General features: G+C 45.4%; 49 protein-coding genes and 1 pseudogene (2 of these 50 cut by a window edge). 36 read left to right on the top strand and 14 right to left on the bottom strand.

Annotated elements, in window-relative coordinates:
• The 3 genes from GTQ48_RS07100 to GTQ48_RS07090 form a co-directional block, all read left to right on the top strand.
• Window positions 1-49, top strand: partial view of a sugar MFS transporter gene (locus GTQ48_RS07100; RefSeq protein WP_420837596.1) — the 3' portion only. 1,208 nt of this gene lie to the left of the window's left edge; 49 of the gene's 1,257 nt are visible here — the last part of the coding sequence; the start codon falls outside the window, past its left edge; the stop codon is at window positions 47-49.
• A 9-nt stretch (window positions 50-58) separates the two neighbouring features.
• Window positions 59-2,638 (top strand): glycoside hydrolase family 3 protein, encoded by a 2,580-nt coding sequence (locus tag GTQ48_RS07095; protein ID WP_163105867.1) that lies wholly within the window; start codon window positions 59-61, stop codon window positions 2,636-2,638.
• A 382-nt stretch (window positions 2,639-3,020) separates the two neighbouring features.
• Window positions 3,021-5,105: a TonB-dependent siderophore receptor gene (locus tag GTQ48_RS07090; protein ID WP_163105865.1), complete on the top strand. Its 2,085-nt coding sequence runs from the start codon at window positions 3,021-3,023 to the stop codon at window positions 5,103-5,105.
• 118 nt (window positions 5,106-5,223) lie between these two features.
• On the opposite strand, the gene GTQ48_RS07085 is transcribed toward GTQ48_RS07090, so the two are convergent.
• Together GTQ48_RS07085 and GTQ48_RS07080 are read right to left on the bottom strand one after the other, a co-directional pair.
• Window positions 5,224-8,184, bottom strand: a complete 2,961-nt coding sequence (locus GTQ48_RS07085; RefSeq protein WP_163105863.1) for a TonB-dependent receptor — start codon at window positions 8,182-8,184, stop codon at window positions 5,224-5,226.
• A gap of 62 nt (window positions 8,185-8,246) precedes the next feature.
• Window positions 8,247-10,928 (bottom strand): glycoside hydrolase family 16 protein, encoded by a 2,682-nt coding sequence (locus GTQ48_RS07080; protein ID WP_163105861.1) that lies wholly within the window; start codon window positions 10,926-10,928, stop codon window positions 8,247-8,249.
• Window positions 10,929-11,601: 673 nt separating this feature from the next.
• Between GTQ48_RS07080 and GTQ48_RS07075 the strand changes: the two genes are divergently transcribed.
• Window positions 11,602-12,579, top strand: a complete 978-nt coding sequence (locus GTQ48_RS07075) for a cation diffusion facilitator family transporter (protein ID WP_163105859.1) — start codon at window positions 11,602-11,604, stop codon at window positions 12,577-12,579.
• Window positions 12,580-12,611: 32 nt separating this feature from the next.
• Here GTQ48_RS07075 and GTQ48_RS07070 read toward each other — a convergent pair whose 3' ends face one another.
• Entirely contained in the window at window positions 12,612-13,364 is a 753-nt protein-coding gene (locus tag GTQ48_RS07070; protein ID WP_163105858.1) for a sulfite exporter TauE/SafE family protein, read from the bottom strand.
• A 298-nt stretch (window positions 13,365-13,662) separates the two neighbouring features.
• Here GTQ48_RS07070 and GTQ48_RS07065 point away from each other — a divergent pair, with 298 nt between their 5' ends.
• The 3 genes from GTQ48_RS07065 to GTQ48_RS07055 all read left to right on the top strand — a co-directional run bounded on the left by GTQ48_RS07065 (window position 13,663) and on the right by GTQ48_RS07055 (window position 18,080).
• Window positions 13,663-14,748 (top strand): methyl-accepting chemotaxis protein, encoded by a 1,086-nt coding sequence (locus GTQ48_RS07065; RefSeq protein ID WP_163105856.1) that lies wholly within the window; start codon window positions 13,663-13,665, stop codon window positions 14,746-14,748.
• Between the two features lie 64 nt (window positions 14,749-14,812).
• On the top strand, window positions 14,813-16,327 hold the full coding sequence (locus tag GTQ48_RS17890; RefSeq protein ID WP_163105854.1) for an ATP-binding protein: 1,515 nt from the start codon (window positions 14,813-14,815) through the stop codon (window positions 16,325-16,327).
• Window positions 16,328-16,496: 169 nt separating this feature from the next.
• The gene (locus tag GTQ48_RS07055) at window positions 16,497-18,080 is read left to right on the top strand and encodes a methyl-accepting chemotaxis protein (RefSeq protein WP_163105852.1); all 1,584 of its coding nucleotides are present in this window, start codon (window positions 16,497-16,499) and stop codon (window positions 18,078-18,080) included.
• A 14-nt stretch (window positions 18,081-18,094) separates the two neighbouring features.
• Here GTQ48_RS07055 and GTQ48_RS07050 read toward each other — a convergent pair whose 3' ends face one another.
• The 3 genes from GTQ48_RS07050 to GTQ48_RS07040 form a co-directional block, all read right to left on the bottom strand.
• A complete protein-coding gene (locus GTQ48_RS07050) occupies window positions 18,095-19,537 on the bottom strand; it encodes an FtsX-like permease family protein (protein ID WP_163105850.1) in 1,443 nt (480 codons plus the stop codon).
• Complete coding sequence (locus GTQ48_RS07045) at window positions 19,531-20,310, bottom strand: ATP-binding cassette domain-containing protein (protein ID WP_163105848.1); 780 nt, start codon at window positions 20,308-20,310, stop codon at window positions 19,531-19,533. Before GTQ48_RS07045 ends, GTQ48_RS07050 begins: the two co-directional genes overlap by 7 nt.
• Before the next feature lie 204 nt (window positions 20,311-20,514).
• On the bottom strand, window positions 20,515-20,802 hold the full coding sequence (locus GTQ48_RS07040; protein ID WP_163105846.1) for a YebG family protein: 288 nt from the start codon (window positions 20,800-20,802) through the stop codon (window positions 20,515-20,517).
• 344 nt (window positions 20,803-21,146) lie between these two features.
• On the opposite strand from GTQ48_RS07040, the gene GTQ48_RS07035 reads away from it, so the two are divergent.
• The 5 genes from GTQ48_RS07035 (at window position 21,147) to GTQ48_RS07015 (ending at window position 24,889) form a co-directional block, all read left to right on the top strand.
• Entirely contained in the window at window positions 21,147-22,319 is a 1,173-nt protein-coding gene (locus GTQ48_RS07035) for a GAF domain-containing sensor histidine kinase (protein ID WP_338023295.1), read from the top strand.
• Between the two features lie 180 nt (window positions 22,320-22,499).
• On the top strand, window positions 22,500-22,901 hold the full coding sequence (rpsF, locus tag GTQ48_RS07030) for a 30S ribosomal protein S6 (RefSeq protein WP_032097692.1): 402 nt from the start codon (window positions 22,500-22,502) through the stop codon (window positions 22,899-22,901).
• Window positions 22,902-22,912: 11 nt separating this feature from the next.
• On the top strand, window positions 22,913-23,140 hold the full coding sequence (gene rpsR / locus GTQ48_RS07025; RefSeq protein WP_012519954.1) for a 30S ribosomal protein S18: 228 nt from the start codon (window positions 22,913-22,915) through the stop codon (window positions 23,138-23,140).
• Window positions 23,141-23,166: 26 nt separating this feature from the next.
• Complete coding sequence (gene rplI, locus GTQ48_RS07020) at window positions 23,167-23,619, top strand: 50S ribosomal protein L9 (RefSeq protein ID WP_163105844.1); 453 nt, start codon at window positions 23,167-23,169, stop codon at window positions 23,617-23,619.
• Window positions 23,620-23,806: 187 nt separating this feature from the next.
• On the top strand, window positions 23,807-24,889 hold the full coding sequence (locus GTQ48_RS07015) for an MBL fold metallo-hydrolase (protein WP_163106155.1): 1,083 nt from the start codon (window positions 23,807-23,809) through the stop codon (window positions 24,887-24,889).
• 13 nt (window positions 24,890-24,902) lie between these two features.
• Here the strand turns inward: GTQ48_RS07015 and GTQ48_RS07010 are convergent, their stop codons facing one another.
• A complete protein-coding gene (locus tag GTQ48_RS07010; RefSeq protein WP_163105843.1) occupies window positions 24,903-25,538 on the bottom strand; it encodes an MOSC domain-containing protein in 636 nt (211 codons plus the stop codon).
• A 132-nt stretch (window positions 25,539-25,670) separates the two neighbouring features.
• Here GTQ48_RS07010 and GTQ48_RS07005 point away from each other — a divergent pair.
• The 4 genes and pseudogenes from GTQ48_RS07005 (at window position 25,671) to GTQ48_RS06990 (ending at window position 28,651) form a co-directional block, all read left to right on the top strand.
• A pseudogene (locus GTQ48_RS07005) lies at window positions 25,671-26,238 on the top strand (RNA polymerase sigma factor).
• Window positions 26,231-26,812 (top strand): hypothetical protein, encoded by a 582-nt coding sequence (locus GTQ48_RS07000; protein ID WP_163105841.1) that lies wholly within the window; start codon window positions 26,231-26,233, stop codon window positions 26,810-26,812. Before GTQ48_RS07005 ends, GTQ48_RS07000 begins: the two are co-directional and overlap by 8 nt.
• A gap of 14 nt (window positions 26,813-26,826) precedes the next feature.
• Window positions 26,827-27,849: a DUF4097 family beta strand repeat-containing protein gene (locus GTQ48_RS06995; RefSeq protein WP_163105839.1), complete on the top strand. Its 1,023-nt coding sequence runs from the start codon at window positions 26,827-26,829 to the stop codon at window positions 27,847-27,849.
• 211 nt (window positions 27,850-28,060) lie between these two features.
• Window positions 28,061-28,651 carry a hypothetical protein gene (locus tag GTQ48_RS06990; RefSeq protein ID WP_287009867.1) on the top strand — a complete coding sequence of 197 codons (591 nt, stop codon included), beginning with the start codon at window positions 28,061-28,063 and terminating at the stop codon, window positions 28,649-28,651.
• A 77-nt stretch (window positions 28,652-28,728) separates the two neighbouring features.
• Here the strand turns inward: GTQ48_RS06990 and GTQ48_RS06985 are convergent, their stop codons facing one another.
• Window positions 28,729-28,902: a hypothetical protein gene (locus GTQ48_RS06985; RefSeq protein ID WP_163105838.1), complete on the bottom strand. Its 174-nt coding sequence runs from the start codon at window positions 28,900-28,902 to the stop codon at window positions 28,729-28,731.
• 2 nt (window positions 28,903-28,904) lie between these two features.
• Between GTQ48_RS06985 and dnaB the strand changes: the two genes are divergently transcribed.
• Window positions 28,905-30,290, top strand: a complete 1,386-nt coding sequence (dnaB, locus tag GTQ48_RS06980) for a replicative DNA helicase (protein ID WP_163105836.1) — start codon at window positions 28,905-28,907, stop codon at window positions 30,288-30,290.
• A 314-nt stretch (window positions 30,291-30,604) separates the two neighbouring features.
• On the opposite strand, the gene GTQ48_RS06975 is transcribed toward dnaB, so the two are convergent.
• The 4 genes from GTQ48_RS06975 to GTQ48_RS06960 form a co-directional block, all read right to left on the bottom strand.
• Window positions 30,605-31,810, bottom strand: a complete 1,206-nt coding sequence (locus tag GTQ48_RS06975; protein ID WP_163105834.1) for an OmpA family protein — start codon at window positions 31,808-31,810, stop codon at window positions 30,605-30,607.
• A 119-nt stretch (window positions 31,811-31,929) separates the two neighbouring features.
• Complete coding sequence (locus tag GTQ48_RS06970) at window positions 31,930-32,367, bottom strand: secondary thiamine-phosphate synthase enzyme YjbQ (protein ID WP_239060033.1); 438 nt, start codon at window positions 32,365-32,367, stop codon at window positions 31,930-31,932.
• Window positions 32,357-32,821 carry a chemotaxis protein CheX gene (locus GTQ48_RS06965; protein ID WP_032097700.1) on the bottom strand — a complete coding sequence of 155 codons (465 nt, stop codon included), beginning with the start codon at window positions 32,819-32,821 and terminating at the stop codon, window positions 32,357-32,359. Before GTQ48_RS06965 ends, GTQ48_RS06970 begins: the two co-directional genes overlap by 11 nt.
• Complete coding sequence (locus GTQ48_RS06960) at window positions 32,811-33,284, bottom strand: transcriptional repressor (RefSeq protein ID WP_163105833.1); 474 nt, start codon at window positions 33,282-33,284, stop codon at window positions 32,811-32,813. The genes GTQ48_RS06965 and GTQ48_RS06960 overlap by 11 nt, the downstream gene beginning before the upstream one ends.
• A 732-nt stretch (window positions 33,285-34,016) precedes the next feature.
• On the opposite strand from GTQ48_RS06960, the gene nudC reads away from it, so the two are divergent.
• The 3 genes from nudC to GTQ48_RS06945 all read left to right on the top strand — a co-directional run bounded on the left by nudC (window position 34,017) and on the right by GTQ48_RS06945 (window position 36,825).
• Window positions 34,017-34,850 carry an NAD(+) diphosphatase gene (gene nudC / locus GTQ48_RS06955; protein ID WP_163105831.1) on the top strand — a complete coding sequence of 278 codons (834 nt, stop codon included), beginning with the start codon at window positions 34,017-34,019 and terminating at the stop codon, window positions 34,848-34,850.
• A 268-nt stretch (window positions 34,851-35,118) separates the two neighbouring features.
• Window positions 35,119-36,210 (top strand): uroporphyrinogen decarboxylase, encoded by a 1,092-nt coding sequence (gene hemE, locus GTQ48_RS06950; protein WP_052010364.1) that lies wholly within the window; start codon window positions 35,119-35,121, stop codon window positions 36,208-36,210.
• Window positions 36,211-36,285: 75 nt separating this feature from the next.
• On the top strand, window positions 36,286-36,825 hold the full coding sequence (locus GTQ48_RS06945) for a hypothetical protein (protein ID WP_163105830.1): 540 nt from the start codon (window positions 36,286-36,288) through the stop codon (window positions 36,823-36,825).
• 54 nt (window positions 36,826-36,879) lie between these two features.
• Here the strand turns inward: GTQ48_RS06945 and queG are convergent, their stop codons facing one another.
• On the bottom strand, window positions 36,880-38,037 hold the full coding sequence (gene queG, locus GTQ48_RS06940; RefSeq protein WP_163105829.1) for a tRNA epoxyqueuosine(34) reductase QueG: 1,158 nt from the start codon (window positions 38,035-38,037) through the stop codon (window positions 36,880-36,882).
• Window positions 38,038-38,043: 6 nt separating this feature from the next.
• Between queG and GTQ48_RS06935 the strand changes: the two genes are divergently transcribed.
• The 14 genes from GTQ48_RS06935 (at window position 38,044) to GTQ48_RS06870 (ending at window position 55,204) form a co-directional block, all read left to right on the top strand.
• On the top strand, window positions 38,044-39,546 hold the full coding sequence (locus GTQ48_RS06935) for an NAD(P)H-hydrate dehydratase (protein ID WP_163105827.1): 1,503 nt from the start codon (window positions 38,044-38,046) through the stop codon (window positions 39,544-39,546).
• Between the two features lie 80 nt (window positions 39,547-39,626).
• Window positions 39,627-40,109 carry a tRNA (adenosine(37)-N6)-threonylcarbamoyltransferase complex ATPase subunit type 1 TsaE gene (tsaE, locus tag GTQ48_RS06930; RefSeq protein ID WP_032097705.1) on the top strand — a complete coding sequence of 161 codons (483 nt, stop codon included), beginning with the start codon at window positions 39,627-39,629 and terminating at the stop codon, window positions 40,107-40,109.
• A gap of 58 nt (window positions 40,110-40,167) precedes the next feature.
• Window positions 40,168-41,529: an N-acetylmuramoyl-L-alanine amidase gene (locus GTQ48_RS06925; protein WP_163105826.1), complete on the top strand. Its 1,362-nt coding sequence runs from the start codon at window positions 40,168-40,170 to the stop codon at window positions 41,527-41,529.
• Window positions 41,530-41,621: 92 nt separating this feature from the next.
• Entirely contained in the window at window positions 41,622-43,514 is a 1,893-nt protein-coding gene (gene mutL, locus GTQ48_RS06920) for a DNA mismatch repair endonuclease MutL (RefSeq protein ID WP_163105824.1), read from the top strand.
• Window position 43,515: 1 nt separating this feature from the next.
• Window positions 43,516-44,451, top strand: a complete 936-nt coding sequence (miaA, locus tag GTQ48_RS06915) for a tRNA (adenosine(37)-N6)-dimethylallyltransferase MiaA (protein ID WP_163105823.1) — start codon at window positions 43,516-43,518, stop codon at window positions 44,449-44,451.
• A 77-nt stretch (window positions 44,452-44,528) separates the two neighbouring features.
• Window positions 44,529-44,780, top strand: coding sequence for an RNA chaperone Hfq (gene hfq / locus GTQ48_RS06910; protein WP_032097709.1), 252 nt, complete (start codon window positions 44,529-44,531; stop codon window positions 44,778-44,780).
• 17 nt (window positions 44,781-44,797) lie between these two features.
• Window positions 44,798-46,087 (top strand): ribosome rescue GTPase HflX, encoded by a 1,290-nt coding sequence (hflX, locus tag GTQ48_RS06905; protein ID WP_163105821.1) that lies wholly within the window; start codon window positions 44,798-44,800, stop codon window positions 46,085-46,087.
• A gap of 67 nt (window positions 46,088-46,154) precedes the next feature.
• Complete coding sequence (gene hflK, locus GTQ48_RS06900) at window positions 46,155-47,306, top strand: FtsH protease activity modulator HflK (RefSeq protein WP_163105819.1); 1,152 nt, start codon at window positions 46,155-46,157, stop codon at window positions 47,304-47,306.
• 5 nt (window positions 47,307-47,311) lie between these two features.
• Window positions 47,312-48,193, top strand: a complete 882-nt coding sequence (hflC, locus tag GTQ48_RS06895; RefSeq protein ID WP_163105818.1) for a protease modulator HflC — start codon at window positions 47,312-47,314, stop codon at window positions 48,191-48,193.
• Window positions 48,194-48,500: 307 nt separating this feature from the next.
• A complete protein-coding gene (locus tag GTQ48_RS06890) occupies window positions 48,501-50,102 on the top strand; it encodes an AbgT family transporter (RefSeq protein WP_275405612.1) in 1,602 nt (533 codons plus the stop codon).
• Between the two features lie 186 nt (window positions 50,103-50,288).
• Window positions 50,289-51,368 (top strand): ferrochelatase, encoded by a 1,080-nt coding sequence (hemH, locus tag GTQ48_RS06885; protein WP_163105816.1) that lies wholly within the window; start codon window positions 50,289-50,291, stop codon window positions 51,366-51,368.
• 149 nt (window positions 51,369-51,517) lie between these two features.
• A complete protein-coding gene (locus GTQ48_RS06880) occupies window positions 51,518-51,931 on the top strand; it encodes a DUF4112 domain-containing protein (RefSeq protein ID WP_163105814.1) in 414 nt (137 codons plus the stop codon).
• A 133-nt stretch (window positions 51,932-52,064) separates the two neighbouring features.
• Window positions 52,065-53,705 (top strand): acetolactate synthase large subunit, encoded by a 1,641-nt coding sequence (locus tag GTQ48_RS06875; protein ID WP_163105812.1) that lies wholly within the window; start codon window positions 52,065-52,067, stop codon window positions 53,703-53,705.
• Between the two features lie 68 nt (window positions 53,706-53,773).
• Window positions 53,774-55,204, top strand: coding sequence for an aldehyde dehydrogenase family protein (locus GTQ48_RS06870; RefSeq protein ID WP_163105811.1), 1,431 nt, complete (start codon window positions 53,774-53,776; stop codon window positions 55,202-55,204).
• A 115-nt stretch (window positions 55,205-55,319) separates the two neighbouring features.
• On the opposite strand, the gene GTQ48_RS06865 is transcribed toward GTQ48_RS06870, so the two are convergent.
• The gene (locus GTQ48_RS06865) at window positions 55,320-55,679 is read right to left on the bottom strand and encodes a DUF2237 family protein (RefSeq protein WP_032097788.1); all 360 of its coding nucleotides are present in this window, start codon (window positions 55,677-55,679) and stop codon (window positions 55,320-55,322) included.
• Window positions 55,680-55,884: 205 nt separating this feature from the next.
• On the opposite strand from GTQ48_RS06865, the gene ubiG reads away from it, so the two are divergent.
• Window positions 55,885-56,643: a bifunctional 2-polyprenyl-6-hydroxyphenol methylase/3-demethylubiquinol 3-O-methyltransferase UbiG gene (gene ubiG, locus GTQ48_RS06860; protein ID WP_163105810.1), complete on the top strand. Its 759-nt coding sequence runs from the start codon at window positions 55,885-55,887 to the stop codon at window positions 56,641-56,643.
• 439 nt (window positions 56,644-57,082) lie between these two features.
• Window positions 57,083-57,671, top strand: the 5' portion of a protein-coding gene (locus tag GTQ48_RS06855; RefSeq protein ID WP_235207859.1) for a lipase family alpha/beta hydrolase. Its footprint extends 305 nt past the window's final position; 589 of the gene's 894 nt are visible here — the first part of the coding sequence; its start codon is at window positions 57,083-57,085; the stop codon falls past the right edge of the window.

Here is a 57,671-nt window from a genome sequence, read left to right as displayed (position 1 = left end):
CTATTACGGTTTGATAGGCAGCCGCGTAACTCAACTGATAAAAGATTAAGGAATCACCATGCGAAATACATTACTCGCTTCAGTCATTGCTGGTGCTTTACTAAGTGGCTGCGCTGAATCTGAAAAAGACGTATCCATTAATAATGTTGATAGTGCTAACCAGAGCAGTTCGCTAAAAGCTGGCTCTGCTTTAAGCGGCGCGGCAGCAATATGGCCTAAACTCGACATAGAAGTAAAACAAGACCCTGCTGTAGAAAAGCAAGTGTCAGATCTTTTATCGAAAATGACGCTTGAGCAAAAAATAGCGCAGATGATCCAACCGGAAATTCGCAATATCACGGTTGAAGAGATGCGTCAGTATGGTTTCGGTTCGTATTTAAATGGGGGCGGTGCCTTTCCAAATAATGATAAGCACGCCACACCGGATGATTGGGTAGCCCTAGCTGAAAAATTATACCAAGCGTCTATCGATGACAGCCTCGACGGCTCTGCAATTCCAACCATGTGGGGCACAGATGCAGTGCACGGTCACAACAATGTAATTGGCGCGACCTTATTTCCTCATAACATTGGTTTAGGGGCTGCAAAAAATCCAGAATTGGTAGAAAAGATAGCCCACATTACAGCAAAAGAAGTCATGGCGACGGGTATCGATTGGGTGTTCGCGCCTACCGTGGCGGTGGTGAGAGATGACCGCTGGGGCCGAACTTATGAAAGTTATTCAGAAGACCCAGCCATTGTACGCGACTATGCGGCATCAGTAGTTAAAGGGCTGCAGGGCGCGGCTGATAAAGATTTTCTCAGTGACCAACGGGTTATCAGTACGGTAAAACACTTTGTGGGTGATGGCGGAACCGTTGGCGGCGACGATCAGGGCGACAATGTAGCTAGCGAACAAGCGTTGTTCGATATTCACGCTCAGGGCTATGTGGGTGGTTTAACCGCAGGCGCTCAATCGGTAATGGCGTCGTTTAACAGTTGGAATGGTGCAAAACTACACGGTCACAAATACCTACTAACTAATGTGTTAAAAGAGCAAATGGGTTTTGACGGCTTCGTCGTTGGAGACTGGAATGGCCACGGCCAGGTTAAAGGCTGCAGCAACGTTGACTGTGCACAAGCGGTTAACGCTGGCTTGGACATTTTTATGGTCCCTAGCGACTGGAAAGGGGTATATGAATCTACCTTAGCCCACGTTAAAGATGGCGTCATTCCCATGTCTCGCATTGATGATGCGGTACGCCGTATTTTGCGAGTAAAAGTGCGTGCGGGCTTGTTTGATAAGCCGAGTCCTGCCAACCGCCCTTTATCTGGCGATCGGTCGCTTATCGGAAACGAAGCGCATCGCGAGGTAGCACGTCAAGCTGTGCGCGAGTCTCTTGTTTTGCTTAAGAACAAGCAGGGCATTCTTCCTTTATCGGGTGCTAAACGCATAGTAGTGGCTGGCGATGCCGCAGACAATATAGGCAAACAGTCTGGTGGTTGGAGTATTACGTGGCAGGGAACGAACAATACCAACGCTGATTTTCCTGGCGGCACATCCATATACGACGGCATCAAGCGTTATGTAGAGGCTGCGGCTGGCGATGTGGTGCTTTCTGTTGATGGTGAAATTGCACAAGGCGGGAACACGCCAGATGTGGCAATTGTAGTCTTTGGCGAAGAGCCTTACGCAGAAGGCCACGGTGACAGAGAGACGCTAATTTATCAGTACGGTACTAAAAAAGACCTAGCGCTTCTTGAGCGCTTCAAGTCACAGGGTATTCCCGTCGTGTCAGTTTTTATCAGCGGTCGCCCTATGTGGGTAAACGCAGAGCTTAACGCATCTGATGCCTTCGTAGCGGCTTGGCTGCCTGGTTCAGAGGGCGCGGCGGTGGCCGATGTGTTATTCGGCAAACAAGACTTTAAAGGTAAGCTTCCTTTCTCATGGCCAGCACAGCCACAGCAAATTGTGAATATTGGCGACGATACCTACGAGCCACTATTGCCATATGGATTTGGCCTCACTTATGCCGACGACAACGTGCTAGCGGATAACTTGAACACCGAGGTCAGCATAAGCAGTGATAACAGTCAGTCTCTTGAAATATTAAACGGTGCGGTGCAGTCGCCTTGGGTGTTGTGGCTTTACTCTGGCGATGAGTCGCTAACGGTTAATGCGAGCACCCATAACGTGGGCGCAATTACCTATCGCACTGTGGATAAAGTCGTTCAGGAAGATGCCCGTAAAGTAACCTTTGATGGCAGTGAGTTTGCCGCCATGCGTTTTGCGAGCAAAAGCTTCTTCCGCGAAGACTTAAGTGCCCAGTTACTTAATAAAGCCGCGCTTACGCTAAACATTAACCCTCATAGTACGGTTGTGGGCTCTCTTACCGTGGGAATGAATTGTGAGGGCGAGGGCGATATGCCAGGTAGCTGCTCTGCACAACTTGATATTAGTGAGCAAGTGAACGCCTTAGAGCAAAACACATGGTCTTCACTCAGTATCGATTTACAGTGTTTTGTGAATGCAGGTATCGACTTTACCGGTCTTGTCGTTCCGTTTGAACTTGGCAGTTCAGGCAAGGCAAGCATCAGCGTTGCAGATATTCAGTTTACGCCTCAGGCTGCTGAAAACGCAGACATTACATGTAAATAAAACCATACGTAAACCATGCAAAAAGCCGCTTTAACTCCGTTGAAGTGGCTTTTTTTTAGCCTGTTTCACGTGTAAAAAATTATAGTGCTGATAATATAAAAATGCGCTACAACAGCCGAGTTTACTGGCTTACTCTCAGTTTCTTTCACTAACCCTCACATCAGCCACGTCTTTTTCATTAAGCATTATTAAAAATTTGACTGCATTACTCGCAAATGCGACTCGTTTCCATTATTATCAGCAATATAAATGGTAACTATTCCTATTAACATTAAAAGACGCATTCAACGCGCAATGTTAATTGTGTAAGTCAAAAAGGGGATCGCCTCTTATTGCGTGCCAGAAACACACATAAAACTTGTAGAACACGTGGAGAATTATAGTGAAATTTAAACTTACGACTATTGCTACAGCCGTAATGTTAAGCCCTGCTGCCCTAGGGGTGGCAATGGAAGATATTGAAAGACTTACCGTTGAAGGAAAGTACCTCTCGGTAAACCAGTCTAACTCTATAAAAAGTCCAACACCTATTCTTGATGTGCCGCAAAGCTTATCTATCATGACGGCAGAAGAAATCACTGCCCGTGGTATTACAAGCGTGGGCCAAATCATCGATTATACCCCTGGGGTAAATACCTCTCAGGGCGAAGGACACCGTGACGCCGTTGTGTTTCGTGGTGTGCGCTCAACCGCCGACTTTTATATAGACGGTAACCGTGACGACGTTCAGTACTACCGTGCGCTGTATAATGTTGAGCAAGTAGAAATTTTACGTGGCCCGAATGCCTTGTTATTTGGGCGTGGCGGTACGGGCGGTATTCTAAACCGCGTTTCTAAGAAAGCGACTATCGATCAGCAGTTTGTAAACTACAACGTATCTGCGAATACTTTCGGTGCTTATAACTTACAGCTTGATACTAACGTCGACACGGGTGAAGATTCTGCAGTAAGAATCAATGCCATGTATGAAAGCTTGGATAACCATCGCGACTTTTTCGATGGCGATCGCTATGGATTTAACCCCACAGCGCGCTTTCAGTTAAGCGATGACACTATTTTAGATTTATCTTATGAATATATCGATCACGAACGTTTTATCGACCGTGGTATTCCTACCGGTGCAAACGGCGAGCCGGTAGAAGCGTTTGAAAACATTGTATTTGGCGACCCTGAAAATAACTATCAAACGCTAGATGCCGATGTGTTTCGTGCCAATATACAACATAACTTTTCTGACAACCTGAAGGGTAACTTTAACGCTTTTTATGGTAACTACGATAAAGTGTATGCCAACTTCTACGCCGCTGATTTTGCGCCAGAAACAAATGTAGTAACACTCGATGGCTATATTGATGAAACTGAGCGTGAAAATCTTATTCTATCGGCAAACTTAGTCGGTGAGTTTGCAACAGGTAGCATTGAGCACACGGTTATTTTCGGTGGCGAATTTATCAACACTGAATCGGACCAAAATCGTTTAAACCCTGTTTTTGATTCAAATGGTGACGACCAGGAAGATTTCCTAGTTAGCCGCCCTTTAAACTTTAGAGGATTAACGGGTACTAACGCCGCTGGCACCACAGTGACAACTGCATTTTCAGCGCTAAACGACGATACTCGCGTAGATTTGGACGTATATTCATTCTACGTACAAGACGAAATTGCCTTATCTGAAAACTTCGATCTTGTATTAGGAGCGCGTTTCGACAGCTTCGATATTGAAGTATTTGATGCACGCCCTGAGGTATTAGAAACCCGCAACCGCACTGATGAAGAAGTATCTCCTCGTGCAGGTTTGGTGTACAAGCCGCAAGAAAATATCTCAATTTATGCGAGCTACAGTGAATCGTTTCTACCACGCAGTGGTGAGCAATATGCCAATATTAACGGCGATGCAGATAGCCTAGACCCAGACACGTTCACTAATCAAGAGATTGGTGTAAAGTGGGATTTCGCCGACAGCATGAGCTTTACAGCGGCGATATTTGAGAATGAGCAAACTTCATTAGATAACGATCCTAACGACCCTGAAGGCTTCATCGAAGTTGATTCTGACGTGTCAGGCTTTGAGCTGCAGCTTCAAGGCTACATTACAGATAAGTGGTTTGTTACTGCCAACTACAGCAACTTAGACGGTGAAAATGCCAGTGGCGTTGAGCTTCGTGAGCTTCCAGAGAACACCATGTCGGTATGGACAACGTACCAGGTAAGTGACGTGTTAGGCTTTGGCGTTGGCGCAACCTATCAAGATGAGAGTTTTGTGGTTACCGCTACCGATTCACCGGTATTACCAAGCTACACGCGTGTGGATGCGTCAGCATACTACGAGCTAAACAACGGCATGCGTTTACAGCTTAATGTGGAAAACTTAACTGACACATTATACTTCCCGAACGCGCACTCTAGACATCAAGCAACCGTTGGTGCGCCAATTAATGCAAGACTGTCTGTTATTGGGTCGTTCTAGCAACTACTGAATAACGCATATAAAAAAGGCCGCTTCATGGGAATGAACCGGCCTTTTTAATAGGGTTTGTCTTAAAAGAGGCGCTCGTCTTAAAAGACGTGCCCCGTGCTAAACATACTTAGAACGTATAGCGAGCACCTAGCGTGTAACGAGGGCCGTATTGACGAGCAAACAAGAACTGCTCTTCAAAACGTCCGTATCCACGTTCGGTTTCATCGTTAATGTTTATCCCTTCAAGGAATACCGTTAGGTGTTCATCAACGTCATAGTTAATGCTTGCATCAACCTGTGCGTAGGTATCAAACTGAGTGGCTGGGTTATCTGATGAGCCCTGAGCTTGACCAATACCCACTACGTAGTCTGAACGCCATGCGTAAGTAACTTTCACAGACAAACCATTTTTCTCGTAGAACACTTGGAAGTTGGCAGAGTCACTAATACCAACTAACGGGTCTTGCTCTTCAAGGTTATATGGGTCGTATTCAACGTCGCCGTCGACTAATGTGGCGTTTGCGCCAAAGCCAAAGCCGGTTTCACCGAAGGTATGTTGAACAGCAAGCTCAATACCTTCTACGGTTTTCGCATCACTAGAGTTACCAGGCTGGGTTGTACGCCATGTAATTAATGGGTCGTCTGCATTAGGAGTTACTACGCCATTTTCATCGGCAAATCCATTATCTACAAAGTAACCATAAATAGCGCTGTCAGTAGCCTGCGTGCCGGCCGCCTCAAGTGCATTTACTGCTTCGTTCCAACGTGGGCCTAAGTAAATATCGTTAAGCCCTTCAAACTGACGGTCTTGACCGGTAGTGGTAATGTAATTTTCTACTGACTTTCTGAATAGACCCACTGACGCATAGCTTGCCTCGTCGTAGTACCATTCAAACGATAAGTCTAAGTTTGATGATTCAAATGGCAGTAGGCTGGTGTTACCTGCTGAGGCCGTACGCGAACCAATTTTAGGGCTGCCGCTAAACGCTAGGCCGCCTTGCAATAGGCCGATAGGCGCGCGGGTAATTGATTTACCCCAAGAGAAACGGGCTACTACGTCATCGGTCACGTCTACTTTCACGTCAAACATAGGAAGCAATACGTCGTATTCGCCTGTGAAGTCTTGTACTTGCAGTCCGTCTTCAAACTGCGTGATCCACTCTGAAGCGGCTACCCAGTTAACTTGTTCTGGAACGCGAACTTCCGCAGAGCTTGGTACTTCAGTTTCCTCATAACGCACACCTGCGTTTATCTGTACGTAGTAGTCGCCAACTTCAAAGTCCCACTCTGTTTGTACGTAAATTGAATCTGTAATTTCTTCAACATTACTGACAGCCGGTGCGCCCATGTAATAGGGGTCTGTAGAGTAGGCATTCGCTTCGCCAACGACATCAGCTGTAATAAATGCTAACTGTCGAGCAATAGCTTCGTCAAAGTCATAGGTGTAGTAATAGCCAGGGTTCATGTTAGCACCGCCGCTACTAAAGGCATCTAGGAAACCGCTGGTGTCGTTGCGTACGAACATGCTGTCTGGGAATATTTGCGTAAACGATGGATTAAAGCCCGGGCCGCCACGCAGTCCGCTCCATGCAGTAAAGCCGCTAAGCGCTTGCTCTGTGCGCGCAACACCAAAGTCTACCTTCATTAATGGAATATCAAAGGCAGAGTTATACCAGGTGCCATCTAGCTGGAATTGCTCAATGTCAGAACGACCAGGTGAGTAAATGAACTGACTAAAGTTAGAGTCTATTTCGCCCGGTGCAATTTCGTTAGTGCCGTTATTCCAGTTTACAAATACTTGAGGAATATCACCTTCGCGGTAATCATACACTTTTGACTGAAGCTGGTTTGAACCAAGAATGATTTGACCAGAGCTACCTAGTCCTTCGTCATATCCATTATCAATCTCGTTGTATGAATCGTGGTAATCCACGGCAAAGTGCCAGTCGTCGCTTACCGTCCAATCTAGATTAATACCGATTGAGCGAGCGTCTACACGGGTGGTATTTCTACTTGCAGTGAATGAACCGTCATCGCCACTAATATCGGCATAAACAGCCGTACCGTTGGCATCGAGTTCGTATTCATTGATGTTAGCGCCAAAGTTATTCCAAATACCCCAACCCACAGTATTAGTGCCCGTGGTAGCGCGAGAAGCGGTGTAGTCTACTGTTGCTGTGAAATCATCAATGGGACGAAACTGGAACGTAACTTGTGCGTTTGAACGTTCGCGCTGTACATCGCTAATGCTGTAGTTCATATCTTTTGGAAAGAAGGCTGCATTGGTGATGTTAGAGCGGTTATCAACCACGTTTTCTGCATCTAATTCAGGTAACGCATCATTTTCTTGCAGCTGCCAACCTTGAATATTAGCGGCCTGCTGTTGAAAATCACGCTCTTGATGAGAAAAAGACACACCAAAACCGAACATATCGTCTGCAAACGTGTTGCTATAAACACCGGCAACTTCTGGTGTTACATCGTCACCTTCTTCGTTTGAGGTATCGTAGATACCCTTTACCGAAAACGATGCGCGCTGCCCAGATTGAGCAAGCGGCTTCATAGTAATGATGTTCACCGTTGCACCTAAACCACCACTTGGGTTCTCTGCGCGAGCGGTTTTTTGTAGCTCTAGCGTGTTTACCCCTTCAGAAGAAAGGTTAGACAAGTTAAATGAACGGGTGAAACCTGTGCCCGGCATTTGACGGCCATTAAGGGTGACTAAGTTAAATTCTGGGCCAAAACCACGTACAGTAATTTCGTTACCTTCGCCGTTGTTACGGCTAATGGTTACACCCGTTATGCGCTGAAGGGCTTCGGCTAAGTTAGTATCTGGAAACTTGCCGAGTTCTTCTGCCGATATTGCATCAACAACACCGCTAGAGCTGCGCTTTAAATCCATAGAGCGGATCATAGAGCCGCGAATACCGCTTACTTGAATAACTTCTACTTCGCCTTCTTCAGGCATTGCTGCCTCTGCTTCTTGCGCGTAGCTAGGCATGGCAAAAGTAGAGCCCAATAAAGTAGAGCCCAATAACAAAGCCATTGACGTGGCAAGCTGGGTCTTTTTAAAAGTTGTGTTTTTCATAATTGCCTACTAATTCTTATCAATTTGATATGCCGCCAGGCTGCTGGCGGCAAATTGCTTTATTACTGAGCTGCTATTTCTACATTATCAACGCGGTATACAGCGCCGTTTCCTGTATCCCAAGTAGGGAACATCATAAGAACGTTGATTGCACTGATATCTAGACCTGCGTTATAAAGTGTTTGCAGCGGGAACGTGTATGTCTGCCACTCGCCTTCAACAGGCTCTACACCTTCAAGGCTTGACGACATTGGCAGCTCTACTGCGGTTGATGCGCCGATAGACTCAATTTTAAATAACCACTGACCTGATGTATCAATAGGCATTGCGCTCACTTTCATTTCAAAGCGAACTACGCCCGTTGAAAGCAATGCCGATGCGTCGTACGACACCTCTTCATCAGCCAAAAAGCCCATCACAGTTGGTGCTTCACCAATTCTGAATTCAGCCACTGTACCGTGCTCAGCGTCGTCTACTTCTTCTGTTGGTGTTGAGCCACCACAGCAATCCCAGATAGACCATTGCTCAGCTGCGGTGTCAGCAAAAATGTTCAAGCCACCAGCAGGCGTCTCGTTGCCGCTGTCAGGGTGGAAGAACTTCGCATTATCAACACGGTATACCGCACCTTCACCCGTACTCCACGCTGGGAATATCATGATGACGTCAATACCGCTTACATCTAGGCCGCGTGATTGAAGGTCTGCAATAGAGAACGTGTAAGTTTGCCATTCACCTTCAACTGGGGCTTGACCTTCTACGCTGTCGGTAAGTGGAAGCTCAACGGCAGTAGCGGCATCATTGGATTCAATTTTGAATACCCAAGTAGAGTCTGGGTTGTTTGGTGCGCTTACAACTCTCATTTCGAACTGCAGTAAACCACCATCAGTAAGTGCAGTGGCGTCAAATGGAGTAGCACCACCGCCATCAATTGAACGAGTGGTAAAGCCCATTACTGTTGGCTCTGCGCCTATACGGAATTCAGCAGTAAGACCGTGCTCTTCATCATCCATTTCTTCAGTTGGTGTTGAACCGCCACAGCAATCCCACATTGGCCAATTTGGATTTTGTCCATCTTCGAAGATAGTAAGCTCAGGGTATGACGCACCGCCTTCTTGTGAAATTTCAACGTTGGCCATGCGATATACCGCACCGCTGCCCGTATCCCATAGTGGGAATACCATGATCACGTCGATGGCACTGGTGTCTAGGCCTGCCTCTGCTAATACACTCAGTGGGAATTCGTACGACTCCCATACGCCTTGTTCAGGTGTGTCGCCTGCAACGTCAGCAGGTCCAACATAGCCATCCGTCAAAGGAAGTTCAGCGAAAGTAGAGCCTTCAGAGCTCTCGACTTTAAACAACCAAGACGTTGTTGCATTGTTTGGTAAGGCAACCGCTTTAAGGTCGAACTTAATGCTGCCTGTTTCTTCCATTGGTGACGCGTCAAACGGTGAAGCTTGACCGTCAGGGTCGGTGATAAACGCTGAACGGCTAATGAAACCCATTACCGTTGGCGCATCGCCAATACTAAATTCAAATACCTGACCTTCATCTGCATCTTCTACGAGTGCGGGTGTAGAACCACCACAGCAATCCCATGCAGGCCAGTTTGGATTAGGTGTACCGTCAAAAATAGTCAGGTTTTGAGCTATTCCAGTAGAAGGTGGAGATGGAATGGGTGCTGCACCTTCAACTAATGCATCTTCAAGTGAGTCGTAACCTGGGCGAACGGTTTCACAGCCTTTACCTGTCAATGGGTCCGACGCACACTCGTATACGCGAACATAGTCAACTTCAAGGCTTTGACCTTCTGCAAATGCGTCGGCATCGATACCGGTTTCATTGACAGATTCAGGCCATGCACCACCAACAGCAAGGTTTAAGATTAGGTAAAACTCTTGATCGAATGGTGCATTGTCCCAGTGTGTTGTTAACTCGCCTGTGCCTTGTTCGAAGTATTCTGCATACCAGCCGCGGTGTGAAAGACCCGTTGCTTCGCCTTTACTGTTTTCACGTACTTCAGAGCGACGCTGAGTGGCATACAGGTAACCATCCATGTACCAGCGGATTTCGCCTTCTTGCCACTCAATGGCATAGGTATGGAAATCGTCGGCAGGGTTAGCGCCGTTTGGTAGCGAATAAGCTTGGCCTGAACTGTCGTTGTTCGGCCACTCTTGACCGTAGTGAAGAGTGCCGTAGATATGATTTTCAGGATTGCCGTCAATGTCTGCTGCTTTGAGGTTAACCGCTTCCATGATGTCGATTTCACCAGAGCGAGGCCATCCACCGTATACTTCATCTGTTGGCATCATCCAAAATGCTGGCCAAGAACCTTGTCCTTCCGGCATTTTTGCTCGCATTTCGATGCGACCGTATTTGAAGTCACCTTTATAACGAGTATTCAGTCGGGCAGAAGTATAGGGCTTTGGTGCACCTTCTTCTGCTGGAAGTGCGACAATATTTAACGTGCCGTCCTCAACAAAGGAGTTGTTCTCACTTTCTGTGTAGCACTGAGCTTCATTGTTGCCACCGCCGGCGCAATCTACTTCGTGGGTCCATTTGTTCTCATCAATGCTTGAACCGTCAAATTCGTCGCTCCATACAAGCTGCCAATCTGACACTGGTGCAGAGGCGTCTACCGCATCTATATCAGTAGATGTGGTGGCGCCGCCCCCGCAGCCAAATAGGGTTGTGACTGACAACGCGGCAGCTATCCGCGTAATGTTAGATGCATGTTTAGTCATTGCTTTCAGCCTTGCTATAAATGTGTTGTTAAGTGTGTCGTTGAGTGTGTAAAAACGACAGCCGCGATGGCTTTTGTATTTTTGAAAGCGCTTACAAAATTAATCGAGCCGTTTTTGGAAGCGCTTACATTTTGCTAACATTAAGGGAGCGCAACGAAAAGATCAATCATCTTTTCAACTTTTTAACATTAAATCCGTTTACGAATTACCATATCGATAACATTTATTGTAAATGCCATCGCTGTTTGGATAGAGCCTTTAACGGTAAGTGTTAAATGTTTTTTACTCTATGCGTATGAATTTAAACATTAAAAGTGGGTTTTAAACAATTCCGTGAAAAAGTACATAGACTGAAAACGAGTGAAGAGCGCAGGTTAAGTGATTGTGTTATCCCAGTTTTGTGAAAATTATGTTTATTGTCACCATCACGAATAGACTAAAGTGTTAACAACACGTTTTTGAGTGGGTTAAATTGCCGTCTTTGTCAAAGATGGGTCGTGAAAATGTGTCTTTGCGACATTGGTTCATGAAATTAATCGACAATGGTGTGTTATATAAGGCGTAAGCAGAGCCTATAGTTAAAACAGCTAGTTGATGTTTAAGCTATGTTTTACTTTATAACCCCGCTGTGAAAACACCTTTATTAGCCTAACTGTAAATGGAAAATTTCACTATGCACCATCATCATGGACATTCTCACTCAGACCATTTGCATAAAGACCATTCCCACAAGGACCATGCAAACGAAGATAGCCAACGGATTGGGTGGGCATTTTGGCTAAATTTCATCTTTACTATAATAGAGTTTATAGGAGGGTGGCTAACAAACAGTGTCGCAATAATGGCTGACGCTGTGCACGATCTAGGTGATTCTTTATCTATTGGGCTAGCATGGTACTTAAGCAAATTAGGTCATAAAGCCGCCACTGAAAAGTATTCCTACGGATTCAAAAGGCTGAGTCTGCTGGGGGCTATGATCAATGGACTAATTTTAATCGTCGGTTCTGTATGGATACTGTTTGAAGCAATTCCCCGGTTATTCGAACCTGAAATGCCTGTCACTGAGGGCATGATAGCATTGGCAATATTGGGCATTGCAGTAAATGGGTTCGCCGCCTACAAACTCAGTGGCGGCCACTCCATGAACGAAAAAGTGCTCAACTGGCATTTGATTGAAGACGTTCTGGGTTGGGTGGCGGTGCTTTTTGTGGCTATTCTACTGCAGTTTGTGCATTGGCCCATTCTAGATCCTATCCTCTCAATTGTTTTCACTCTGTTTATCTCCATCAACGTTGTCCGATATGTCATAAAAACAATGAAGCTGTTCTTACAGGGTGTGCCCGATTATGAAAGTCGTTTAGAAATTCGTAACACGCTGTTAGCGATTTCTCATGTTGAAGAAATTCACCATCTGCACTTTTGGTCTCTTGATGGCGAACAGCATGTATTAACCGCACATTTGGTGATTGAATGTAGCGTTGATACGCAGACACTACTCAAGTTGAAATATGAAGTGGCAAAAAGTCTGGAGCCCTTTCATTTAGCCCACACCACCATAGAGTTTGAATTGCCTGGTGAACCATGCCGAGATGAGAAAGACCACCTCCACAGGCATTCTCATGATAATGCTCATGTGGAAATTGAGAATTAATGGCTACATCGATTAGAAAAACGAATATCGTTTTACAGCGTAATATTTTGAATGATAAGCAAGCTGCCGCTGAACATGAGCATAAGTAAGGCCAGTGACTTTATATATGTTGCAGAGACTTTTGCTGCCAGCAAACGGCCAATACGGGTAAAGAGTAAAACGATGGGAATGGCAAAAAGAGTTGAAAGGACAATGTCGTAAGAGGGCAGCGTACCAAAGGGCACCACAATTAAGCGCATCAGCGACGTTAAGCAGAAAAAAGCGAGCAAGGTAATGCGTATCTCAGTAATTGACCATTGCTGTCTGTAGCATTGAAATACCACGGGGGGGCCAAACGTAGAAAAAAGCCCACCTAGTAGACCGCTCATTGCCCCCGCAACACCAAAACCTATTGAGGGTTCAGAGCGCTCTACAGCGCTGCGTTTAATAACGAGCAGCCCACAACACAGTAAAATCACACTCCCTAACATGATATTGAGCCAGTGGGACATCGACTGAGAGAGGTACTCCAGCAAAATGTATCCCGCAGCCATAAATGGAATTGCAGTGACAAGCAAGATGTTGAAGGCGCGTTTGTTCACATGATGAGTGTTTTTAAAGACCAAGCTAACAGAATTAAATAAACTCAAAAAGCTCACTAAAAACGTTGTCGCAGTTAGCGGCATAATTTCCAGCAGGGTGAAGCTTGAGACAACAATTAAACCAAAGCCAAAACCACTTAGGGTTTGCAACAATGTGGCTACGCCAAGAAGCGCAAACGTTAAAAGAAGTGTCTCAATAACCATGCGAAAGGTTCACCAGTAAATGTAGTTGAGGATGCAAAGACAAAGGCGCTGATATTGGCGTTAGCCCTAACACTAATTGTAACGCGTTTCTGTAAACGAAAGGTGTCACTTATAAGTTTATGTATACCATTGGCCGTAAAACGCTACGCCAACGCAAATTTTATTAAAGGGGTAGGTAAAACGGTCGATAATTTTAAGCACGGTTTTACACTCGTATTCGACTTCAGATTAATAGTCACATCTACGTATTTTCTGTTACTCTGAATAAAACGAATAACAATAATTTTCGGAAAAACATATGTTTGTTTCACGCGGTAAGTATGATGAGAAAGAGGCGTTGGCTAAGCAACTAGAAACGCGTCTGCAAGAAACCCTAGATAGAGTCGCAGTATTAGAAGCTGAAAATACGTCGCTGGCAAACGAAGTTGAACATTTACATGCAGCCTCTGCACAAATGAATGATTCTGTTTTGCTTAAATGCATTATCGATGCGCTTCAGCAAATTGATGGCATTCGAGAATCAGTGCTTGCTGCGTTTCACAATATTGATTCAGAAAATCAGTCTATTGCAGACATTGATAGCCTATTTACACACTCAGCATCGACGCTAAGCAATATCGTCAATGATATGAGTGGCTTGAATGTGCAGATGGGCAGTATGAGTGAGCGTATCTCTGGGCTTTCTACTACCGCTGACAATATTAATAAATTTGTTACTACTATCACCAGTATTTCAGATCAAACGAACTTACTTGCTCTTAACGCCGCTATTGAAGCAGCGCGAGCGGGCGATGCCGGTAGAGGATTTAGTGTTGTTGCTGATGAAGTAAGAGCCCTTGCCACTGAAACGAATAAGTCGGCTACCGAAGTATCTGAATTGGTTAATGGTATTATTCAAAGCACCGCAAAAGCGGTATCTGGCGTTAACGAGTTGCGCGGTAATAATGAAAACTTAGAAGCTGGCATTAATGAACTCAATGGCAGCTACGAGGGTATGGTGGCTCACTGTACCAGCATGAAGTCGACAATTACCAAAGGTTCTTTTAGTACGTTTATTCAAACCGTAAAGCTAGATCATGTGGTTTGGAAAGCAGATGTTTATGCTGTGCTGTGTGGTTACAGCGACAAATCCGTTGCACAATTGTCAGATCATTCAAGCTGCCGTCTTGGTCAGTGGTACAGAGAAAGTGCTAGCAGCAACATAGGCAAGACCGCAGCGTTTAGAGAGCTCGACACTCCCCATGCAGCCGTTCACCAAAGTGGTAAAGCAGCGATAGAAGCAAAATTGGCGGGTGATCACACTAAATCTGATGCTAAGCTTATGGAAATGGAGCAAGCAAGTGGGCGAGTCATGCAACTTCTCGACACGCTAGCCGGTTATTAGCGGTAAGAATGACTATGTGGGTGAGCACGAGAAGCCACCCATTTAGATTTTAAGGTAGCTGACCGTGAGTGATGAGAGAGAGAGCATTGCAAGTCAAAAGATAAGCGAGCTTGAAGCACGTGTTAACTCATTGGAGCGGCAGCTCAAACGCCAAAAGCTAGCGCGGCAAAGTGCTGAAGCATTTTTGGAAACCTACTCTCAAGATGCTTACTTAGCCAATCAAGCCCTCAGAAAATCCCTTCAGGCCTCCAAACAAAGAGAGCGAGAGTTACTTTATTTAAGTCGCTCGGCCTCTCAACTTGGCGCTAACAGCACCGTGGCTTCTTTTATTTTTTCTGCATTAGAGTCTGCCGTGGAGTTTTGTCAGGCAAGCTGTGGTAAAGCAATTATCATTAAAAACGGCAACATGGTCGTGGGTGATGATGACAAAGTGCTAACTTCAGATAATGGCTGGGTAGAAGCACCACAGCTCTCTACTCTTATTGTGGATGAATTACCGTTAACGCTCACAGAAAGTTACTCACATTGGTGCGTTAACGCGGTGGAGCGCCAAGATGTAGGGCGTGAGGCCCGTGTTATCCATCTTATGCACCAACTTTCAGATAACGAATACGCGTGGTTAGCCCTTCTCACTGCCGATGATACCCTAGAGGAAGAAACGCTCTATATCCTCGACACCACCAAACATTACTTAAACTTTGGTCTTCGCGATAAAGACAAATCTCACAAGTTGAGTCATCAAGAAGCGGCCATCTCCTCTATGGAACAAGATAGAAAACATTTAGAGGAGCGGTTGGTTAGCGCTGATAAAATGGCCATGTTAGGCCAACTTGCCGCAGGTATTGCTCACGAAATAAATAATCCTATAGGTTATGTAAGAAGTAATACGGCGGTAGCGAAAGAGATATTCAGTGATTACCAAAGCGCACTAGATCAAATAGGTGATTTATGTCGAGATGCGGGTGGTCACATAGCGGAAACCTTCCAAAAATTAGAAAAAGACTTTTCTCTTGAAGATAGCGCAAAAGACATTGCCGAAATGTTTGAGGAGTCTTCTGAAGGCATTGAGCGAATCATCGATATAGTTAAAGCGTTGCGAAGCTTCTCATATCCCAGTTCTGGAAAGCCGGCGGATATCAGCGCTACAGAAGCGATGCAAACCGCAATTAAGCTGACGAATAATCTGCATCGATATAAAAATACAGTGCATTTTAAAGCGCCTGAACACGATGCAACCTTCAAAGGTAATGCCGGGCAAATTCAGCAGGTGTTGGTCAACTTTCTAACGAATGCCATTTACGCCACCGCAGAAGGTAAGAGTATTACGCTGAGTATTGAGGTGGACGAACCTATAGTGCGCCTCATTGTAGAAGATGAGGGTGAGGGAATGCCCCCCGAAGTGCTCAATAAAGTCTTTACACCTTTCTACACCACAAAGCCGCCTGGAGATGGAACCGGGCTTGGTATGTCAATTTCACTCACGATTGTAGAAGAGCACGACGGAACGGTAGATATTTACAGTACTGAGGGTGTGGGTACCCGCGTTGTAGTCTCTATTCCTCTTTCTGACGCCAGCTAGTTTTTTCACCGAATTCCCTTCAAACCTGTACCGAACTCCTACTTAAACACATAACGCTATACTAAAGTTTCATTAAAACTAGACGTTAACTAATATTGTTCTAGTCTTAAGTATTAGGAAGCAGTGTCGCACCAGCATCACTGATGAGTTCTAATGGAGCCCTTGTTTAATGAGAAATAATCAGCCAGTTACTCAAAAAGAGTATAAGTTTCCTCCTCACTTCAGACTAATTTCGTCAACCGACAGACGAGGTGTTATTCAGCATTGTAATGATGAATTTGTTGAAGCTAGTGGATTTGAGCGAGATGAGTTAATTGGTAAAAACCACAACTTAATTCGCCACCCGGATATGCCACCCTCTGTGTTCAAAGAAATGTGGGCAACCCTTGAGTCTGGTCAATGCTGGCTAGGATTAGTCAAAAATAGACGCAAAGATGGTGATCACTATTGGGTGTCGGCATTTGTCACTCCAGTTTATGATAAATCGACTATTGTGGGCTACGAGTCAGTGAGAGTGCCTGCACTTGCAGAGGAAGTGCAGCGTGCTACTGACATGTATGAGCGAATTCGTGGGGGCAAATCTGCCACTTCAGTGTCTCATCAAATAGCCCATCGCCTTGGTCATGTTTGGCCCTCTCTACTGATTGGCCTTGTTGGGGTCGCAGCGGTGTGGTTTACATCTAATACAATAGCAGCAGCTATTTCACTTATTGCGTTGTTAGTGCTTATCAGTGCACAGGCCGCGAAAACGCGAAGTGAGTGGACAGAGTTTCTTACGTTAAGCCCTGAAAGTTATAGTAATGATATTGTGGCTCAGACGTATTTTGAAGATCCCCCTCATATTGCACAAGCAAAGCTGGTTCTTGGCTGTGAACTTGCAAGAACACGTACTGCACTTACTCGCATAAAAGATGCATCCGCTGGGCTTGAAACTGTGTCGCGAACCACTCACACACAGGCTGAAAACACCAGTGCAGCTGTGGTACAGCAGAATCAGGCTACTCAGCAAATAGCATCTGCGGTAACGCAAATGAGTCAGGCTATTCAGGAAGTTGCAGAGCGCGTAGAAAGCAATGCGAAGAGCGCTAGAACCGCGGCCATGAACGTGGACACGGGCAACAAAAAAGCCGAAGAGGCTATGCAGGCTATTGTGTCATTGCGAGGAGCGGTTGAATCAATCTCAGAAACCGTGACTGAGCTAGCGCAGTCAACGAGCGATATTGGCGAGGCCGCCAATATTATTTCCGCCATCGCAGAACAAACAAACCTACTAGCGCTTAACGCGGCAATAGAAGCAGCGAGAGCGGGTGAGCAAGGTAGAGGCTTCGCCGTGGTAGCCGATGAGGTAAGAACGCTTGCCTCACGTACTCGAGATTCTACCGATAGAATTCACAATATTATCACTGAATTGGCTGAGCGTTCAGACCGTGCGGTACGGGTATCTACCGATGGTTTAGCGTCGGCAGAGAGAGGCAGTTTGATAGTAGAAGAAACCCGCGGAGCCTTGTTTGAAATTAATAACGCGGTAAGCGGTATTGCAGACGCCACGGTGGAGATGTCATCAGCAGTTGAAGAGCAAAGTACGGTTGCTGAGCACATTAATCAACAGCTTGTCGATGTTGCAGACGGTGCTGAGGAAACCCAGCGTTCTTCAGAGGCTTCACTGGCCGCAAGCGATGACTTACGTGAAACGGTTAATCGCGTTCACGAACTTATTTTGCGCTTTAGCACCGGCAAGCGTGTGGGAGAGTAACAATAACTCGCATGTTATTGACTGTTTAATTCAGCGTGTAAGCCGCGTTTATACGCGGCATAGGCTGGAAAAAATGACACAATGTAAGTACTTGCTAATACAAGTATGACTATTGCTAGGCTGTTTGAAGACAGAAGAGTATCACTTAAAAATAAGCCAAACTCGGCGCTTAACCATGGCTTGAGTGCAGTGAGCAAGCCTGTTACCACTAGCAGACTGACACCGCACCCAGCTAACGCGATAAGCAACGCCTCTAGCTGTACCAATATAAGAAGAGCGGCTGGACTTGCGCCAATAGTGCGTAGTACCGCAATTTCTTGATAACGCTCTCGCATGGTAGCCAATAGCATGGTGGCCAGGCCAATAAGGGCTGACATCACGATAAGTGAAGACAACAGCAAAAGCAGGGCCTCCACATTTCCCATAATTTGCCATAGCTCAGCGAGTGCCATGCCCGGCAATATGGCGAGCACGGGTTCATTGTTTCGCTGATTGAGTTGATATTGCAATTGCAGAGCGGTTACACGATTTTTTAGCCCCAACATCACCGCAGACACTGATGAAACAGTATTGTTTTCAACGTCCATCTCACCCATGCGTTGGCGCTCAGTGTCCTCCTCGTGTGCATGAGGGCTATTATCACCCTCGTACCTCTTTTCTTTGTGACCAGCTTCTTCAGGCTCAGCTTTTTCATGGCTAATTTTGTCATGGTCATCTTTATCGTGAACAGCAGTTTCACCGTCAGTATGTGCGTGTGCCTGAGCGTGTAAGTTTGACGGGCGCTGGATGGATTGGGATGGCTTCACTATGCCAGACGGGCCAGCATGCTCATGGGCTTTTTCAAGGCCAATAAGCGTGACATACACCGCTTTATCAACAGGTGTACCTGTTTTCTCTAACACGCCGGTCACTGAAAAAGGAAAGCCGTCGTGCTGACGAAAGGACACATTTCCTAATCCATGAGATATAACAATACTATCGTCAACGCGGTAACCTAAAGACTCTGCAACGTCAGCGCCAATAACAGCTGAGCCCACGTGGGCAAATGGGCCCCCTTCAGCAAACACCAAAGGTTGTTTATCGCCATATTTGAAATGCTCAAAGTAAGCGTTAGTGGTACCGACGACGCGATTCCCACTGTGCGTATCGCCAAGCGATAAGGGAATAAGCCAAGATACACGGGGGTCGCTGTTAAGCGAACTTACGCGGTCCCAACTAATCCCTTTCGACGGTGTGGTTAAGTTAAAGACAGACGACAGCAATAAATTAAGCTGGCCGCTTGGCGCTCCTACAATCACATCAACGCCCGACACCGTGCGCGTGAAACTGCCTTTCACCTGGGAACGAATAATATCAACACTAAGCAGTAAACTCACACTAATCACAATGCTCACTAGCGTAAGAAGTGCAGTGTTCTTGCGGCGCTTTAAACTTTCTATCGCGATTGTGGTTAACATGGTGATGCGTCCCTAGAGGCATCAGACACACCAGCGACTTTTTGATGATTCGGGGTAAATTGATGCATACTCATATGCCTTGAGAAATACTTCTTTAAGTAAGGGTCGTGACTGACAAAAACCAACGCACTGTTTTTGGCGAGTTTTTTTAGCACGTCCATGAAGCTATCTCTCGCTTTGGCATCAAGGGCTGATGTGGGCTCATCGACAATTAAAATATCAGGCGTATTGATGAGTGCGCGGGCAATGGCAACGCGCTGCTGTTGACCCACGCTAAGGGTGTCTGCTTTCGCATTTAACAGTTGGTTTGAAAGCTGTAAGTCGTTGAGTAGTTTCAATATTCGCTCATCAAGGGCCTTGTCCTTTATATTTGCACCGGCAAAATAGAGAGCGGCCTTAACATTTTGTTTCACAGACAGGTATGGAATGAGATTAAACTGCTGAAACACAACGCCAATATTGTTAGCGCGAAATCGATCCCGCTGCTTATTAGAAAGTGCAGAAAAAGGCTGTTCTAAGAGAGATATTGTACCGCTGTCAGGTGTAAGGGTGCCGCTTAGTAAGTTTAAAAACGTGCTTTTGCCGCTTCCAGATGGGCCGGAAAGAAACACATGCTCTCCACGGTACAAATGCCACTGCTCTATTTCAATAAAAAGTCGGGCTCTTTCACTATGAGCAGCGTTATGGGAAAAGCTAACGTTATCTATAGCAATGGCAATGTTATAAGAACCGTTTGTCTTTGCGCTTTCTGTTGCACTAACGCCTGCTTTCACGCTAACTCCTAACTACTATCTCAATCTTTATTCTTCTATATTATCGAATAACGAAGTGACTTACATGTCTTGAATGTTCAGCCCGTTATGCTAATTCTGATGATTGAGATAGTAAGTCATAGAAAGCGAGCCCTAGCTTTTGGGCAGCTTAATATAAAGGCAGGAGCAAGCACCGTAAAAAGCACGGGTGCTAACGGCTGTTTGTTAGCCGTTAGCTTTGAGCTTTACCACTTCTGCGCTTTCGTCTTCCAGTACGCTTTGGGCAGACGAGCCCTTAAATATTTTACTGATCTTGTCTTTGTTTTTAGACAGCAAGATTGAGAGTTCTTCTAACGCGCTGTCATCAAGACCAATACCCTTTGCTTGGATATATTGCGCTAAGTTATCTGCTGCATCGAGCATCTTGTCGTACTGATCAGCTTCCTTTTTGTCGGTAGTTACCAATTTTTCTACCCCTTTGTGCGTAACAACATACTGTGTGGTAATGGCCATGGTAGGTCCCCTTCTTTTTAAGTTCTCAAAAACTGTACAGCATTTTACTGTATAAATAAACAGTCTTGAGGTTAATTTTTCTTCGCTCCGTACTTTTTAATATTAGCTTTTTAGAATGTACGTTGTGTAGAGCACTCGGGACGTCAGAGCCAATTCATAAACATAAATAACACCTTTTATTTTGTAGGGTTCAGTGTCACCATATAAATGGGGACAATGCTTATTCCATGGCGATGCTGCTTTTTCTTCAATGCCCTTTCAAGAAGCAAATTGTGAGTAAAAAACAGATTGAGAATAAAGAATAGATTGAGAAACGGAATACTCAAACATGGAGAAAGCTGCCGGTGAGCATAAAAGCCCCAACTGATATTAGCGTTATACAAACGATTGATGTTATTCCACACATTATGGAAATGCTTGCAGATTTAACGGGCTTGCGATTTATTTGTGTAGCCAGGGTAACAAAGCAAGAGTGGACTATGTGTTCTGTGCTCGACCGTATCGAGTTCAACCTGAACCCAGGTGACAAACTTGATATACAAACTACCTTCTGTAATTCGGTAAGAATTTCTCAGCAGCCCGTTATTATTGAACATGCGTCCGAAGACGACGAGTTTAAGCATAGCCCCATTCCAGAAATGTATGGCTTTGAAAGCTACTTCTCATACCCTATATACGATGTGGATGGTAATTTTTTCGGCACCATTTGTGGGTTAGATCCTCAACCTGCAACGCTAAAAATCGGCCGTATTACCAATCAGATTTCCTCTTTTGCTGCCCTTATTTCTCGTCAAATAAAAATGAATGAGGTGTTTGAGGATACCAAAGCAGCACTTTTTGACGAGCAGTCAGCAGCAAAGCTGCGCGAGCAATACATTGCTATTTTAGGGCACGATATCAGAACGCCTCTATCATCACTAAAAATGGGGATCGACTTTTTATCTGATATTACCCAGGACGATACGGCCAAAAACGTGCTAACACGTATGGATAACAGTGCAAGTAGGATGTCTAGGCTCATATCAGACGTTATGGATTTCACCCATGGTAAAATGGGCAGTGAGATCCCCCTTAACATGCAGCATGTTGACAACCTCAATAGCGTCTTGCTTCATGCGGTATCAGAATTAACGCTACTGCATAAAGAATGTAATATTCATTGCAATATCAATTTAGAGGGTAAGGTGCATTGCGACCCTGAAAGAATTAGCCAAGTACTGTCTAACCTTTTAATAAACGCCATTGTGCATGGCGATGATAGCCGGCCGATTCAGGTGAATGGAAATATTGTTGAGAATAGCTTAGTTATCCGTGTATCCAATCACGGAGACGCCATCTCAGCCGATGCGATGTCACGGCTATTTCAGCCGTTTTGGCGACAGCAAAATCATCGAGATACAGGTGGCCTAGGGCTTGGGCTTTTTATCGCATCGCAAATTTCCAGCGCCCACAACGGAACGTTAACCGTAGAATCCGATGCCTCGAAAACAGAATTCTCGCTGAAAATTCCTATCTAAGCCGTCCCCTAATAACGGTAAATTGTCCACCCTCCCCAGAGCTGTTCAATATGGCAGTGATTAATGCTTGTGCAATTTTAACGGTATGCGTATAATGCGCGCCCTTACAGCCATCCCAATTCGTTCCTTGTCTCCATACAGTTGGCTGTACTGTCGAGGCTACAACCGTAAGGAGCTATAATGCGTCATTACGAAATCGTATTTATGGTTCACCCTGATCAGAGTGAACAAGTACCTGGTATGATCGAGCGTTATACTACTATTCTTAAGCAAGACGGTGGTCAGATTCATCGTTTAGAAGATTGGGGCCGCCGTCAATTGGCTTACCCAATCGAAAAGCTACACAAAGCACACTACGTACTAATCAATGCTGAAGCATCTGCTGACGCCGTTGACGAATTGGAAAATGCTTTCCGTTTCAATGACGTGATCTTGCGTAACATGGTAATGCGCACTAAAAACGCTGTTACTGAGCCTTCTCCAATGATGAAAGAAGAGCCTCGTCGTGAGCGTCGTGAAGATTCTGCACCTCGCACAGAGCGCGCAGAAAAGAAAACTGAAACCACTGAAGACAACGCTTAAGGAGATCACCCATGGCTCGTTTTTTCAGACGTCGTAAGTTCTGCCGTTTTACAGCAGAAGGTGTGACCGAAATAGATTACAAAGATATCGCTACTCTTAAGAACTACATCACTGAGAGCGGTAAAATTGTCCCTAGTCGTATTACTGGTACTAGCGCAAAATATCAGCGTCAGCTGTCATCTGCGATCAAGCGCGCACGTTTTCTTGCGTTGCTTCCGTACACTGATTCACACAAGTAATTTGGCGAACTTAAGGGGTAGCTTAGATGAACATCATCCTACTAGATAAAATCGCCAATCTTGGCGGCTTGGGCGACCAAGTGACTGTAAAGTCTGGTTATGCTCGTAACTTCCTTTTCCCACAGGGTAAAGCGGTTCCTGCAACTAAAGACAACGTTGAGAAGTTCGAAGCACGTCGTGCCGATCTTGAAGCGAAAATTGCTGAGCAGCTAGCTGCTGCAAACGCAAACGCTGAAAAAATCAACGAGTTGGCTGAAGTTACAATTGCTGCACCTGCTGGTGAAGAAGGCAAGTTGTTTGGCTCTGTTGGTACACGTGACATCGCTGATGCAATTACTGCAGCTGGCGTTGAAGTACAAAAAGCACAGGTTAAACTACCTACCGGTACACTTCGTGAAACTGGTGAGTACGACATCGACGTACAGATTCACTCTGATGTAACCACTTCAATTAAAGTGATCATCATTGCTGAAGCGTAAGCGTTCATGTAATTAGAAAAACCGCTCTTATGAGCGGTTTTTTTATGCCTAAAAATCACAAAATAATTATCTATGCAGACTGGTATTACTTACGTTTTTATACTTGTGCTAGGTAGGGTATAAATACAATACTATCAGTGTATTAATTCTCTTTGGGGTCGCTATGCAGCTCGCTATTACGTTCGCTATGAAGTTCGTCATTTTATCTTTCGTATTGCTTTTTTGTGGATGCGCCGCAAAAAACCACGTTGAGACTAACGCTCCTTCAGAGTCGGTGATAAAGCGAGATAGCACGGGTGGATTTGAAGGGCGATTCAGCAACCTTTACGCTAACTTTCCAAGCTACCCAATTACGTGTACTACAAATTGCTATGCGCCTACTGACAAAATAAAGTGTGAAGGCGATATGGAAGACTGTGTCTATCGCGGTGACAATCCGTCACTGGCTATCGATAGCGGTTTTACCGTTCGTTGGTTAGGACATGCTAGTTTTGTGGTGACAACTAAAGAGGGACAGCAGTTTCTGTTTGACCCCGTATTTGAACAATTTGACTGGCCGGTGAATTGGGCATTTAAATTAGCAGATGGCTTTTTCCGCAACCCTGCCTCAGCGCTATCATCACAAGAAATAGAGCAAATTGACGCCGTCATGTATTCCCACATTCACTACGATCATTTTAATAAATCGGATATCAAGCACATTGGTAATATGCCCTCTTATCTAGTACCACTAGGGTTTGGTGAGCATTTTCCTAGTGGCGGCTATAACATCACCGAAATGGCTTGGTATGCAAAAAAAGCACTCGGCGATACCACCATACACTTTGTTCCTGCCCATCATTTCAGCAGTCGTATAATGGTGCCCTTCTTGTATGAAGACAATGACAAAGCGCTATGGGGTGGTTGGGTGCTAGAACGCAACGGTAAAACCTTGTTCTTTGCCGGCGACACTGGGTACTCGGCCCACTTTAAAGATATCGGAAATCGATTTGGTCGTATCGACGTTTGCCTACTTCCTATCGCCTCGTACTTCAGTGAGTCGTCTCCTAAATGGTATCGCAATGTGCACACCACGCCAGAAGATACGCTTGTGGCTGCAAAGGAATTGAACTGTGGCGTGGTTATTCCGTGGGGTTATGGCAATGCGAGTTGGCAAATGGGCGATAAAACCTCCCACTCGGCACTGTTTAGATTAATAGAAATGGACAAGCAGTTAAATAACACCATTCCGCTATATATTCTCAACGAGGGAGAAAAGGTGACCTTTTAAGGCCACCTAGTGCTTAACGTTTGCTAATTTTTTCACATTTCAATCGCCATTCATCATCAAGAACGGAGAGTGAAGACAGTGCTGTTGCTAGCGCTTTATCTGTTTTAGTGTGTGTACACTGCATGAGTTCATGCACACTAACGGTGTTGCCCTGGCGTTCAATCAAACGCACCTTATCGCCGGGATAGATAACACCGGTTTTCAACACTCGGTAATACCAACCTGTGATGCCTCTTTCACCCACAAATCTGTCTAAATTTGATATACCAAATCGTTGAGATATTTTGCTGCAAGGCGCTCTTGGAGCGCTCACCTGTAATTGAACCTCACCAAATTGCCATATATCGCCAATGAAAACCGTTGCGTCGTCCATACCCTCAACACTCAGGTTTTCACCTATGCTGCCGGGTACAAACTCTCCCTCTGGGAAATGTTTTCGAAGGGTAAGGTAGTTAGTGGGGTTATATTGGTGCAGCACTTTTTCAGGGCCACCGTGAAGGCGCTTGTTTGCCTGTAAATCTTCATCAGTTTTATCGGTATGCACAGTGAGTTGAGACACCGGTTCTTTCACAATACTGCTGGGTGCCCCTCGCGGCCCTAAAGGGCTTGGTTGACCTGCAAACAGTGCATTGACTTTAAATTCTGACATACCAACTCCGCATTTTTGTAAAAACTTTTTTTTTCTTTAAACCTTTCTACTATAGGCTACGACTAAGGTTATAACACTAACAGGTGCCACACTGACATTTTCTATTACAGTGTACACAAAAAAGAGAGCGTCATGGAGCAAGGCCACCAACGCACTTGTTGCGACAGAGCGGTTTTTACCGCTAAATCACAAAGCGAGATAATCGCTGACGTAAAAGCGGGCAGTAAATACGCTTTTAAGACGCTATACGAGCAGCATATAGGCCGCGTCTATGCACTGTGTTACCGCTTAACTGGCGACAAAGGCTTGGCCGAAGATGCGTCGCAAGAGGTGTTTATCCAGCTATGGAGAAAGATTGCCAACTACGATGGCAGTAGTCAATTTTCTACTTGGCTACACAGCGTGACGGCAAATGTCACTATCTCCTATATGCGTAAGCAGCGCAGTTGGTTTCAGCGCATGCTAAATATAGAAACCAGCGGCATTACAGAGCCTGTAGCGCCTCAAGAAACAGATGATAACGATTTAGACATGCATATTGCCAGAACGAGCCCGACTCGTGTTCGTGCTTTATGCAGTAGAAGGCTATCGACACGAAGAGATAGCCAGCATGCTCAATATGGCGGTGGGCTCGAGCAAAGCACAGCTGCATCGAGCCAGAGGGCTTTTAAAACATGCAATGGGGTATACCGATGAGTAATGCGGATAAACAGCTGTTACAGCGCCTTAGCGAATTGAAAAAAGAACGGCAACCCGAACGCGATCTTTGGCGTGGTATTGAACTGGGGTTAACCCGTCAAGATGACAGGGCAGTAGATAGTACTGTAATCAATGAGCATGGCGAAAGTCAGGCAGTGTTCGCCTCGAAAGGCGTTTGGGCAGTGGCTGCCGCGTTTGCTGTTGTGTGCTCCATGCTGTGGTTTTTAACGCCTATTGGTAATCCATCAGCATCACAACCTGCTGATATGTTGGTTAACGCGCCGGGCTCAACACATAACGATGGTTCAGTGAATAACTACGAACTCGTTGAAGCGCAAAGCTTACAGCAGCGTCAATACATAGCGGGGTTACTCGCAAGTTATGAAACTACGCCAGCGCTAACAAAAGACTGGCAGCAGCAATTAAATGAATTAGATACGGCAGCAGATGCCATCAAAGCAGCATTAAAAGAGGATCCTGATAATTCAGCGTTAATCAAAATGCTACACCATGTTTATCAACAACAAATTGCCTTAGTTGAGCGAGTGCACGCGCCAAAATGGCAGCAAATTTAATAAGAGGTAATCTAATGAACGCAAGACTGAACAACATACTAACACCTAAGGCGATACCAGCACTTAGAGTGATAACAGTTCCAAAGGCGATAGCAGCATTTAGCACCGTGATAGCACTCGCGCTTTCACCTACCGCGCTTGCAGGTGAAAAAATTGATAAAACCATTGAGACTTCATCATCACCAAAACTCGATATTGAACACGTAAACGGCAGTGCCGAGATCAAAGTGTGGGACAAGTCACAAGTTCGCGTGGTCGGGGAGCTCGGCGATCGAACAGAAGAGTTTGTCTTTGAAAAGCGCGGCGATGTGGTTGTTATTCATGTTGAGGTAAAGCGCAAGTCGAAGCAGTGGTATGGTAATAATAACGATGGCGATGAGCTTACCATTTATGCGCCTATTGACAGTGACCTTCACTATACCGCAGTAAACGCTGATGTCATTGCTACAGGGATTCAAAATGCTGTAGACATTGAAGTCGTCAATGGAGACGTAACCATTGAGAATTCGGGTTCACACATTGAAGTAGAGTCGGTAAACGGTGATATTGAGTTGTTAAATGTAGTGGGCGACCTCGATGTGGAAACCGTTAATGGTGATATAGAGGTAACGCATACAGGCAGTAATGAAATTTCATTTACTTCGGTTAATGGAGACCTAGACGTTAACACAACAAGTCCAGAGGTTGCGGTTGAAACGGTCAATGGTCGTATTGAGCTTACATTAGCAGCAATAGATAGATTAGAGATTGATACGGTTAACGGAAAGACGACGGCTAGTATGTCGTTAAACGATAACGGACAGGTAAAAGCAAACTCCGTTGGTGGTGCTGTGTCTCTTGCCTTCCAGCAAGGTGTTTCAGCGCAGTTTGATATTGAGGCCCATGCTGGCGGCAACATCAAGAATAACATTAGCGACGATGAAGTGAAGAAACCGAAATACGGTCCAAGTCGTTGGCTTCGCTTCATTCAAAACGGTGGCTCTGCAAACGTTGACATTTCTACAGTGCACGGGCGAATTGAAATAGACGAAAAGTGAATAAGCTAGTGCATTTCTAATTTGTTTACTAGGTTGAATAATCAGATTTAGTCCGCATTTATTAATCATGATGTGGTTCGCTAAAAATCGATAGATAGAAAGCTGCTCATACAAAGGCAGCTTTTTTTGATACAAATTCAGAGATAAACCGTACAGATTCTCTCTTCGCTCCCCCAGCTTCCCTTGAACTCGACGTCAAAGCGTAAAGGTTGTGTTAGATCAACACGTACTAAGTCGCAGCAGTTATGATGAGAGCGAGTGTGAAAGCGAAGTTGATAGCAGTGATAGGTTGCAGGAAGCCACAATAGATTTAGAAATAATGGAGATAGCAGTGAAGATTATTGGACATGTTAAACGCTTTTGGAAATTTCATAGCCTTATTATAGGCGCGTTTGGCATTTGCGCATTAACGTTAGGTTGCGCTATCCACGAACCGTCCTTTTATGAGGGAACGTGGGTGATAACAGATACTTATCAAGATGAAAAAAGTAGCCAAAATACGAGTAAGAGTCGCGTACTTGGAAGCTCCTTCACCTACTCGGCCACGTCCGCTCAGCTAGACCAATTTGCCTGTGAAGTGCCTGAATACCACACTCAACGGTTAAGTTCAGATGACTTTTATTCACAATATAAGGTAGACCCGCAGCGTATTGGTTTTTCACGTGACGACGTCACTAAGATTGAACTAACCTGTGCATCTGATGTAGCAACGTTAGGCAGAACATTGCTCATTCAGCAAAGCGATAACGCAGTTATACCCTCTAATGGAACGTTTTTTCGCCTAGAAAAAGCAACGATTTAAAAGCGGTACTCCATAATGAGTTGCTCCTTCTGTGCGAAAGAAGCGACTCCTCTTGAAATGTTTTCGGGCTATGTGCATTAAAACGCAGAGAGCTTATAACGTATTGGGGTACCCAACGTTGTCATTATTGCCTTAAAAATATCTGCGTGAATATTGTCCTGTTGCAGAGAATGCGGTGTAAGTTTATTGAGAGACGCGTGGTAAAAGCGCATAATAGTCCACTGTTTTTGTTTCATTACAATAGGTTTCATACGTGGCTTCTCCCCCCCAAGGCGATAAGAATATAGAAAAATTGAAGGTTCCCCCTCACAGTATAGAGGCGGAGCAGTCTGTTTTAGGCAGTATGCTTATCGATCCTGAGAGTTGGGATAAAGTAGCGGAACTCGTCACAGAGACAGATTTCTACAATCGTTCGCATCAAATTATATTTAAAGCCATAACTCGTCTTTTAAATAACAGTAATCCCATCGATCTCATTACCGTATCTGAAGAGCTAGAAAAGCACGATGAACTTGAAGATGCCGGTGGGTTTGCTTATCTCGGCGAGCTGGCGAAAAACACTCCGAGTTCCGCTAATGTGGCCTCTTATGCTCAAATTATTAGTGAGCGGGCGATAACCAGAGAGCTTATAGGCGTTGCGCACGAGATTGCAGAGATTGGCTATAATCCAGAGGGCCGAGATAGCGCCGATATTCTCGATTTAGCAGAAAGCCGAGTGTTTGAAATTGCCGAACGAAGAACCGGAGAAAATGAAGGTCCTCGCAATGTTGAGTCTGTTCTAGGCAAAACCATTGACCGACTTGAGGAGCTGGTTAAGACGAATAAAGAGGTAACCGGTGTTACAACAGGGTTTACCGACTTAGACAAAAAAACCAGTGGTCTGCAGCCTTCCGATCTTATTATTGTTGCAGCTAGACCATCAATGGGTAAAACCACGTTCGCGATGAACTTGGTCGAAAATGCCATGATGGCAGAAGAAAAGCCGGTTCTCGTATTCAGTCTTGAGATGCCCTCTGAACAAATTATGATGCGTATGCTTGCATCATTAAGTCGTGTTGACCAAACAAAAATTAGAACCGCGCAGCTAGATGATGAAGATTGGGCGAGAATTTCAAATACGATGGCGATGTTAAAAGACAAAGACCGCCTTTTTGTTGATGATTCTTCAGGCCTAACGCCTATGGACGTGCGCAGTAGAGCAAGAAAGCTTGCTAGAGAGCGCGGCGGTATCAGCCTAATCATGATTGATTACCTTCAGCTTATGCGGGTTCCCTCACTAAGTGAAAATCGTACTCTTGAGATTGCGGAGATATCACGCTCATTAAAAGCATTAGCAAAAGAGCTGGAGGTGCCGGTAGTGGCCCTATCTCAGCTTAACCGTACCCTAGAGCAGCGAGCCGATAAGCGACCGGTTAACTCGGACTTACGTGAATCAGGCTCTATCGAGCAGGATGCCGACTTAATTATGTTTATCTATCGTGATGAGGTGTATCACGAAAACAGTGAAGATAAAGGTATCGCAGAAATCATTATTGGTAAGCAGCGTAACGGGCCTATTGGTACCTCTCGACTTACTTTCCAAGGCCAGTTCTCGCGATTCGACAATTACGCAGGCCCCGCCATGGCCGATGATTATTAGCGCTGCTAAAGAGTAGGGCATACTACCGCTTTTGCTTAAAACGACTAGCGCTCACAAGGACGAGCGCTTGCGACAAGCTCTTGTGAAGATTAGGCCTATGGCGACTAAAGCAGACTTAGTCAGGCTAATGTGTTTTTTCGTAAAAAAGGCGTAACACAGCGAAGACAATAGACTTAAAAGCTGATGAAAAGCTAATTCGCGGCGCTCTGTAAATTAATTAAAGCGTTAGTTAGAGCTTCCGTTGACACAATAGTAAAAAAGATAGACACAAAAAAGGCGCCCTTAAGCGCCTTTTTGCGTTAGCTGGTTAAGAATTACTTCTCTTCAGCTACTTTAACAGTGTCTTTAACTGTCACTGATATGCGACGGTTTACACGGTGTGCTTCAGCATTACTTGCTGAATCTAGTAATTGTGTTTCACCGTAACCTACTGTTTCTAGGCGAGTAGAATCGATGCCATACATATCAACCATTACGTCTTTAAAGTTAGCGGCACGACGCTCAGATAAGTCCATGTTGTAAGACTCAGTACCTGGCGCAGAAGTGTGACCTTCGATTACCGCTGTAGTAGAAGGATACTGCTTCATGAAACCAGCAAATTCAGAAATTTCTGGATCTTTAGGCATTTTAACAACAGCACTTTCACTGTCGAAAAGAACGCGTAGTGTAATTTCTACAGTCTCTTCGTCAAAAACAGTACAACCTTTCGCATCAACTTTTACGCCAGCTTCTGTATCTGGGCACATGTCTTTGCTATCTACAACGCCATCGTTGTCTGCATCTTTAATTGCACAACCCTTTGCATCTACTTGCGTACCTGCTGGTGTGTTTGGACACTGATCAACGCTGTTCATTACGCCGTCGTTATCATTGTCTACAGAACAACCTGTTGCATCAACGCGAACGCCGGCTGGTGTCATAGGGCACTGGTCTTTACCGTTTACAACGCCGTCGTTGTCGCTGTCCATTGGCGCTGCAGGCGTGCTTTTACCAAATGGTACTGCAATACCTACCTTAACGCTGTAGTCGTTATAGTCTTCGCCAAAATCGTGGTAAGCGGCAATTTCTGTGATAAGTCTTACAGACTCATGTATATTCCAGTGCTTACCAATACCGATGTTACCTTGAGTAGTCGATACACCTACTGATTGGCGCTTAACACCAGCAAATAGGAAGTAGGCGTCATCAGGCATGAAGTACATAGCGTCAACGCCAACCATCTCACCGTCTGCGTCATTTGCAGGGATGCCGGCTGCATTATCTAGTTCTAAATCAGTGAGCTCTACGCGCGCTGCCCAGCTTTGTGTGAAACGGAAGCCGTATTCTAATGAAAGGCCTTGACCTTTATCGTACGTTCCGCCTTCAGTGAGTGACAAAGGGCGAGATTCGTCGGCATTGTAGTACATGCCTGAAAGACCAATCCAGTGCTTGTACTCTGGTTCTGAAGATTCTTGTGCAAACGCATTTGTTGAAGCCATTACAGCAAGAGATAGCGCTGCTAATTTTAAGTTGTGTTTCATAGTCACATCCTGTTTAACGTTGAGTGATTATCAAATTGATAATTATAGTTGTGCTTGCGAGCTTAGTTTTGAACTAGTTTCCTAGAACAAAGCACAAAGCATGCCATTTATTATGCGGGCTAAGCTGCTGTCCCTTGTAGTGTGGCAATAATAGTGCGTCTTCCACCGCTGTCGCGGTGCTCGCCGAGCATGATACCTTGCCACGTGCCAAGTGCAAGTTTTCCTTGCTGTACGGGCACAGTTATTTCGCATCCTAATAGGCTAGATTTAATGTGGGCCGGCATATCATCGCTTCCCTCATAGGTATGCCTAAAATAAGGGGAGTCTTCTCTTACGCTGTGGTTAAGATAATCTTCCATATCTTGACGAACCGTAGGGTCGGCATTTTCGTTTACCGTGAGGCTGGCGCTTGTGTGCTGTAACCACAAATGTAACAAGCCAACCTCAACAATATGCAGTGAAGGAATGGCTTCTACAATTTTTTCAGTGATGAGGTGGAAGCCTCGTGGGTAGGAAGACAGTGTAATTTTTTCAGACTGCCAAACATTATTTGTCAAAGCAGATTTCCAAATGAGCAAGTCCTTCATCACACATAAACGGCAGAATAATTTTCGCACCGTCTACTTGGTGACTTATTGTGTGCTGATGACCAGACACTACAATAGGTGTTGCCATACCAAATTCGTAACCTCGTTCGGCAAGGTCCCGCTTGGCATTTCCGCAAATCATGTTAGTGACTTCACCGACCATATCGGCCACTTCAGCGTCAAGCTTCTCAGGTCGCTCTCCCACCATGCGCTCCATGATGGTAAGTGCTAGCGCTTCATCAAACGTAATCGACATAGAGCCCCTTACGTTTGGACCCACCATACCGATAAGTCCTGACACATCACCTTTAGCCACGTCGCTTTGTTTTTTCTTTGGTTTGCCCGGTGTAAGTTTGGTCTGCGCCATTGTTTCCATTACGTTGAGTAAACCGCCGATAAACGGATTTACAAATTCAGCATTCATGTACTTGCTCCTTACGTGTGGAATCTTCCGTTTTCTGACATTCTGCGCAAAGTCCATGTGCTTCAATAGTCTGCTTAGAGACGCGAAAGCCGTGTGCTTCAGCCTGACTGTCAAGCGTATCCTTAAGACCTTCGGATTGAATCTCTGCCACATCGCCACAGCTATCGCAGATTAAAAACTGAACTGGGTGATTACACCCAAAGTGATAACAGGCTACAAATGCGTTGGTAGATTCTAGTCGATGAATAAAACCAAAATCGAGTAAAAAATCTAATGCCCGATAAACGGTGGCTGGCTTGGCGCTAGACTCGGTTTCTTTTAGCGAATCAAGTAGCTCATAAGCACCCATAGGTCCGTGTTTGGCAAGCAGTATTTCGTACACTTTCTCTCGCAATGGCGTAAACCTTGCCCCGCGCTGTTCGCAGTAGGCACGCGCTTTGTGAATGAGTGTCATATTATTCATGTATCGCTACCATTAGCTCGGCCATTACAGTAACTACCTATACACTATATAGATACCACCTAGGCCATTAATTAGGCTATTAAAAAGTCTTCTTTTAACAATATTATAGAGCACTTTAGTTAAGCATTTCTTTTTCGTGCTTTTTTCAAAATTAGCGCATTGTTTCTTCAATAGCGGTACTTCAATGCTAAACCTTTCATACTTTCAGTTCTGATACTGACGTAACTACTATTCTTTCAATAAACTCACACAGAGAAAAAGCGTACCTGTCAGTCTCAACGTTGCTGCCGTAAGTGCATTAGCACGCGTCACTGTTATTTAAAAACAGCTACTTAAAAATAACTATTTTAAAAAACAGTTATACAAAAATAGGTACAACTTTTGCGAAACCCCATAGTCAGGGATCGCACGGCGCGAAAATAAATCTATCGTACCTGAGATTTTGCTCTGTTTATTCCAACCGATGAGACGCAAAACCGGAATGCAAAGACTGAACTGTCACACTATTTTTTACAACACGTTGCTCGCAGTATAACACTGTGCTTTTACGACACAAATGCCAAGGCTATTTTATCCATGATTATCCAAAATAATGTGAATCATTAAGTCGTACAGTAAGCGTACTTTCGTTTATGCTATGCGAAGAATGTCAGCGTTTTTCATAAAATGAGCAGCAAAGGCCCAAAGCTTTGTGATTATGATGAGCAAGAAAAATTAGAAGGCACTTAATCTATGATGATTAATTTATCTGGTACTGAAATCAGTAAGCGCAGAGCAATATGGGTAATCTTTAGCCGTGGAAAAATTGTGGTGCGAGAGAACGATCCTATATTGCCGGAGGCGCACTTTGAGGAGCTTTCGTTTCTCGCATCGTATCAAGAAGACGTGCATGAATTGCCCCCTCTTAATGATGCTGCGGTAACCGAATCGCCCATATACGTGGTTGACGTTGGCTCAGAACACATTGAAAGCCCTGGCTGGGAACGGGTTTCACTGCGCCAGCTTCTATTTACACAGCAAAATATAGCGTTTTCTGTGCTAGGTCGAGCTTGGCAATATATCCATTTTTTACGAACCCACAAGTTTTGCGGGCAGTGTGGCGCTGAAATGGAGCGTGTAAACTGGGAGATGGCAATGCAATGCCATCGCTGTAAACATCGCACCTATCCCCGCGTATCTCCCTGCATCATCGTTGCCATTCACAATAAAGAAAAGCTGTTATTGGCCAAAGGGGTCAGACACAAAGAAGCAAATATGTACTCTACGCTAGCTGGGTTTGTGGAAAGCGGCGAGAGCCTTGAAGAAGCCGTTCACAGAGAAGTTTTCGAAGAAGTTGGGGTAAAAGTAAAAAATCTACGCTACTTCAACAGTCAGCCGTGGCCATTCCCTCATTCATTAATGGTTGGATTTATCGCCGAATACGACGGTGGCGATATCGTGTGCCAAGAAAATGAAATAGACGATGCTCAATGGTTTGACGTGGATGCGCTACCCAATATACCGCCTAAGGTCTCAATTGCTGGACAGCTTATTGCGGAAACGTTGTCGTTAATAAGCGACAAATAAAAAACCCTGCCGGAGCAGGGTTCTAGGTTTTTTTAGCACGGTCCTCTGAGAGGCTTCTTTTTGTTAGCGTGTATAGTAATAGCAAAGGTATTTTAAAAGCGCAAGTAAATTTGTGCATTGGGGTTGTCGCTATTTACACACACTACTCATCGCTCTGTGGGGCACATACATCGAAAGCATGTGTTTGAATTAAGGTTTTTCACACACTTAAGGGGAATTACTGGTATAATTTCGCCGCTTAATTTTAATCTCAAATCAGGTGAGTTATATGTCGCAAAATATTCCAAATGTCGATAAGCCAGCGTTAAAGAACGACCGTTATTTACGGGCGTTGGAGAAAAAGCCGGTTGATGTAACACCCGTATGGATGATGCGACAAGCAGGTCGATACTTACCAGAATACAAAGCAACACGTGCTGTGGCGGGTGACTTTATGTCACTGTGCAAAAATGCAGAGCTTGCTTGCGAAGTAACGTTGCAGCCCCTGCGAAGATTTCCTCTCGATGCAGCAATCTTATTCTCAGACATCCTAACCATTCCAGATGCCATGGGATTAGAGCTGTATTTTGAAGCAGGGGAAGGCCCGCGTTTTAAAAAGCCTATCACCTGTAAAGCCGACGTAGATAAAATTGGTATTCCCGATCCTGAAGGCGAGCTGCAGTATGTGATGAACGCAGTGCGCACTATTCGCAGAGAGTTAAAGGGCGATGTTCCCTTAATTGGCTTTTCTGGCAGCCCGTGGACGCTAGCGACTTATATGATTGAAGGTGGCTCAAGTAAGGCGTTTACAAAAATTAAGAAAATGGCGTTTGCAGAGCCTGCAATACTGCACACCTTACTGGAAAAATTAGCTGATTCAGTCACCTCGTATCTCAATGCGCAAATTGCTGCTGGTGCCCAGTCAGTCATGATTTTTGATACCTGGGGCGGTGTTTTATCGCCACGCGATTACAAAGAGTTCTCGCTACAATACATGGAACGCATCGTGAGTGGGTTGACGCGAGAAAACGAAGGTCGAAAAGTCCCTGTTACCTTGTTTACCAAAAATGGCGGTATGTGGTTAGAGTCTATCGCAGCAACTGGCTGTGATGCAGTTGGCCTAGACTGGACTATCGATATCAAAGAAGCCCGCGCCCGTATTGGCGATAAAGTCGCTCTGCAGGGGAATATGGACCCTTCAATGCTTTATGCGCCGGCTCAGCGAATTGAAGAAGAAGTGGGCACCATCTTAAAAGGATACGGAGAAGGCTCTGGTCATGTGTTCAATTTAGGCCACGGTATTCACTTAGACGTGCCGCCTGAAAATGCAGGGGTTTTCGTTGACTCTGTGCACAAGTTAAGCAAGCAGTACCATAAATAATCTGAGTCCTGTTTAAATAAATCAGCAGGCTGGGTCAACATGCCCTAATCATTAGCAGGTGAAAAAGGATAAACGATGAAAACCTGGCTGTTAGTGCTGCTTGTCGCTTTTTCTGTTATTGCTGGTTTTAAGGTGGTTTCTTATCAACAGAAACTAGACCACTCAAAAGTAGAACACGAACGCCTAAGCGATGTCTTAGCGCGTTCTCGTTCTACACAAACCAGCGAACTAAAAATTATAAAGCCTATCAATAAAGTGAAAGAAGAAAGAGAGACTGCTGATGTGTCGGCGGCTCATAAAGATTTGCTTCACTTTTTTGATACATCGCCGTACGAGCAACTATTCTCCCTTGATAATATCGCCTGTACTCAAGTCGCTTGCGAGATTGTGGGTGTATTTATTGGCACGGCAGATGAACTCAACGATGCAGTAAAGAGTCTTCCCAATCCTTCATGGTGGAGCTTTGGGGTACTGGAGTCATCAGACGAGGCTTTACAAACCGAAGTGGTAAAATTTACTGCTACTTTTATGCCTCATAAACAACAGCAGACAGATAAAACCGTTTCCCAAGAACAAACAACCTCGGTTAAAAACCCGTTAACCAAAAGCGCTTGAGAACGCGGTTAAGTGGGCTTACCTTGATAACATGCCCGAGCGAATAATCTTTAGCTAGGCGTCTCGCACAAGTCCTTTTTCGATGACTCTGATCAGCCTTTGTTGCTTGCGCTGTTCGCTTTTTTGGTGATGTTCTTTTGCAGTTTGTTGAGTCATAGCCCAATCGATATGCCTATCAACTTGCTCGCTTACCATTCCTCTTTGTGCCTTTAATAGCGCTATATTATCTTCACTAAAATCAGCATTACCGATAGCAACAGCGATGTTACGCTGCCATTTTTCGTAACCAATGCGGCGAATAGGTGAGCCCAGTGTGTTGGCTAAAAAGGTTTCCTCACTCCAAGAAAATAAGGTTAAGAGGGATTGTCCGTGCAGTACTTGTCTTGGATGAAAATCTTCTTCAGTTGTAACATCGGCATAGCGGTTCCAAGGGCAAACAAGCTGGCAGTCATCACAACCATAAATACGGTTGCCCATTAGGGGTCTAAGTTCCTCGGGAATATCTTCGCCTGACTCAATAGTAAGATAGGAAATGCACCGTCTCGCATCCACTTTGTATGGGGCTACAATGGCATTGGTTGGGCAAATAGTCATACAGGCTGTACAGCTTCCACAGCCTTCTTCAATAGGAGAGTCGGTAGGTAACGGCAAGTTGATAAAAAGCTCGCCTAGAAAGAACCAAGAGCCGGCCTCTTTATTAAGCGTTAAACTGTGTTTTCCGGTCCAGCCTAGTCCAGCTTTTTCAGCAATGGCATGCTCTAGCACAGGGGCAGAGTCTACAAAAGGCCGATATTCAGTATCACGATATTCGATAGCACTTAACGCAGCAGTAATTTTTTCACCCAGTTGCTTAAGTCGCTTGCGGAGCACTTTATGATAGTCTCGCCCAAGCGCATAGCGACTGATGTAGCCAATATCTGAGGTTTTAAGGTGTTTGGCAAAAGATGCGTCGGGTGGCAGGTAATTCATTCGCACGCTGATTACTCTTAGCGTACCGGGTACCAATTCGTCTGGCCGAGCCCGTTTCATGCCATGAGCTTTCATGAAGTGCATGTCACCGTGGTAGTCGTTGTCTAGCCAAGCTTGTAAATGGGCTTCGTGCTGATGTAGATCAATATCGCTGATACCAACCTGTTGAAAGCCTAGCGCAGCTCCCCAAGCCTTGATATTGTGGGTTAACTCAACGAGATCAATAGAATTAATTGCGGACATTTTCTCATGCTAGATACTCAACTCACGTCAAGTTTATCATACAAACTATTTCGAGCCGACCAAGTTCGGGAAAATGAAAAGTTAGCTGCTGCTAATTCAAACTGTGACATGTTCACATTGATGCAGCGCGCTGGAGACGCGGTTTTTAAGCAATGCTTAGAGCTCATTCCTAATTCCGATGTCTATCTTGTTCTTGTGGGTCAGGGAAATAATGCGGGAGACGGTTACATAGCCGCAATGAACGCAAAGCTTGCAGGTAAGCAAGTATTTGTGTGTGCTATTGAGCCTGAGCGAGTGTTAGAAGGCGATGCCGGACTCGCGCAAAAGCGATGGGTTGACTCAGGAGGTGCTGTGGAATGTTTCGATGCATCACTGCTTGAGCGAGCCGATGTGATTATTGACGGGCTATTGGGCACGGGAATTAATAGCTACATCAGAAACGAGTTTGCCGATGTTATCGATGCCATAAACAGTAGCGATACCCCTGTGGTTAGTGTTGATGTTCCCTCTGGTTTAGATGCCAATACCGGCCAAAGCTTAGGTCGCTGTGTGCAAGCTGATATTACAGTGACTTTTGTCGGCATCAAGCCCGGGTTAGTAACCGGAGCGGGTAAGCAGTCTTGCGGTAAATTGGTTTATGCTGATTTAGGTATTGGTAACGCGTTTCAGTCGTTAGCAAAGGCGAGCGCTACCATGTTAAACATAGACCATTTCAAAGGCATGGGACCACGGGACGTGCACAGTCATAAAGGCACCTATGGTCGATTGTTATGTATAGGTGGTAATAAGGGCACTGCCGGAGCCATTCGTTTAGCGGGTGAAGCGGCACTTCGAAGTGGTGCGGGTATGGTGCGTGTTTATACTCACGAATCTTCCGTTGTGCAGGTAAGCGCTGGGCGCCCTGAATTAATGGTGACCGATAGCCAGTTAGACGATGCCCTTCAGTGGGCTAGTTGTGTCGTTATCGGGCCTGGACTTGGTCAGGATGAGTGGGCTGAAGACGCCTTTTTCACCACGCTTAAGCATTGCCAGCAGACGAATAAGCCTATTGTTATTGATGCTGATGCGCTCAATATACTGTGTAAGCAGTCTACGGCGTTCACGCTTTCGCAAAGTATCCTCACCCCTCACGCGGGGGAAGCCGCTCGTTTGTTAGGCGTGTCGATAGATGACGTTGAAAGCGACCGGTTTAACTATGCGCGCCAGTGTTCACAGCGCTATCATTCGGTGTGTGTGTTAAAAGGTGCAGGTACGTTAATCGACAACGAGAAAAAGACGTGGGTGTGTCGACACGGTAACCCCGGCATGGCAACTGCTGGCAGTGGCGATGTACTAAGCGGTATTTTAGGCGCGTTACTCGCTCAAGGGGTAGAGACCGATATTGCAGCTAAGTACGGCGTTGTACTGCATGCAAAAGCGGGTGACGATATTGCCCAACAGCATGGACAACGTGGTATGATAGCGAGTGATTTTTATGATGCGGTTCGTAGCTTGATAAACCACAAATAAGTGCTTTAGCATCAAAGCCCTCATGAGTTGCGGTTTGTAAGATATTTACTGCATAGTTTAGTTTTAGTGGAATAACGTAGATGTCTTACCCGCAGTCCTCCTATTTTGCCAGCGATGTTGACGATACATCGCTACTAGCCCAAGACCTTGCTCAAGCAGTGTCTAGCCAATTGCCCGCTAATGTGGTCGTTTTTCTCAATGGCGACCTCGGCGCTGGAAAAACCACATTTAGCCGTTATTTTATTCAAGCACTTGGTCATTCAGGTAGTGTTAAAAGTCCTACCTATACACTGGTTGAACCTTATGAGTTAGACAGCGTCAATATATATCATTTTGATTTATATCGGTTGTCAGACCCTGAAGAATTAGAATTCATGGGCATACGCGATTATTTTGGCGGTGATGCAATTGCGCTTGTTGAATGGTCACAAAAGGGGGGAGAGTACTTGGCATCCCCTGACTTAGTGATTAATATAAATGCAACGCCATCGGGTAGGCAGTTTGTTCTAGAGTCAAAATCTGCACTTGGTGCAAAGCTGCTCCAGCAATGTAAACGTATATAAAAACGATAAAATCACATCTTGTGTAATCCACGTGAGAGTGAAGACGTAAAGGCAAATTATGGTGCGCAGTATAATATCGGTCTTAATGTTGTGTCTGATGACGCATGCTGTCAGTGCTGCACAAAATACCATCAATGATGTGAGAGTGTCGCCAGATGCTGCCAAGACACGTATTGTTTTTGATGTAGATACTGCACCGGATTTTACTTATTTCACACTCAAAAAGCCGCTACGGTTGGTTATCGATTTAAAAAACACGGCGAGTACGTTCAAACTTTCTTCGGTTAAAAATAGTGGCAGCCTAGTGCGAAAGTTACGGTATTCAACACCTAAACGTGCAAGCTCTGCACGTGTTGTCGTAGAGCTAAACCGCAATGCCGAACCCTCATTGTTTGCAGTCGCGCCAAATAAGTCCTACGGCCACAGACTCGTCCTTGATTTGGCCGATAGTGCGCCCGAAGTTGCACAAAAGCCTGCTTCCTCTTCAGCCACCTCGTCTTCCAAGCAGCGTGTGGTTATTGATGAATCTAGCAGTACGCGCGACCGCGACATCATCGTTGCCATTGATGCGGGGCATGGCGGACAAGACCCTGGCTCAATCGGCCCCGCTGGCTCGTTTGAAAAACACATAACCCTGAGCATTGCCAAACGGCTTCAAGCTATGGTCGATGCAGAAGATGGTATGCGCGCCATTATGACGCGCACTGGCGATTATTACCTTTCACCCAATAAACGCCCAGAAATTGCACGACAGAAAAAAGCGGATTTACTCATCTCTATTCACGCTGATGCCTTTACCCAGCCACAGCCTCGCGGCGGTTCAGTGTGGGTGCTGTCCATGCGAAGAGCTGATACAGAACTAGGACGCTGGATGGAAAGAACCGAGCGACACTCGGAATTGCTCGGTGGTGCTGCTGAAGTCATTAGTGATAAGTCCAGTGAGCGCTATTTAGCGGAAACTATCTTGGGGCTTTCTATGGATCATTCCATGGCAACAAGCCACGATTTAGGCAACAAAGTCATAGAAGAGTTGAAAGCCGTAACGTCTTTACACAAGCGCAAGCCGCAAGCTGCGAGTTTGGCGGTGTTAACATCACCAGATATCCCCTCAATTTTGGTAGAAGTTGGGTTTATTTCAAACCCTCAAGAAGAAAAGAATCTCAATTGGTCTAAATATCGAGAGCGATTAGCAAAAGCCATGTTTAATGCGGCTAAGCGCTACTTTAGACAGGTTCCTCCAGATGGGACATTGTGGGCTGCTGAAAAGGCAAAAAATCGAACCCACCGTGTTCGCTCTGGAGAGTCGCTATCGTTATTGGCTCAGCGTTACAACGTAAGAGTGAGCAGTATTAAAGCTGCGAACAACTTGCGTAACGATGTTGTGCGCATCGGGCAAGTGTTAACTATCCCCAGTACCTGAGAAACAATACTTTTTATTCGTTGTTAATTATTCGCTATCGCTATGCTTGATTAGCAAAACAACGCCTATTTATTTTCAAGACAGAGGTTTCCTTGCCAATACAGCTTTTATCGCCACAACTTGCAAACCAAATTGCCGCCGGTGAAGTGGTAGAGCGGCCTGCGTCTGTTGTAAAAGAACTGCTCGAAAACAGTGTCGATGCTGGTGCTACAAAAATTGAGATCGATATTGAAAAGGGCGGGCATAAAAGAATTCGCATTAAAGACAACGGCAGCGGTATTGCGAAAGACGAACTGCAGCTTGCATTGAGTCGCCACGCAACCAGTAAAATATCGACGCTGGACGATTTAGAACAAATTCTTTCACTGGGCTTTCGTGGTGAAGCTCTCGCGAGTATTAGCTCAGTAACGCGTCTAACGCTTACATCTAAAACGCAGTCGCAAAGCGAAGCATGGGAAGCCTATTGTGAGGGCCGAGATATGTCGGTGGCGGTTAAACCGGCTGCACACCCCGTGGGAACCACAATCGATGTCGCTGATCTTTTCTATAATACGCCGGCACGACGCAAGTTTTTACGAACGGAAAAAACTGAATTTCAACATATTGAAGATGTGATTAAACGTGTGGCGTTGAGTTACCCTCACGTCTCTTTCATTCTTAGGCACAACGATAAGGTCATTAAGCGGTATATCGCTGATAAAGCGGGCAGTATGGAGCGTCGTATTGCCGCAGTAGTGGGTCAAAAATTTATTCAAAATGCAGTGCATATTAATACGCAGTACGACGGATTGACTATTGATGCATGGCTAGGCAATGAAGTCATGCTAAGAAGTAGCAACGACTGTCAGTTTAGCTTTGTAAATAGTCGAGGAATGCGAGATAAGCTTATTACACACGCTATTCGCCAAGCTTATGAAAGCGTGTGGGGTGTGGTTGAGCAACCCAGTTTTGTTGTTTACCTGAGCTTGAACCCAAAAGATGTCGACGTAAACGTTCATCCCGCAAAACACGAAGTGCGATTTCAACAAAGTCGCCTGGTACATGATTTCATATGTAAAAGCGTTTGCGACGCATTAAACGCGCTAAATAACGACACCAGCGACCCCGGCGGCCCCAATTACCAGCACCATGGCGAGGGCCAAATTGGCGGCGAACAAACTTCCGATTACATGAATCCCAAGGTGGAGCATGGCTACATTCGCCCTTTAGACGCCGCCAACTCGCGCCCCCCTGCCTTACATACTGAGAATGCGCACACTGAGAATTCGGGTTCTGCCCATCAATTGCATACAGGTCCGTCTCACTCGTATCCAGATAGAGTAGGTGAAGGTACGCCAAGTTCTGGCGAGGGAAGTGGATCGTCTTCACCTAACCGAATGGCCCAATTTCAACGGCAGAGTAAAGGGCCCTCTGCAGCTTATCAGGCTGGGTTCAACGCCTTAATGACGCCAAATAAGGACAGGTTAAACGAGAGCGGACTTGATCAAAACGGTCTAGCGTACACAAGTCTTACCGCCATGCACAGAGTGTATCCAAAACAGGATAGCGTATTCCTACTCTCTGCAGAAAACCTCATTGGGTTATGGTTAACAGAGTTATTCTGTAAGGCTCAGCATGAACAGCCCTTGCTAATGCCGGTGGCTATTCATGCCGACGAGGTTACCCAATCTACGCTAGACGTGCTGTCACAACTGAACTTTGACATCAACAAAGTGGCGGGGAAATATCGCTTGCAACAAGTGCCGGCAGGCTGCAGACATTTGCCTTGGATAAAGTGGTTCGAGCACCTGCTGTGTGCTTCGCTAACAACGCCACAAAGCATCGCCGATAAGGTCGTTATTCCAAATGAAGATATTGATGAACAATCGTCAGCGGCAGTATGGTACTGGTTGGAGCAGCAAAGTCTGTCTAAACAATGGGAATATATTGAGCAATTTGCTAAAGTGCGCTCGATAAACGACATACTAAAAGCGTGGGGAGAATAATATGTCTATTGGCATAGAAACTGCTTCTCCTGTATTAGCAATAATGGGTCCGACGGCATCAGGCAAAACGGCTTTGGCACTAGATGTTGCTAAGCACACTGAATGCGAGATTATCAGCGTTGATTCTGCCTTGGTTTACAAAGGCATGAACATAGGTACGGCGAAACCCACTGAGCAAGAACAGTCGGTGGTTCACCATCACCTTATCGACATAATCGACCCCGCTGAAAGTTATTCGGTGTCGCAATTTGTGAACGATACAACGCGACTTATTGGTGAAATACATGGTCGTGGCAAGCTACCCATGTTGGTAGGAGGTACAATGATGTACTTTAATGCCTTGATAAATGGAATTTCGTCACTACCTAAGTCAAACGAAGTTATTCGCGAGCAGATTAACCGTGAAGCACAAGCGTCAGGATGGACGCATTTACATAACGAACTCAAGGATGTCGATGCGGTAAGCGGAGAAAGAATTCATCCAAACGATCCTCAACGTATCACGCGAGCGCTAGAGGTCTATCGCAGTACAGGAAAAACCCTGACTCACTGGCAGCAGCAAGAGGGTACAAAGTGCCCTTATGAGATAACCCAGTTTGCTATAGCGCCTGAAGATAGATCTATACTACATGAGCGAATAGAGCGCAGGTTCGACTTAATGCTTGCTGAAGGCTTTGAAGACGAAGTAAAAAAGTTATACGAGCGAGGTGATCTTTCTGACGAGTTACCTTCTATTCGATCTGTGGGGTATAGGCAGATGTGGCAGTACTTTGAAGGACAACTTAGTTACGATGATATGCGTGAACGCGGCATCATTGCGACTAGGCAGCTTGCCAAAAGACAGCTTACTTGGTTACGTGGTTGGCAAGATGTGACGTGGTTAGACACATTTGCTAACGATAAATTGACTAAAATTGCAGCACGAGTCACACTCTAAACGATTGAGTGTGGTATACAATAGACGTGAGGCGGAGTGAAACAGCGCCCGCTAATAATAAAAACTAAGGATTACAAATGGCTAAAGGGCAATCTTTACAAGACCCATTCTTGAACGCTTTGCGCAAGGAACGTATCCCAGTATCTATTTATCTGGTAAATGGAATTAAACTTCAGGGACAAGTTGAGTCTTTCGATCAATTTGTTATTTTACTGAAGAACACAGTGAGCCAAATGGTTTACAAACATGCAATTTCAACAGTTGTTCCAGCACGTGCTATCACAATGCCAAGCACAACAGGAGATTCCGAAAATACTAAAACTGAATAAACTAAAAGGTAACGCGCTTGTTTGACCGTTATGAAGCCGGTGAACAGGCTGTACTTGTTCATATACATTTTTCTGATGAGAACAGCAAAGAAGACTTAAGTGAGCTTGAGCTACTTGTGTCTTCAGCCGGTGTCAATGCCGTTGAGGTTATTACTACCTCGCGCAGTGCACCCCATGCAAAATTCTTCGTCGGATCAGGTAAAGCAGAGGAAATAGCTGCTGCTGTTAAGGCACACGATGCCAACGTAGTTATTTTCAATCACTCCCTCTCTCCCTCACAGGAGCGAAATCTCGAGGCTGTGTGTAAATGCAGAGTATTAGACAGAACAGGTCTAATACTCGATATCTTTGCCCAACGCGCTAGAACTCATGAAGGTAAACTTCAAGTGGAGCTAGCACAGCTACGCCATATCTCTACTCGTTTAATACGAGGCTGGACTCACCTTGAGCGCCAGAAAGGGGGTATAGGATTACGCGGGCCGGGTGAAACGCAGTTAGAAACTGATCGTCGCTTATTACGCGGGCGTATTAAAGCCATTCTACGCCGGTTAGAAAAGGTTCAGAAACAACGTGAACAAGGAAGACGTTCGCGCAAACGAGCCGAAATACCAACGGTATCCTTAGTTGGCTATACAAATGCGGGTAAATCGACACTGTTTAATACCATTACAGATTCACACGTCTACGCTGCCGACCAGTTGTTTGCCACCCTTGACCCTACACTCAGGAAAATTGATCTGCAGGATGTTGGGCCGGCTATTCTTGCCGACACGGTTGGTTTTATCCGTCATCTTCCCCACGACCTTGTTGCCGCATTTAAAGCGACGCTGCAAGAGACCCAAGAGGCTGATCTATTGCTTCACGTCGTCGATATTGCAGATGCCAAATATCGTGAGACGATGGATGAAGTTAATAACGTTTTAGAAGAAATTGACGCAGGCGAGATACAACAATTACTAATCTGTAATAAGATTGATAAACTAGACGATGTCGAACCGCGTATAGAAAGAAACGATGAAGGTATTCCAACCCGAGTGTGGCTATCAGCCCAATCTGGTGAGGGTACTGAGCTTCTTGGTCAAGCACTCACCGAATGCCTAGCCAAAAGCATGGTAAATTATACCTTGAAGATACCTCCGGCACATAGCCGTCTTCGTGGAGTGCTTTACGAGCTAAACTGCATTTCCAACGAAGAGTATGACAATCAGGGCGATTGGGTAGTGGATGTGAGAATGCCAGCTGCCGATTGGAATAGACTTGAAAAGCGTCTAGAAAACGGAATATCAGAGTATGTTGTGCGACATTAATCAGTGCGAAAGCGTTGATAATGCATGCGAACTTAAAAAATAAAACTGTAATCTATGGAGTATCAGCATGGCTTGGAATGAGCCGGGTGGCAATAAAAACGACCCGTGGAAGAATCGCGGAGGCCGAGAGCAAGGTCCCCCAGATTTAGATGATGTATTTAAAAACTTATTCGGTAAGTTTGGTAAATCAGGTGGCAATGGTGGCGGTTCAGGTAAAAGCCTAGGCGGTATCGGTGCTGGTATTTTAGCTGGGCTACTCATAGCCATTTGGATTATAAGCGGCTTTTACACAATTAGAGAGGCTGAGCAAGGCGTTGTTTTGCGTTTTGGAGAGTATCATAAACAAGTGGAGCCAGGTTTACGCTGGGCCCCTACGTTTATCGACTCTGTGATACCGGTAGACGTTCAGTCTATCAGAGACCAATCTTCATCAGGTTCAATGCTGACAGAAGACGAGAACGTGGTCAGTGTTCAAATGGAAATGCAATTTCGCGTTGTTGACCCTGTTCGCTGGACGTTTGCAGTAGAAGATCCAGACCGTAGCTTAAGCCAGTCGTTAGACAGTGCAATTCGCTATGTTGTTGGTCATTCTAGAATGGATGACGTGTTAACAGACGGTCGTGAGCTAACTCGCCAACGTGTGTGGGAAGAGCTTCAAGGTATTATTGAACCCTATAACATGGGTGTATCAATTATTGATATGAACTTCAGGGATGCCCGTCCGCCAGAGCAAGTTAAAGACGCATTTGATGACGCGATAGCGGCACAGGAGGATGAGCAGCGTTTCATCCGTGAAGCTGAAGCATACGCAAGAGAGATTGAGCCACGAGCGCGTGGTCAGGTCAATCGTATGAATGAAGAAGCGCAAGCATACAAAGAACGCGTTACCTTGGAAGCCCAAGGTGAAGTAGCACGCTTTGAAGAGTTGCTGCCTCAGTTTGAACGTGCGCCTGTGGTAACCCGTGAGCGTATTTACCTTGAAACAATGGAAGAAGTGCTGAGTAATTCTAGCAAAATCCTTGTGGACAGTAAGGGCGGTAACAACATGATGTATCTACCACTAGATAAGATTATGGACCGTCAGCGTGAGAATGCTAAGCCAACGTCGAGAAGTACGCTGGAAGGACTACAAATGCCGGTAACTAATGAAGGCGGTCGTAACCTTAACAGTACTCCGACATCAGGCCTGCGCGGCGAATCATTTAGAGAAGGGAGATAATTGCTATGAAAAACATAATTATTGCTGTTGTCGTTCTCCTAGTGCTACTGGCGTCGGGCTCTTTGTTTGCCGTTAAAGAGGGCGAACGAGCTATTGTAATCCAATTCGGTAAAATACAGCGTGATGAAGCCACTGGCGAGACACGAGTATTCACGCCAGGCTTGCACTTTAAACTACCGTTTATTGATTCTGTACGTCGTTTAGATGCGCGTATTCAAACGCTAGATGGCTCACCGGACCGCTTCGTAACCAGTGAGAAGAAAGACCTGATTGTTGACTCATACGTGAAATGGCGCATCGACGACTTTGCTCGTTACTACCTATCTACGGGTGGCAACAAGCTACAAGCCGAAGCACTATTGAAGCAAAAGGTGAATAACGGTCTGCGTTCAGAATTTGGTACTAGAACTATTGCGCAAATTGTTTCAGGCGAACGTTCAGCACTGATGAACCAAGCAATGGAGCAAGCGTCTACGTCATCTGATGAGTTGGGTATACAGATTGTTGATGTGCGAGTGAAGCAAATTAACCTGCCAACAGAAGTCAGTAACTCTATTTTCCAGCGTATGCGAGCTGAGCGTGCTGCCGTTGCTCGTGAGCACCGTTCGGAAGGTCAAGAGCAAGCGGAAGTGATCCGCGCAAACATTGATGCGAAAGTGACGGTTATGCTTGCTGATGCCGAGCGTAATGCTAGACAGTTACGCGGTGAAGGTGACGCCCTAGCAGCGCAAATATACGCTGACGTGTACTCGAAAAACTCAGACTTCTACAGCTTCCTTCGCAGTATGGATGCTTATAAGAAGAGTTTCTCTAGTAAGCAAGACATCATGGTTATTGCGCCTGACAGTGATTTCTTCAAATATATGAACCAATCACAAGCTAAATAAGCCAATTTAGGCATTGAAAAGCCAGCCTTCGGGCTGGCTTTTTTATGCCTGCTGTAAAGTGGCAAGTATCTGTTTTAGCAACATATCTTAATGGTTTATTCTGGATGTCTTTATAAGATAAATACCTCATTTATACCTCGCTCTGCCAAAGTCGTGTTAAATCCGATAAAATGCCATGGAATTTACAATAAAAGTGCCGCTAACTACGCCGTGATCTTTGTTGCTTTATGCATATCACACAACGCATCTTTGCCTTCCCAGCAACGAGCATATTAAGCAGGCACGCTATAACGACAGAGGGAACGTTTTGACAACGGACAACAAACAAATAAAGTCTGCCGGTGATAATGGCGGACAAGGTGGTTTATTTTCGCGGTTTCTGGCAACGGTAGAATGGTTAGGGAATTTACTTCCACACCCCGTCACCCTGTTTGCACTGCTATCGGTATTTATCGTCTTACTCAGCGGTATTCTCGGTTATTTTGACTTAGCTGTGGTCGACCCTCGCCCAGAGGGTGCCAAAGGCCGAGAAGCTGATGGAATGATTGAAGTTATCTCGTTAATGAGCGCAGAGGGACTGCAACGCATTGTGACGGGTCTAGTGACTAACTTTACTGGTTTTGCTCCACTTGGAACGGTATTGGTTGCGCTACTTGGCGTATCGGTGGCGGAGCATTCTGGGCTGCTTTCGGCGGCCATGCGGGCACTCGTGATGAATGCGTCTAAACGCGCTGTGACTTTTGCTGTGGTGTTTGCGGGTATTGTGTCAAATACCGCATCTGAGCTGGGCTATGTTGTTCTTATCCCCCTGGCGGCAATGATATTTCATTCTCTAGGACGACACCCCTTAGCGGGCTTGGCGGCAGCCTTTGCTGGCGTATCGGCAGGATACAGTGCCAACTTGCTGCTGGGTACGGTGGATCCTCTTCTTTCTGGTATAACCGAAGCAGCTGCGCACATGATAGACCCAGACTACGCGGTTGGCCCTGAAGTAAACTGGTACTTCATGTTTATCAGTACTTTTGTGGTGGCCACAATGGGCGCGTTAGTTACCGAAAAAGTGGTTGAGCCCAGACTTGGGCAATACGACCCTTCTGAAGCGTCTATCGACCTAGGTAGTCAGTCAATGGATGCGCCTACCGACCTTGAGAAGAAAGGGTTGCGTTGGGCGGGTATTTCATTTGCCTTAGTGTGCGCTATTTTGGCACTTACGGTGGTTCCTGAAAATGGTATCTTGCGCCATCCTGAGACAGGCGAAGTTGCGGGTTCCCCCTTCCTAAAAGGCATTGTCGCCTTTATTTTTATTACGTTTGCGGTTCCCGGTTTTGTTTATGGCAAGGTGACAGGTTCTATGAAAGGCGATAAAGACGTTATCGACGCCATGTCAAAAAGTATGGGCGCAATGGGGTTGTATATTACGTTGGTGTTTTTCGCCGCTCAGTTTGTAGCATTTTTCAAATGGACAAACTTAGGCACGGTATTGGCGGTAAAAGGCGCGGCGCTATTACAAGCCGCTGGCCTAGATGGACCCTCTGTATTTATCCTGTTTATTTTGATGTGTGGCGTGGTCAATCTTTCACTAGGCAGTGCTTCAGCACAGTGGGCTGTTACCGCCCCCATCTTCGTTCCCATGCTTATGCTAATTGGCTATGCGCCTGAAGTGATTCAGGCGGCGTATAGAATTGGTGACTCAGTGACCAATGTTATCGCACCTATGATGAGTTATTTCGGGCTTATATTAGCTATGGCAGCGCGATATAAGAAAGATTTAGGAATGGGAACGCTCATCGCAATGATGCTGCCTTATTCAATGGTATTTGTTATTGGGTGGACTATTTTGTTTTACGTCTGGGTATTCTTACTAGGTATGCCGGTAGGGCCAGGTGCTGCAACCTACTACCAGCCTTAGCCTCTATCACTTTGAAAGTGATAAGTATTTGTCAGAAAAGGGCGTGAGATTTTATCTCGCGCCCTTTTTGTTTTAATCTGAATATCCTATCAATTCAATTGCGTATTTATAGGCGTACAAGAGATCATAACGACCCTTAATTCAGTATAATAGTGTCATAACGTTGTACTTTTCGGACTGCTTTTAATGAAATACAAATCGAATAAAGGTTTTACTCACTCCCAGGCGGATAAAATTGGTGTGCTGGTGACCAACTTAGGCACACCTCAAGCACCAACTAAGCAAGCGCTACGCCCCTATCTGAAAGAGTTTTTATCAGATCCGCGAGTTGTGGAAGTGCCTCGTATTATTTGGTGGTTTATTCTGAATATGGTTATTTTGAATATTCGCCCAAAGCGCTCTGCTGAAGCGTATTCAACGGTATGGACAGACGAAGGCTCACCATTATTATCGATTACCAAGGCCCAGTCAGAAGCTATCGCACAGCGCTGTAAAGAAAAGTATGGCGATGATGTTATTGTCGATTTTGCCATGCGTTACGGTCAACCGGCCATTAGCGATACTATTGATAAAATGTTAGAAAACGGGGTGAGGAAGTTGGTAGTGCTGCCCCTTTATCCTCAATACAGTGCATCCACTACAGGCTCTACGTTCGATGCGATAGCAAATGATTTTACGAAAAGACGTTGGTTACCTGAACTGCGTTTTATCAACCACTACAATGATAGAAGTAACTTTATCGAAGCCCTTGCCAATAAGGTGAAAGCGCACTGGGAAAAACATGGTCGTGCCGATAAACTTATTCTTTCCTATCATGGTATTCCAAAGCGTTACTTGATGAATGGCGACCCTTATCACTGCGAATGCCACAAGACATCACGCTTACTTGCTGAAAAGCTCGGCCTATCTCATGATGAATACATGACGACATTCCAATCCCGCTTTGGGCGAGAAGAATGGCTAAAGCCGTACACTGACGAAACGTTAAAAGGGCTTCCTGGCAAAGGGGTTAAGTCAATCCAAGTGATGTGCCCGGGATTTTCCGCTGACTGTCTAGAAACCATCGAAGAGATAGGCGAAGAGAACCACGAGTACTTCATGGAAGCAGGCGGAGAGCGTTATGAATATATTGACGCGCTAAATAGCGACGAAGAACACATCGATGTGTTATTTGATATTGTCCAAGAAAACCTTCACGGTTGGACAGTAGAATCTGACAATTCGGTGCGCGCAGGATTGGCTAAAGCCCTAGGTTCTGAAGTTTAAGCTCAAAATAGCGCCCCGAAGTATATGTCTTATTATACGCCCTAAAATATGGGGCTTGGTTTGAGCTCTGGTCATTCAAATGGGGCATGTTAATGTTAATGCCTCATTGTTAATTTACATCAGGGCAGTATGCCCAAAAAGGAGTGAATATGGACGTTAAAGCACCACCGGCATTACTGAAGGCGCAAAAGCTCGCCAACTTATTAGATACTGCGATTAAGCTCCCTTTCATCCCTATCAAAATTGGCTTGGATTCTATTGTCGGCTTAATCCCTGGTGCAGGTGATGCACTCATGTTATTCGTTTCTTTGCGCATTGTTTGGCTTGGTAAATCTCTTGGTATGCCGAGCGCCTTAGTTGCGCAGATGGTAAAAAATTCTGCCATCGATTTTGGTTTAGGCTTTATTCCCTTTGTTGGCGACATCATCGACGTGTTTTACAAAGCAAATCAAAAAAATGTGCGAGTAATGGAACGCTGGTGGGTAAGTGAGAATAAAGCATCGGTAGATGCAGCCACCAAAGAAAAGCTCGAACAATGGGAAGCTGAACAGCAAAATAGTTAGGTACAAATTCTACGATCATTGGGCACAAACACCACAATTCACCTATTGTTATAGCCACACCAATCGATTTTTGGCTTAAGTGCGTAGCAATAGGCACTATTTGAATTTAATTCAACAAAGGAGTGTGTGGTATATGAAAGCGTCTGATTTATTTGTGAAGGCACTTGAGGCCGAACGCGTTGAGTACGTGTTCGGTATTCCAGGTGAAGAAAATTTAGACCTGCTTGAATCATTGCGTTCCTCATCCATCAAGCTTGTGCTTACGCGGCACGAGCAGGGTGCTGGCTTTATGGCCGCTACCTACGGGCGATTAACCGGTAAGGTAGGGGTGTGTCTGGCCACACTTGGCCCAGGAGCAACGAATTTAGTCACTCCCGCTGCTTATGCGCAACTTGGCGCTATGCCCATGTTGATGATAACGGGCCAAAAACCTATTAAAACCAGCAAGCAGGGGCGCTTTCAAGTCATCGATATTGTGGACATGATGCGTCCTATCACCAAATTTACCACGCAGGTGGTAAGCGGTGACAGAATACCCTCGACGGTGAGGGAAGCATTTCGACTGGCTCACGAAGAGCGACCTGGCGCGGTTCACATTGAACTACCAGAGGACATTGCTGCAGAACAAACTACCGCGCACCTCTTAGAGCCAAATGTGGCAAGACGGCCTATTGCGGAATACAAAGCGGTGTCTTCTGCCGTATCTATGATAGAAAATGCAACGTCGCCACTGCTATTAATTGGTGCCGGGGCTAATCGAAAGCTTACCGCTAAAATGCTCCGCGAATTTGTGGATAAAACCTGTATTCCATTTGTGACCACGCAAATGGGTAAAGGCGTGCTTAACGAGAGCGACCCGCGATTTGCCGGCAACACGGCACTATCGGACGGTGACTTTGTACACCGAGCTATTGAGCGGGCAGACCTTATTATTAATGTAGGCCATGACGTGGTAGAGAAGCCGCCCTTCTTTATGCATCACAACGATAAGAAAGTGATTCACGTTAACTTCGACCCCGCTGCAGTAGACCCTGTGTATTTCCCGCAGCTTGAAGTTGTTGGCGACATTGCTAATAGCATTTGGCAAATTAAAGAAGAAATTACGCCGCAAAAGGACTGGAAGCTCGATTTTTACAAAGACGTTCATGAAGCTTATGTGCATCATCGTGCAGAGGCCGAAGACGACAATCGTTTTCCAATATTGCCAGAGCGCTTTGTGAGAGATATTAGAAAGGTGATGCCCGACAACGGCATTGTGACCCTTGATAACGGTATCTATAAAATTTGGTTTGCTCGTAATTATCCCGCTTATCACCCCAATACCCTTTTACTCGACAATGCCTTAGCCAGTATGGGCGCCGGATTACCATCTGCAATGGCTGCAAAATTAGTGAATCCAGACGTTCCCGTGCTGAGTGTATGCGGCGACGGCGGCTTTATGATGAATAGCCAAGAAATAGAAACCGCCGTAAGGCTTAAACTTGATCTCGTGGTGATTATTTTACGAGATGACGCCTACGGCATGATCAAGTGGAAGCAGGCCAACATGGCGTTCGACGAATTTGGGTTGGACTATGGCAACCCCAATTTTGTTAAATACGCTCAAAGCTATGGTGCGCAGGGCTGGAGAGTGGATGATACCGACGTACTTATTCCCATGGTTGAGCGCTGTTTACAGACCCCGGGCGTTCACATCATCGATTGCCCCATCGATTACAGCATGAACGATGAAACGCTCAACCATACCATTAAAGAACTCAGTGCTAAGTTGTGATATTGCGCGCTGATGCAGTGTATTAGAGCAGCAAGTCAAAACAGCAAAGCAAAACAGAAGGAGCCGATATGTTAAAGGAAAGCTATCCGTACTACCTCGCCAGCGAGGCGTGTTACGCTAATACTAATCTTGACGTGACAAATAAATATACCGGGGAGGTAGCCACGCAGGTTGCCATCGCCGACGCCGATACTATCGACAAGGCCATTGCGGCGGCAGAAGCCGCCCAGCCAGCAATGACCGCAATGGCACCCTATGAGCGCCAAGCAGTGCTAGAGCATTGTGTAAAGCGGTTTCAGGAGCGGGCTGATGAGCTTGCACAAGCGCTGTGTATAGAAGCGGGCAAGCCAATTAAAGATGCTAAAGGCGAGGTAAGTCGCCTTATCGACACGTTTAAAATTGCTGCTGAGGAATCGGTGCGTATTAACGGCGAAGTGGTTAATTTAGAGATTTCAGCTAAAGCTAAAGGGTACCAAGGTATGACGAAGAAGGTGCCAATAGGCCCATGTTCGTTTATTTCACCCTTTAACTTCCCCCTTAATTTAGCGGCCCACAAGGTGGCACCCGCCATTGCTGCGGGTTGTACATTTGTGCTTAAGCCAGCGTCACGCACGCCCATTGGCGCACTAATTATTGGTGAAGTGCTAGCTGAAACCGCGTTGCCCAAAGGTGCGTTTTCAATTTTGCCTTGCAGCAGAGATGGCGCAGACCTTTTTACAACAGACGAGCGTTTGAAACTGCTTAGCTTTACAGGTTCCCCAGATGTAGGTTGGGCCCTCAAGGCCAAGGCGGGGAAAAAGCCGGTAGTGTTAGAGCTAGGTGGCAACGCTGCATGTATTGTAGATGAGGATGCCGACCTTGATGATGCCATAGAGCGTATTATCATTGGTGCTTACTATCAGTCAGGTCAAAGCTGTATCAGTGTGCAAAGGCTACTGGTACACAGCGCCATTTATGATGATTTTAAAGCGCGCTTCGTTGAAAAAGTAAAATCGTTAGTCAGTGGAGACCCGTCGAGTGAGGATACCTTTATTGGGCCAATGATCTCTGAGGGCGAGGCAGAGCGACTTCACGACTGGATTATTGACGCTGAAAAAGCAGGCGGAAAAATTCTGTGTGGCGGTACCAGAGACGGTGCCATGCTTGATGCTACGGTAATGGAAGGGGTACCGAAAGACTGTGATGCTAGCGCGGAAGAAGCCTTTGGCCCGCTATCAGTGCTCTATTCCTTTGACAGTTATGAAGAGGCGCTAGATGAAGTTAATAACAGCCGTTATGGACTGCAGGCTGGCGTGTTTACCCGAGATATTTATAAAGCACATAAGGCGTGGAACGAGCTAGATGTTGGTGGTGTTGTCATTGGTGATGTACCAAGCTGGCGTGTAGATAATATGCCTTATGGCGGAGTGAAAGACTCTGGCTTGGGCAGAGAAGGCATACGTTACGCCATCGAGGATATGTCAGAGACTCGACTCATGGTGTTGCGAACGCCGCAGTAAGTGTAAAGCTATAATTAAGGCGCTAACAAGCGCCTTAATTTTTTATGATTTATATAAACTGATAATGCTACATTTCGAGAAAGACATGTTTTTAACGTGTCAGTTTTCGATGAAATTACGTTGCTGCATACTCTTCAAGTATCGCTAGCGGAATAACGTCCAACGCCTTTTCATGTGTAGCCTCTAGACGCACGGTAGGTGCCACACCAGCTTCATAAGCTTGTAGCCATCGACTTGCACATAAACACCATCTGTCGCCCGCAAGTAGGCCCGAAAATTCCATGCTCGGCCACGGCGTTATAAGGTCATTACCCTGGCGCAAAGAGAATTGTAAAAACTCATCTGTTACTACTGCACATACGCTATGATTACCTACATCAGCCGAAGGCACATAGCAAAAGCCTTCTCTCGTGAAACCGGCGTTGCCGCAGCAAAGCTGAAGCGGTCTGCCATAAACATTTTTTGCATTTGCCAAAATCAAATACCTCGCTCATTGCGTATCTAGTAAATCTAGAGTGTATACGGTTTTGTGTAAAAAGGGATGCATCCCTTTTTACACATCATGTTGATAATCCCTTTTTGTACACTCCTTTTTTCGAGATACGCTTTTTGAGATACGCTTCTCAAAATACGGGTTTCGAAACATGCTTTTCGAAATACGAACTTGAGGTAACACATACATGTTGGATAAAAGCACCAAAAGCGGGAACGTCAACTTTTCTCAAGAGGAAATAGCTAGATTTGATGCACTTGCTGAAACCTGGTGGGATCCAAAAGGTAAATTTAAAACGGCGCTAGACTTTAACAAAGCGAGACTTGAGGTTATTGAGTCCCAAATACGCTCACACTTTACATGCCAAGAGAGCTCGACGCCCTTTTCTAACCTATCAATCATTGATATTGGCAGTGGCGGCGGCCTAATCAGTGAACCACTAGCGTCAAAAGGAGCCGCGGTCACGGGTATTGATGCCAGCGCAGTAAGCGTACAGGTGGCTAAACGTCACGCTAAGCAAAGTAATGTGGATGTGGAATATCGCCATCAACTCTCTAGCGAGGTCGTTAAAGAGGGTCGACAGTTTGACGTGGTGATTAATGCAGAGGTGGTTGAACATGTGCCAGATCAAAAGCAGCTAATTAATGAGTGCGCTAGCATGGTAAAACCCGGTGGACTGCTAATATTAGCGACGCTAAACAGAACGGTGAAAAGTTTCGTCATTGCTATTGTTGGCGCTGAATACGTTATGCGCTACCTGCCTATCGGCACTCATGACTGGCGTAAGTTTGTCACCCCTAAAGAGCTTATTAATTGGGTCGGCGACGACTTCAAAGTACAGCATCAAGTGGGTATGAAGCTCAATCCGTTCACTTCTACGTGGCATACTACATCAAGTCTCGCGGTGAATTATATTCAGGCTTATGCTAACCAGCAGCAGGTCTAGTGCCTCCGTTATTAATCGCACTTGGAATGATATTTTCAACGCAAATTGCCAGCAGACTTCTATTGTGTATGTCCAATGCTAATGGTCACTATCCATACTAAAAATAGTATGGATAGTCATACGCTTAAATTTTTATAACTTACTGATCACTAAATAAAGATCGCTCAAACATTTCTAAAATAACGTCAGATAACCCTTTCCTATATATTAAAAATTTCATCCTCTCCTTGATATTTACATCATGTTTACATAATTATAACAAAGGTCTGGCCACAGACCTGTGCGAAGAGCCTGCTGTTCACACAGTATTGCTCAATGAGATTAAGCGCCGATGCAATAACAGCCCGCGATAAACAGTCTGTGACCAACGGTCGTGGGATAAAAAGGGAAACACATGAGAATAATTAAAAGAGTGTCGCTACTAATAGCTGTAATTTGCATGGCATTTGCCAGTCATGCTTCAGCATCCACATACGCGAAAACGAAATACCCTATAGTGCTAGTACATGGCTTATTTGGGTTTGAAGATATCCTATTTGTCGATTACTTCTACAAAGTGCCGCAAAAGCTAACACGCAATGGTGCTGTTGTTTACATTGCCGAAGTATCACCTGCAAACTCAACGGAAGTGCGTGGTGAGCAGTTATTAAACTATATAGACGAAGTGCTTGCATTATCAGGCGCTGAAAAAGTGAATTTGATTGGGCACAGCCACGGCGGCCCAACTGCACGCTATGCGGCAAGCGTTGCACCAGATAAGGTTGCTTCAGTAAGCTCAGTAGGCGGTGTGAATTGGGGCAGTAAAGTCGCAGACCAACTGCGTAATGCTATTGCTGAAGACTCTTTTCAAGAAGATGCTGCTGGGGTAGTTGTCAACGCATTTGCCAACATTATTGAGTTTGCCTCGGGGTCAGATCCTAGAGACAAACCCACCGACGCTATTGCTGCGTTAAATTCGCTATCAACGGATGAAACCGTGAGATTTAATCAACGCTACCCAGAGGGTATGCCATCGGCGTACTGCAGAA

The organism is Alteromonas genovensis (genome assembly GCF_010500895.1).
GTDB classification, from domain to species: Bacteria; Pseudomonadota; Gammaproteobacteria; order Enterobacterales; family Alteromonadaceae; genus Alteromonas; species Alteromonas genovensis.
The sequence above is the reverse complement of the archived record's forward strand: the minus strand, read 5'-3'. Positions and strand labels throughout refer to the sequence as shown.

What these genes read in the sequence shown, in the direction of transcription:
- miaA (WP_163105823.1), top strand. Translation starts at nt 43,516, where the DNA reads ATGTCTATTGGCATAGAAACTGCTTCTCCTGTATTAGCAATAATGGGT.
- GTQ48_RS07085 (WP_163105863.1), bottom strand. Translation starts at nt 8,184, where the DNA reads ATGAAAAACACAACTTTTAAAAAGACCCAGCTTGCCACGTCAATGGCT.
- rpsR (WP_012519954.1), top strand. Translation starts at nt 22,913, where the DNA reads ATGGCTCGTTTTTTCAGACGTCGTAAGTTCTGCCGTTTTACAGCAGAA.
- hflC (WP_163105818.1), top strand. Translation starts at nt 47,312, where the DNA reads ATGAAAAACATAATTATTGCTGTTGTCGTTCTCCTAGTGCTACTGGCG.
- GTQ48_RS06875 (WP_163105812.1), top strand. Translation starts at nt 52,065, where the DNA reads ATGAAAGCGTCTGATTTATTTGTGAAGGCACTTGAGGCCGAACGCGTT.
- rplI (WP_163105844.1), top strand. Translation starts at nt 23,167, where the DNA reads ATGAACATCATCCTACTAGATAAAATCGCCAATCTTGGCGGCTTGGGC.
- GTQ48_RS07080 (WP_163105861.1), bottom strand. Translation starts at nt 10,928, where the DNA reads ATGACTAAACATGCATCTAACATTACGCGGATAGCTGCCGCGTTGTCA.
- GTQ48_RS07040 (WP_163105846.1), bottom strand. Translation starts at nt 20,802, where the DNA reads ATGGCCATTACCACACAGTATGTTGTTACGCACAAAGGGGTAGAAAAA.
- GTQ48_RS06935 (WP_163105827.1), top strand. Translation starts at nt 38,044, where the DNA reads ATGCTAGATACTCAACTCACGTCAAGTTTATCATACAAACTATTTCGA.
- ubiG (WP_163105810.1), top strand. Translation starts at nt 55,885, where the DNA reads ATGTTGGATAAAAGCACCAAAAGCGGGAACGTCAACTTTTCTCAAGAG.
- GTQ48_RS07050 (WP_163105850.1), bottom strand. Translation starts at nt 19,537, where the DNA reads ATGTTAACCACAATCGCGATAGAAAGTTTAAAGCGCCGCAAGAACACT.
- GTQ48_RS06960 (WP_163105833.1), bottom strand. Translation starts at nt 33,284, where the DNA reads ATGAATAATATGACACTCATTCACAAAGCGCGTGCCTACTGCGAACAG.
- GTQ48_RS06945 (WP_163105830.1), top strand. Translation starts at nt 36,286, where the DNA reads ATGAAAACCTGGCTGTTAGTGCTGCTTGTCGCTTTTTCTGTTATTGCT.
- GTQ48_RS07065 (WP_163105856.1), top strand. Translation starts at nt 13,663, where the DNA reads ATGTTTGTTTCACGCGGTAAGTATGATGAGAAAGAGGCGTTGGCTAAG.
- GTQ48_RS07055 (WP_163105852.1), top strand. Translation starts at nt 16,497, where the DNA reads ATGAGAAATAATCAGCCAGTTACTCAAAAAGAGTATAAGTTTCCTCCT.
- GTQ48_RS07015 (WP_163106155.1), top strand. Translation starts at nt 23,807, where the DNA reads ATGAAGTTCGTCATTTTATCTTTCGTATTGCTTTTTTGTGGATGCGCC.
- rpsF (WP_032097692.1), top strand. Translation starts at nt 22,500, where the DNA reads ATGCGTCATTACGAAATCGTATTTATGGTTCACCCTGATCAGAGTGAA.
- GTQ48_RS07095 (WP_163105867.1), top strand. Translation starts at nt 59, where the DNA reads ATGCGAAATACATTACTCGCTTCAGTCATTGCTGGTGCTTTACTAAGT.
- GTQ48_RS06870 (WP_163105811.1), top strand. Translation starts at nt 53,774, where the DNA reads ATGTTAAAGGAAAGCTATCCGTACTACCTCGCCAGCGAGGCGTGTTAC.
- nudC (WP_163105831.1), top strand. Translation starts at nt 34,017, where the DNA reads ATGATGATTAATTTATCTGGTACTGAAATCAGTAAGCGCAGAGCAATA.
- tsaE (WP_032097705.1), top strand. Translation starts at nt 39,627, where the DNA reads ATGTCTTACCCGCAGTCCTCCTATTTTGCCAGCGATGTTGACGATACA.
- GTQ48_RS06925 (WP_163105826.1), top strand. Translation starts at nt 40,168, where the DNA reads ATGGTGCGCAGTATAATATCGGTCTTAATGTTGTGTCTGATGACGCAT.
- GTQ48_RS07075 (WP_163105859.1), top strand. Translation starts at nt 11,602, where the DNA reads ATGCACCATCATCATGGACATTCTCACTCAGACCATTTGCATAAAGAC.
- GTQ48_RS06985 (WP_163105838.1), bottom strand. Translation starts at nt 28,902, where the DNA reads ATGAAACCTATTGTAATGAAACAAAAACAGTGGACTATTATGCGCTTT.
- GTQ48_RS06975 (WP_163105834.1), bottom strand. Translation starts at nt 31,810, where the DNA reads ATGAAACACAACTTAAAATTAGCAGCGCTATCTCTTGCTGTAATGGCT.
- hemE (WP_052010364.1), top strand. Translation starts at nt 35,119, where the DNA reads ATGTCGCAAAATATTCCAAATGTCGATAAGCCAGCGTTAAAGAACGAC.
- GTQ48_RS06995 (WP_163105839.1), top strand. Translation starts at nt 26,827, where the DNA reads ATGAACGCAAGACTGAACAACATACTAACACCTAAGGCGATACCAGCA.
- hemH (WP_163105816.1), top strand. Translation starts at nt 50,289, where the DNA reads ATGAAATACAAATCGAATAAAGGTTTTACTCACTCCCAGGCGGATAAA.
- GTQ48_RS06965 (WP_032097700.1), bottom strand. Translation starts at nt 32,821, where the DNA reads ATGAATGCTGAATTTGTAAATCCGTTTATCGGCGGTTTACTCAACGTA.
- GTQ48_RS07010 (WP_163105843.1), bottom strand. Translation starts at nt 25,538, where the DNA reads ATGTCAGAATTTAAAGTCAATGCACTGTTTGCAGGTCAACCAAGCCCT.
- GTQ48_RS07070 (WP_163105858.1), bottom strand. Translation starts at nt 13,364, where the DNA reads ATGGTTATTGAGACACTTCTTTTAACGTTTGCGCTTCTTGGCGTAGCC.
- queG (WP_163105829.1), bottom strand. Translation starts at nt 38,037, where the DNA reads ATGTCCGCAATTAATTCTATTGATCTCGTTGAGTTAACCCACAATATC.
- GTQ48_RS06880 (WP_163105814.1), top strand. Translation starts at nt 51,518, where the DNA reads ATGGACGTTAAAGCACCACCGGCATTACTGAAGGCGCAAAAGCTCGCC.
- hflK (WP_163105819.1), top strand. Translation starts at nt 46,155, where the DNA reads ATGGCTTGGAATGAGCCGGGTGGCAATAAAAACGACCCGTGGAAGAAT.
- hfq (WP_032097709.1), top strand. Translation starts at nt 44,529, where the DNA reads ATGGCTAAAGGGCAATCTTTACAAGACCCATTCTTGAACGCTTTGCGC.
- GTQ48_RS07000 (WP_163105841.1), top strand. Translation starts at nt 26,231, where the DNA reads ATGAGTAATGCGGATAAACAGCTGTTACAGCGCCTTAGCGAATTGAAA.